The following is a 57,151-nucleotide window of genomic DNA, read 5'->3' on the forward strand; positions in this document are numbered from 1 at the left end:
GACCGGATGATGCGCGAGGCCGAGCAGTACGCGGAGGAGGACCACAAGCGCCGCGAGGCCGCCGAGACCCGCAACCAGGCCGAGCAGCTCGTCTACCAGACCGAGAAGTTCCTCAAGGACAACGAGGACAAGGTCCCGGGCGAGGTCAAGACCGAGGTCGAGGCCGCCATCGCCGAGCTGAAGGAGAAGCTCAAGGGCGAGGACATCGCCGAGATCCGCACCGCCACCGAGAAGGTCGCGGCGGTCAGCCAGAAGCTGGGCCAGGCGATGTACGCCGATGCCCAGGGCGCCGGCGCGGCCGGTGCGGGCGCCGGTGAGAACGTCAACATGTCCAAGGACGAGGCGCACGACGATGTCGTGGACGCCGAGATCGTGGACGAGGAGCCGAAGAAGCGTGAGGGTGGTGCCGCGTGACGGAGGAGTCACAGGGCTTCCCGCAGAAGCCTGCTGACGTCCCCGTCAACGCCGCGACGGCTGACGCAGACGACGCGGCGCAGGGCGCCGGGCCCGCCGAGCAGGCGGGCCCGGGCGGCCCGGCCGGGGACGCAGAGCAGAGCGCGGACCAGGACCTGAGCAAGCAACTGGAGTCGGTGCGCGGCCAGTTGGCCGAGCGCACCGCCGATCTGCAGCGCCTCCAGGCGGAGTACCAGAACTACCGCCGCCGGGTGGAGCGGGACCGGATCGCGGTCAAGGAGATCGCGATCGCCAATCTGCTGGGCGAGTTGCTGCCGGTGCTCGACGACATCGGGCGGGCGCGGGAGCACGGCGAGCTGGTCGGCGGCTTCAAGTCGGTCGGCGAGTCGGTGGAGACGGTGGTCGCCAAGCTCGGTCTGCAGCAGTTCGGCAAGGAGGGCGAGCCCTTCGACCCGCTGGTGCACGAGGCGCTGATGCACAGTTACTCGCCGGACGTTTCCGAAACCACGTGCGTGCAGATTCTTCAGCCGGGGTATCGGATCGGCGAGCGGACCATCCGCCCGGCCCGGGTCGCGGTCGCAGAACCGCAGCCCGGCGCGCAGGGCAAGGAGCCCTCGGCGGATACGGATGCGTCGGACGAGGAGAGCGGTGGCCCGGAACAGGGCTGACGCGTCGACAGTTGAGGTAGGAGAGGAGGGACGCCGGGGATGAGCACCAAGGACTTCGTCGAGAAGGACTACTACAAGGTTCTCGGTGTCCCCAAGGACGCGACCGAGGCGGAGATCAAGAAGGCGTACCGGAAGCTCGCCCGCGAGTTCCACCCGGACGCCAACAAGGGCGACGCCAAGGCCGAGGAGCGCTTCAAGGAGATCTCCGAGGCCAACGACGTGCTGTCCGACCCCAAGCGCCGCAAGGAGTACGACGAGGCGCGGGCCCTGTTCGGCAACGGGGGCTTCCGCCAGGGCGGTGCCACCGGACCCGGCGGGTTCGGCTTCGACCTCGGCGACCTGTTCGGCGGTGCCCAGACCGGCACCGGCACGGGCACGGGCGGCGGGGGCTTCGGCGGCGGGATCGGGGACGTCTTCGGGGGGTTGTTCGGGCGTGGCGGTACGACACGTACCCAGCCGCGCCGCGGCCAGGACATCGAGTCCGAGGTGACGCTGAGCTTCACCGAGGCGGTGGACGGGGCCACGGTCCCGCTGCGGATGTCGAGTTCGGCGCCGTGCAAGGCCTGTGCGGGAACGGGCGACAAAAACGGTACGCCGCGGGTCTGTCCGACCTGTGTCGGCACCGGGCAGGTCTCGCGGGGCTCCGGCGGCGGGTTCTCGCTGACCGATCCCTGTGTGGACTGCAAGGGCCGCGGCATGATCGCCCAGGACCCCTGCGACAACTGCAAGGGCAGCGGTCGGGCCAAGAGCGCGCGCACCATGCAGGTCCGGATTCCGGCGGGCGTCAGCGACAGCCAGCGGATCCGGCTGCGCGGCAAGGGCGCGCCGGGTGAGCGGGGCGGTCCGGCCGGCGATCTGTACGTCGTCGTCCATGTCGATCCGCACCCGGTGTTCGGGCGCAAGGGCGACAACCTGACGGTCACCGTGCCGGTCACCTTCCCGGAGGCGGCGCTCGGCGCGGAGATCAGGGTGCCGACGCTCGGCGGCCCGCCGGTGACGTTGAAGCTGCCGTCGGGCACCCCGAACGGCCGTACGCTGCGGGCCCGTGGCAAGGGCGCCGTGCGCAAGGACGGCACCCGCGGGGATCTGCTGGTCACGGTGGAGGTCGCGGTGCCGGCGTCGGTGGACGGCAAGGCGCTGGACGCGCTGGAGTCGTACAGAGAGGCGACCGCGGACGAGGATCCGCGGGCGGAGCTGTTCAAGGCCGCGAAGGGAGCTTGAGATGGACGGCCGGGGCGCACGCCGCAATCCGTACGAGCTGACGGACGAGTCACCGGTGTATGTGATCTCGGTCGCCGCTCAGCTGTCGGGGCTGCACCCGCAGACCCTGCGGCAGTACGACCGGTTGGGGCTGGTCTCCCCGGACCGTACCGCTGGGCGTGGCCGCCGGTACTCGGCGCGGGACATCGAACTCCTGCGGCAGGTGCAGCAGTTGAGCCAGGACGGCATCAACCTCGCCGGAATCAAGCGCATCATCGAACTGGAGAACCAGGTGTCCGCGCTTCAGGCGCGGGTCGCCGAGCTGCAGAGCGGACTTGAGGGCGCCGCTGCCGCGATGCGGCAGCGCGAGGCGGCGGTGCACGCCTCGTACCGCCGGGACCTGGTCCCGTACGAGGACGTGCGGCAGGCCAGTGCGCTGGTGGTGTGGCGGCCGAAGCGACCGGACTGACGCCGCGGCGTCGGCTCTTCGGACGGGCCCGGGGGCTTTGCCTCCGGGCCCCTTCGTTTGGCGGAGGTGTTCAGCGGAAGTGGCCCATCGCCGAGGTGAGCGCCACCTCGATCACCACCCGGTCCGGGTTCGGGGAGGGCCTGCGCTGGTAGCGCTCCTCGTAGCGGCGCACCGCCTCCGCCACGGCGGCCGGATCGGTGGAGACCGTGGCCACGCCCTCCAGGGTGGCCCAGCGGCCGCGGTCGACCTGGCAGAGGGCGACGCGGGCACCCGGGGCACCCGCGTCGAGGACGTTGCGCACCTTGACGCTCTGCTTGCGGGTGATCACGCGGGCCAGACCCGCTTCCGGGTCGTACGTCGAGCCCACCGCGACGACGTGGGGGGTGCCGTCGGGGCGCGGGGTGGTCAGCGTGCAGTAGTGCGCCTCGCGCCAGAAGTCCAGCAGGGCGGGGTGCAGGGGGTTGATCGGCATTCGGTGATTTTCCCACCCGCCCGCCCCATGGGGCGGCGACCCGGACGTCGCTCTGGCACGGGTGGAATGTTGAGTGGTACCGACTCAACTTGTCTTATGCTTGATGGGGCAGGGACGATGGCAAGGCCATAGAGGAGGTCCGCGCACGTGAACGCAGAGCTGACCAACAAGAGCCAGGAGGCGCTCAGCGGCGCCAACAGTCGGGCGGTGTCCTCGGGGCATGCGGATCTGACCCCCGCGCATCTGCTCGCCGCGCTGCTGGAGCAGCCGGAGAACGAGAACCTCAAGGACTTGCTGGCCGCTGCCGGTGCCGACCCGGACGCCCTGCTGAAGGGCGCGAAGGCACAGCTGGACGCGCTGCCCACGGTGCAGGGCTCCACCGTCGCCCCGCCGCAGGCGAGCCGTGATCTGCTCGCGGTGATAGCCGACGCCTCACAGCGCGCCCGCGAGCTGGGCGACGCGTACGTGTCGATCGAGCACCTGCTGATCGGGCTGGCCGCCAAGGGCGGAACCACCGCCGAACTGCTGGACCGCCAGGGCGCCACGGCCGCCGTGCTGCTGGACGCCTTCGAGACCGCCCGCGGAGGCACACGCGTGACCACCCCCGACCCAGAGGCCACCTACAAGGCGCTGGAGAAGTACGGAACCGACTTCACCGCCGTCGCCCGTGAGGGCAAGCTCGACCCGGTCATCGGGCGGGACAACGAGATCCGGCGGGTCATCCAGGTGCTCTCACGGCGCACCAAGAACAACCCGGTGCTGATCGGCGAGCCGGGCGTCGGCAAGACCGCCGTGGTCGAAGGGCTGGCCCAGCGGATCGTCAAGGGGGATGTGCCGGGGGCGCTGAAGGACAAGCGACTGGTCCAGCTGGATCTCGGAGCGATGGTCGCGGGCGCGAAGTACCGCGGCGAGTTCGAGGAGCGGCTGAAGGCCGTGCTCGCCGAGATCCGGGAGAGCGACGGCCGGATCATCACGTTCATCGACGAGCTGCACACCGTGGTGGGTGCGGGCGCGGGTGGCGATTCGGCGATGGACGCGGGCAACATGCTCAAGCCGATGCTGGCCCGCGGTGAGCTGCGGATGGTCGGCGCGACCACGCTGGACGAGTACCGCGAGCGGATCGAGAAGGACCCGGCGCTGGAGCGCCGGTTCCAGCAGGTGCTGGTGGCCGAGCCGAGCGTCCAGGACACCATCGCCATCCTGCGCGGCCTCAAGCCGCGGTACGAGGCGCACCACGAGGTGCGGATCGCCGACTCCGCGCTGGTGGCCGCCGCCAACCTCTCGCACCGCTACATCACCTCCCGCTTCCTGCCCGACAAGGCCATCGACCTGGTCGACGAGGCCGCCTCCCGGCTGCACATGGAGGTCGACTCCTCGCCGGTGGAGATCGACGAACTCCAGCGCGCCGTAGACCGGTTGCGGATGGAGGAGGAGTCGCTGCTGGCGACCTCCGGCGCCAAGGACAAGAAGGCGAAGAAGCAGGCCGAGAAGGAGGAGGCGCTCGCGCCCGACGCCCGCGAACGCCTGGACGCGCTGCGCAGGGCACGGGCGGAGAAGGAAGAGGCGCTGCGCGGGCTGACCGCCAGGTGGAACAAGGAGCGTGAGGTACACAACCGGGTCGGTGAGCTGAAGAAGCGGCTGGACGAGCTGGAGAGCGAGTTCCAGCGCGCCGAGCTGAAGGCCCCCGAGACCGGCGACTGGGTCACTCCCGGCCGGATCAGGACCGAGCAGATCCCGCAGGCCGAGAAGGAACTGGCCGAGGCGATCGAGGCGCAGCGGCAGCTGGAGGGCATGGTCGGCGAGGAGGTCACTCCCGATGACATCGCCCAGGTCGTCGCCGCCTGGACCGGGATCCCGGCCGGCCGCCTGCTGGAGGGGGAGACCCGCAAGCTGCTGCGTATGGAGGAGGAGCTGGGCAGGCGGCTGATCGGGCAGACCGAGGCGGTGGCCGCGGTGTCGGACGCGGTACGCCGCTCGCGCTCCGGCATCGCCGACCCCGACCGCCCGACCGGCTCGTTCCTCTTCCTCGGCCCGACCGGTGTCGGCAAGACCGAGCTGGCCAAGGCGCTGGCCGACTTCCTGTTCGACGACGAGCGGGCCATGATCCGCATCGATATGAGCGAGTACGGGGAGAAGCACTCGGTGGCCCGGCTGGTCGGTGCCCCGCCCGGCTATGTCGGCTACGAGGAGGGCGGCCAGCTCACCGAGGCGGTGCGGCGGCGCCCGTACAGCGTGGTGCTGCTGGACGAGGTGGAGAAGGCGCACCCCGAGGTCTTCGATGTGCTGCTGCAGGTGCTGGACGACGGGCGGCTGACCGACGGCCAGGGGCGGACGGTGGACTTCCGTAGCACCATCCTCATCCTCACCTCCAATCTCGGTTCGCAGTACCTGGTGAACTCCGAGCTGACCGCGGTGCAGAAGCGGGACGCCGTGCTGGAGGCGGTCCGGGCGTCCTTCAAGCCGGAGTTCCTCAACCGGCTGGACGACATCGTGGTCTTCAGCGCGCTGAACGAGGACGAACTGGCCAGGATCGCCGGACTCCAGCTGAACCGGCTGCGCGACCGGCTCAAGGACCGCCGCCTGGAGCTGGACGTCACCGACGAGGCGCTGGCCTGGCTGGCCAGGGAGGGCAACGACCCGGCCTACGGTGCCCGGCCGCTGCGCCGCCTGGTGCAGACCGCCATCGGCGACCCGCTGGCCAAGGCGATCCTCGCCGGCGAAGTACGCGACGGCGACACGGTCCGTGTGGACCGCGAGGGTGAAGGGTTGACCGTCCAGCCCGCCCGATGAGGACAGGGCTTGCCAGACCGGGGCCGGGATGGGGGAGGATGGCGGCAATCGTCGCGAAGGGAACCACACGGTGAGCATCGACCCGTCCTCCATCCCGAACTTCGGCCAGGGCCAGGGGCCGTCCGACCAGCCCCCCGCAGGCCCGCCGGGAGGAGGAGTGATCCGGCCGGACCAGGACCTGGTGAAGCAACTGCTTGACCAGATGGAGCTGAAGTACGTGGTGGACGACGAGGGCGACCTCGCCGCGCCGTGGGAGGACTTCCGGACGTACTTCATGTTCCGCGGCGAGGGGGAGCAGGAAGTGTTCGCGGTCCGCACCTTCTACGACCGCGCGTACTCCATCGAGGAGAAGAACAAGCTGCTGGAGATCGCCGACGGCTGGAACCGGCAGACGCTGTGGCCGAAGGTCTACTCGCACACCCACGACGACGGCTCGGTCCGCCTGATCGGCGAGGCGCAGATGCTGCTCGGCCTGGGAGTCGGCCTGGAGCACTTCGTCTCCTCCACCGTGAGCTGGGTGCGCGCCTCGATCGACTTCGACCGGTGGGTCACCGAGCAGCTCGGTCTGGAGAAGGACGCCGAGTCCGACGGCGAGGACGGCGACGAGAACGACGAGGGCTGAGTTCCAGCTCTCGTCGGGACACGGCGGTTGCGGCGGAGGGATTCCCTCCGCCGCAACGGCGTCTCAGAGCGCCAGCGGCGCGATGGCGAGCAGATACGTTCCGTAGAAGAACGAGAACCCGCCCAACGAGATGACCGCCACCCAGGCGGTCCGCGGCCTGGCTCTGGCCAGCGCGATCGCGGCCGGGATCAGCAGCGGGAAGGCGGGCATCAGGAAGCGCGGCTTGCACTGGAAGAAGCCCGCGCCGCCGATGCCGATCAGCATCAGCACCCCGCAGTAGGCCAGCAGCGCCACCGGAATGCGGTCGGTGATGCACAGCGCCAGCAGGATCACTGCGGCGGCCACGATGGCGGCCGCGACGTAGTACGCGAAGTAGTCGGTGCCGGTCACCAGGTGCTTGAAGAAGCGCAGTGCGCTCCACCCGAAGTCGAAGCGGGAGCCCCAGCGCGCCTGGACCTTGAAGTAGCCCTTGATGTCACCGGTCTGCCAGCCGACCCACAGCACATAGCCGAACCAGCCGAGCGGCGCGATGGCCGCGCCGAGCCAGGCCCGCCAGTCGACGGTCCCGCCCGTCACCCGCCACCGCCCCAGTGGCGCTCCGCTCTGCTCCGCCCTCTTCCTTACCGCCTTGCGGCGGCGCCAGAAGTCCATCGCCACGCCCGCGACCACGGCGGCGGCCACCGCCACGCCGTTGGGCCTGGTGCAGCCCGCCAGGGCGGCCAGCACGCCCGCGTAGAGCCAGCGGCGGGTCAGTACCGCGTAGAGCGCCCAGGCGGCCAGCGCGGTCATCACCGGCTCGGTGTAGGCCATGGTCTGGATGATGGCGTGCGGCAGCAGTCCGTAGAGCAGCACCAGGGCGATGCCGACCCGGCGGCTGTACAGCCGGGCGCCGATCAGGTAGATCGCCCACACCGACAGCAGCGTGGCGATCCAGGCGATCAGGATCGCGACGTTGATCACGCCGATCGGGATGACGTACGAGACCACCCGCACGGTCATCGGATACAGCGGGAAGAACGCCAGGTCGTTGTAGAGGATCGTGTGCTGGGTGGCGGACGGGATCAGCGTTCCGTAGCCGTACTCGGCCACCCGGAAGTACCACCGCGCGTCCCAGGCGAGGCCCAGGATGCTGCGCGGATGCTGGCCCGCGTACCACGCGTACGCGGACAGGAACAGCAGACCGGTTGCCCGCACCGCCGCGTACACCATGAGCGCGGGCGCCGCACGCCGCAGTGAGGCCCTCGCCCGCTCAAGGCGGGAGCGGACCTCGGGTCTTGGGGCGGAGGATCCTCCCGTCGTGGGACGAGGAGGGGTCGAGACCGGCTCGGCCGTATACACCTGTTCCGCTCCTCCCGGGGCGACCGTTCATCGGCACCGTACTTGACGACAAGCTTGAATGAGTCTGTTCTTGCGCGCATTGTCGGGTCGTACGGGTCCGTCGTGCCGAGTAGCGCCGCAATCCACCCCCACGGGTGAAAGACGATCGAAAGTCAGGATGGGTTGCCTCAGGAGCGTAGCTGCTTCAGACGCGAGATCGCATCGTTGAGCACCTCTGTTCGCTTGCAGAACGCGAAGCGTACGAAGGGAGTTCCCCTTTCCTTCGTGTCGTAGAACACGGCGTTGGGGATCGCGACCACTCCGCAACGTTCGGGCAAGGACCGGCAGAAGTCGAATCCGTCCGTTGCGCCGAGTGGGCGAATGTCCGTGGTCACGAAGTAGGTCCCGGCCGGGCGGAAGACCCCGAAGCCGGCCTCGGTCAGACCGGCCGACAGCAGGTCCCGCTTGGCCCGCAGACCGTCCGCGAGGTCGCGGAAATAGCTGGTCGGCAGCCGAAGCGCCGCGGCCACCGCGTATTGGAACGGCCCCGCGGAGACGTACGTCAGGAATTGCTTCACCGTTCGCACGGCGTTCACCAGATCGTGTGATCCGGTAACCCAGCCGACCTTCCAGCCGGTGAACGAAAACGTCTTGCCCGCGGAGCCGATGGTCACAGTTCGGTTGCGCATTCCTGGGAATGCGGCGATCGGCAGGTGTTCACCGTCGAAGATCAGATGCTCGTACACCTCATCGGTGACCACCAGAAGATCGCGTTCGACGGCCAGTTCGGCGATGGCGGCCAGCTCGGGGCGGGTCAGCACGGTGCCGGTCGGATTGTGCGGCGTGTTGAGCAGGATCAGCCGGGTGCGGTCGGTGACCGCGGAGCGCAGCTCATCCAGATCCAGGACGAACCTGGAGTCTTCCGGACGAAGCGTGACGGGCACCCGGGTGCCGCCCGCCATCGCGATGCAGGCGGCGTACGAGTCGTAGTACGGCTCCAGCGCGATCACCTCGTCGCCCGGCTCGACCAGGGCGAGCAGTGCGGCCGCGATCGCCTCCGTGGCGCCCGCCGTCACCAGTACCTCGGTGTCCGGATCGAACTCCAGCCCGTAGTAGTTGCTCTGGTGCTCCGCGATGGCGGTGCGCAGTTCGGGGACGCCGGGGCCCGGCGGGTACTGGTTGCCGCGGCCGTCCCGCAGCGCCCGTACGGCCGCCTCGCGCACCTCCTCGGGACCGTCGGTGTCGGGGAAGCCCTGGCCCAGGTTGATGGACCCGGTGCGGAGGGCGAGAGCGGACATCTCCGCGAAGATCGTCGTGCCGAAACCGTCAAGGCGCCGATTGAGCAGTGGCCGAGTCATGCCAGCTATCCTCCGGCGAACCTCTGGACTTCCTCAACTCCTCATTACCGGCGCGCCGTCCCGGGCATGAGCTGAATCACACGACGGAGCGCCTTCGCTTCGGGGGAGCAGGGGAAGGTGAGGTGGGCGGTATGCCCTTCCTGGTGGGACTGATCATCTGTGGGTGCATCGCGTTCGTGGTGATCGCGGCCATCGCGTCGGCCTCCCGGCCGGAGGCCGGGGGCGCGCGGACCCGGGTGGGGCGCGGCGGATCGCCGGGTGCCGCGTCGGGTGCGAGCTGGTGGGCGGGCGACGGGGGCGGCACCGCTGACCCGGGAAGCTCCGGCGGGCAGCATCACCACCCGCCCCACTCCTCCTCCTGCGGCGGCCACCACCACGCGTCATGTGGCGGCGGGCACCACTCCTCCTGCGGCTCGTCGTGCGGTGGAGGCGGTCACCTCTAGAGCCGGACGGGCCGGTACGCGGGGGAATCGGGGCGCGGCGCAAGGTGTAGGTGGCACAACTGCTCGCGGCGCATGCCGCTTCGCATATGCGCAGGGCGGGGCACGGACCCGACCGGGAGCGGATGTGGTGAACACCTGAACTGGTACGTGCCCGTGGGGATGTAAACCGCACCTGAATGGGTAAAACGGCTACGCGCGCTACGAAATTCATGATTCCGTATTGATTCCCGGACCCCCCGTGGACACGAACCGGCGGACGTTCCCTTGGGCCGGTCCTCCACATGCCGGCTCTCGCGTTCCCGCGGGGGAGCCAGGGGGGCGGGCCGGCCCACCAGCCCCTGCGTGAACCCTCGCGTGCTTGCGGAGCCGACCCATGCTCAGGACTCTTGAGACTGCCTTCATCGACACCCGCGCCGGGGACCTCGCCTGGCGGCTGGGCAAGGAACCCCTGCCCGCGCTGGCCGTCGTCAACCTCGAACTCGATCTGGGGCCCAGCCCGTCGCGTGCCACTGGCAATTGCCGAATTGAGGTGCAGATGCGGCTGCTTGGGGCCTCGCACCAGGTGTTGCTGAACGCCTCCGACGGCGGCTGTTCGGAGACCGTGGCCTGTATGCCGGGGAGCAGGACGCCGCTGCCGCTGGGCGTCGCCGAGCGGATAGGGGACTGGGAGTACGAGTTCGCGGCGCGCGTGGAGACGCTGTCCCGTGGCTCGTTCGCCGGGCGCGCCCAGGAGTTGCTGGCGCTGGTCGCCGACCATCCGCACGGGCTCGCCGGGCGCTTCCCCGGCGATCCCAACGCGTTCACCGCGATGCTCGTCCAGCGCAACCCGGACAGCGGCGGGAGCGGCGGCGAGGTGCACTGGCGCACCTGGCACGCGTACCCGACGGAGGGACGGCTGGTGACCACGAGGTCACGGGTGACGGGGCTGCGGTGAGCGCGCCTTCGCCGGGTGTGGCGCGGGGGCGCGGCCGGTGTTGCGGCCGACCGTCAACGCGCCGTTGTGGGCGAGGAATTGCACCCCTGTGGGTGACCGGAGCGGCGCGCAGAGTGACGTAGCGTGCACTCATGATCGACGTGCCCCCGTCCCTTGCCCGGCTGCCGGTACCGGTCAGCCTCGGGCGCGCGCTGGTGCTTGGCTCGGTCTTCGTCTGCGCCGCCTGCGGTCTCGTCTATGAACTCGAACTCGTCGCCCTCGCCTCGTACTTGGTGGGTGACTCGGTCACCCAGGCGTCCGTCGTGCTGTCCGTCATGGTCTTCGCGATGGGGGTCGGCTCGCTGCTGGCCAAGAGCATCCGGTGCCGGGCGGCCGTCGGGTTCGCGCTGATCGAGTCACTGCTCGCGCTGATCGGCGGGCTGTCCGCGATGGCGCTCTACGCGAGCTTCGCATGGCTCGGGCAGTCCAGTTCCGCGATCACCACCTTCGCCTTCGCGATCGGGCTGCTGATAGGTGCCGAGGTGCCGCTGCTGATGACGCTGATCCAGCGGATCAGACGGCAGGACGCGGGCGGTGCGGTGGCCGAGCTGTTCGCCGCCGACTACGTGGGTGCGCTGGTCGGCGGGCTGGCCTTCCCCTTCGTCCTGCTGCCGTTCCTCGGCCAGGTGACGGGCGTGCTGCTGACCGGGGTGGTGAACGCGGGGGCGGGCGCGGCGACGGTGCTCGGGCTGTTCCGCCGTGATCTGAGCGGACGGGCGCGCGGCTGGCTGATCGGCGTGAACATCGCGGTGCTCGTGGGGCTGGCGACGGCCGCGGTGTTCGCGGGACCGTTCGAGCGCGCCGCGCGGCAGGCGGTCTACGGCGGCGACGTACGGCTGGCGGTCCGCACGGACGTGCAGGAGGTCGTGCTCACCGGCTCGCCCGCGGGCCGTCCGCTGCGACTCTTCCTGGACGGACGGCTGTCCGACTCCGGCCGTGACGAGTACCGCTACCACGAGGCGCTGGTCCACCCCGCGATGGCGGGCCCGCGCCGCAGGGTGCTTATCCTCGGCGGCGGCGACGGGCTGGCGCTGCGCGAGGTGCTGCGGTACGCGGACGTGGCGTCGGTGACGCTGGTCGAGGTCGATCCCCAACTGGTCGACCTGGCGCGTGGCGACCCCGGTCTGGCCGGGTTGAACCGTCACTCCTTCGCCGACCGCCGGGTCCGGGTGGTGACGGCGGACGCCTTCGACTGGCTGTGGGAAAGGCGCCAACCCGGCGTGTACGACGTGGTCATCGAGGACCTGCCGGATCCGGGCATCTCCCGTAGCGCCAAGCTGTACTCGCAGGAGTTCTACGGGCTGGCCGCGGCCGAACTGGCCCCCGGCGGAAGGCTCGCGGTGCACGCGGGCACCCCGTGCGGCCGCACCACGCAGTTCTGGACGGTCGATGCGACGATCCGCTCGGCGGGCCTGGACACCAGCGACTACTGGATCCTGTCCAACGGCACGTTCTGGGGCTTCCTCCTGGCGGCCCGCGATCCCGTCGAAGTACGTCTGCCCGACGCCGCACCACCCCTGCGCTCCCTGACCCCCCAGTCCCTGCACGCGGCCGTCCGCACGGCCGCACTGTCCCGGGGCGCCGCTCCAGTGCCGCCCTCCACCTTGATGCGGCCCCGGTACGGGCAGTAGTGCGGAGCCCCGTGGGAAAACGAGCCGGACCCTGGTCCCGGCAGAAGCGCCGGGACGCTGCCCACCCCAGCGGCGTCCCGGTAGGCTCCGACAATATGGAGCACGAGGCGTACGTCCCCTTCCCGGTTGAGACCGTGCGGCGGGCACTGAGCGAGCCCGATCGGGTGGCGCGCTGCGTCTCGGCGCTGCAGCGCGACGCGGCAGCCGCCGTGCCCGGCGGGCTCGCGGGGCGGCTGCGGCTGCGGATCGGCGGCTCCACCATCACCTACCGCGGCAGCCTGCGGATCGCCGCCTGTGACGGCGGCTTCGAGATCGAGGGCGAGGGCGCGGAGGCCCGCGGCGGCGGCACCGTGAAGCTGGCGCTGGTCATCGGGCTCGACCCGGAGGGCAGCGGCACCCGGCTCGGCTTCTCCGGCGCCGTACAGGCGGAGGGGCGGCTGGCCGAGTACGACCAGCCGACGGCGGAGGCGGCCGGCCGCCGTCTGCTGGACCGTTTCGTCTCCGACCTCACCACCGACCTGGAGGCCGAACCGCCCGCCGAGTTCGCCCCGCCCGCGCAGGAGGCCTCCGCGCAGGGCGTCCTGCTGCCGGACGACGTCGACGACATGGACGAGTCCGAGGACGCCGAATTCGTCGAGCTGCCCGAACTCCCCGAGGCCGAGGCCGAGGAGGAGGTGGAACTGGTCGAGGTCGACGTGCCGGAGACGCCCGCCGGTCTGGAGGACGATCCGCATCTGCGGGAATCCGTCCCCGCCGAGGCCGCGCACGCCCGCCGCACCATGATCGGCCGCAGTGCGGAGGAGGTCGACCACGCGCCGCCGCGCGGCCGCTACGCCCCGGTGCCCGCACCGGCGACCGGCTCGGCCGCCGATACCCTGCGCTGGGCCGCACCGGCTGCTGCCGCGCTGCTCGCGTCCGCGGTCGTGGTCGGCCGGGTACTGCGCCGCCGCCGTTAGCGCCGTTCCGGCGGACCCTGGTCGGTTGCGGTGGGTTCGGGCCGCCGGTCCCCGTCGCGCGGGTTGCTCGCCGCCCCGGCGGGTCTTCTGTGGGGGCAAGCCCCCAGACCCCCAGCGGTGCGAACCCGCCGCAAGCGGCCGAGAGCTGTCGGCAGGGCCTAGATTCGTGCGTATGCACCAGACACCACAACCGGTCCGCCTCACGGCCGGAGACGCCGAACTGACAGTGCGGCCGGACGCGGGCTGCGGTATCAGCAGCCTGCGCGTCGGCGGGACCGAACTGCTGCGGCAAGGGCCGCGTTACGGCTCCTTCGTCATGGTCCCGTGGTGCGGCCGCACCGAGAACGGGCGATTCCGCAACGGCGGCGTGACCCATCAACTGCCGGTCAACGCCGCCCCGCACGCCATTCACGGCACCGGCCGTGACGGGTCATGGACGCGGTCGACACACGGGGACGGCACCGCCTCGTTCTTCCACGACCTCACCGACCCCTGGCCGTACGCGGGCCGCGTCACCCAGGTGTTCGAGCTCACCGAGGACGAACTGCGGATCACCATGGGGGTGGAGACGGCCGAGGAGTCCTTCCCGGCACAGGCCGGTTGGCACCCGTGGTTCCTGCGCAACCTCGGCCAGGGCGGCCAGGACGCGGTCATCGACTTCACGCCCGGCTGGCAGGAGGAGCGCGGTGACAACCACCTGCCGACCGGACACCGGATCGACCCCGAGCCGGGCCCCTGGGACGACTGCTTCGGCATGCCGGACGGCGTCGACGTGGCCTTGACCTGGCCCGGTGAGCTGCGGGTCCGGGTGACCAGTCCGGCCGAGTGGCTGGTGGTCTACGACGAGCAGCCCGAGGCGATCTGTGTGGAGCCGCAGTCGGGACCGCCGAACGGCCTCAACACCCTGCCGCGGTTGGTCACCCTGATCGACCCACTGGAGATCACGACGGTCTGGGCGTGGGAGCGGCTCGGCTAATCTCATGGGCATGACTGACGCCCGTGACGCCCTGCTGCAGCAGATCAAGGACAAGGCCGTGGTGCACGGCAAGGTGGTCCTCTCCTCCGGCAAGGAGGCCGACTACTACGTCGATCTGCGCCGGATCACCCTCGACGGTGAGGCGGCCCCGCTGGTCGGCCAGGTGATGCTCGATCTGACCGCCGACCTCGACTACGACGCCGTGGGCGGCCTGACCCTCGGCGCCGACCCGGTCGCCACCGCGATGCTGCACGCGGCCGCCGCGCGCGGGCGCACGCTCGACGCCTTCGTCGTACGCAAGACGGGCAAGGCGCACGGCCTGCAGCGCCGTGTCGAGGGCCCGGACGTCAAGGGCCGCCGGGTGCTGGCGGTGGAGGACACCTCCACCACCGGCGGCTCGGTGCTGACCGCGGTGGAGGCGCTGCGCGAGGAGGGCGCCGAGGTCGTCGGTGTCGCCGTGATCGTCGAGCGCGGCGCCGCCCCGGCGATCGCCGACACGGGGCTTCCGTACCTGCAGGCGTACAGCCTGGAGGACCTTGACCTGGCCTGACCGGCGTCGCCAGGGCATCCGGTGTCACAGCCGCCGCGCGCCTGTGACCTGCGCTTATCGATGAGGGGTTGCTGTTTCACGTGAAACGGCAACCCCTCGCGCGTAAGTGTGATAGATGCCGTGTGGAGCTTGGGCCGGAGTCTGCGAAGATGACGACGATGACGTAGACACGTCTGTACGCCACCCGCGGACTCCCAAGGAGCGGACACATGCCCATCGCAACCCCCGAGGTCTACAACGAGATGCTCGACCGGGCGAAGGCAGGCAAGTTCGCCTACCCGGCCATCAACGTGACCTCGTCGCAGACGCTGCACGCCGCGCTGCGCGGTTTCGCCGAGGCGGAGAGCGACGGCATCGTCCAGATCTCCACCGGTGGTGCGGAGTTCCTGGGCGGTCAGTACAAGAAGGACATGGTCACCGGCGCGGTCGCGCTGGCCGAGTTCGCGCACGTCGTCGCCGAGAAGTACCCGGTCAACATCGCCCTGCACACCGACCACTGCCCCAAGGACAAGCTGGACGGCTACGTCCGCCCGCTGCTGGCCGTCTCCCAGGAGCGCGTCGCCAAGGGCCTCAACCCGCTGTTCCAGTCCCACATGTGGGACGGCTCGGCGGAGAACCTCAACGACAACCTAGCCATCGCGCAGGAGCTGCTCGCCGAGGCCGCCAAGGCCAAGATCATCCTTGAGGTCGAGATCACCCCGACCGGTGGTGAGGAGGACGGCATCTCCCACGAGATCAACGACGAGCTGTACACCTCCGTCTCGGACGGCATCCGCACCGCCGAGGCGCTCGGCCTGGGTGACAAGGGCCGCTACCTGCTCGCCGCCTCCTTCGGCAACGTGCACGGCGTCTACAAGCCGGGCAACGTCGTGCTGCGCCCCTCGATCCTGAAGGACCTCCAGGTCGCGGTCGGTGAGAAGTTCGGCAAGTCCACCCCGTTCGACTTCGTCTTCCACGGTGGCTCCGGCTCGACGATCGAGGAGATCAACGAGGCTCTGGAGAACGGCGTCGTCAAGATGAACATCGACACCGACACCCAGTACGCCTTCACCCGTCCCGTCGTGGGGCACATGTTCCAGAACTACGACGGCGTGCTGAAGGTCGACGGCGAGGTCGGCAACAAGAAGGCCTACGACCCGCGCACCTGGGGCAAGCTCGCCGAGGAGGGCATGGCCGCGCGCGTCGGTGTCGCCGCGGAGAACCTGCGGTCCGCCGGCAAGAAGATGAAGTAGGCGGTATCCGGGGGCCCGCCCCCGGACCCCACGGGGCGATGCCCGGCCCCCTCAGGGCACCTCCCGAGGTCCCCGGCCGCATGCGGCCGGGGACGCGGCAGACTGGGACCCATGGGAATTCACGAGAACCTGCTCGGGGGGCCGCCCCCGACCCAGCTGCCCGACGATCCCGAGCCGCGCGAGCTGCTCGCCTCGGGAACCGCGCCGGCCGATGTCGCCGCGAAGTACCCCGCCTCCTCGCTGGTCTGGGCGCAACTCGCCGACGACGCCTTCGAAGCGGGCCGGGTCGTCGAGTCCTACGCCTACGCCCGCACCGGCTACCACCGCGGGCTTGACGCGCTGCGCCGCAACGGCTGGAAGGGCCACGGGCCGGTGCCGTGGGAGCACGAGCCCAACCGCGGATTCCTGCGCGCCCTGCACGCCCTCGGCCGCGCCGCGCAGGCGATCGGCGAGGACGAGGAGCACGAGCGCTGCGCGTCCTTCCTGCGGGAATCCTCCCCGACGGCCGCCGACACGCTGACCTGATCCGAACGGCAAGACCTGCCTGGCCGAAGCCGCCAGGCAGGTCTTGCCGTATCGCGGCTGTTCACCGCATGATGCGGATGGGCCGGGCGGTACGTCGATCGTGTGCGCGGGCCCGAGGGGACCGGGGCTCCGACGCCGACAGGGAAGGAGCGGACCGCTACCCGGTAGTGCAGATCGAGGAGACAGCGATGTCCCACCACCCGGGGTCCGACGCAGCCGGTCCCGAGACTCCGAACCTCGACTTCGAGGGCACCACCCCCTACGAGGACTACGTACAGGCCGATGTCCTCACCCATCTGCAGCACCCGCTCTCCGACGACCCGGGTGAGATGGTCTTCCTGGTCACCACCCAGGTCATGGAGCTGTGGTTCACCGTCATCGTGCACGAGTGGCAGACCGCGGCCGAGGCGCTCCGCCAGGACGACCTGCCGACGGTCCTGTCGGCGCTGCGGCGCAGCTGCTACGAGCTGGAGTCGCTGAACGCCTCCTGGAAGCCGCTGGCCCATCTCACGCCCGCCCAGTTCAACGCCTACCGCAGCGCCCTCGGTGAGGGCTCCGGATTCCAGTCGGCGATGTACCGGCGCCTTGAGTTCCTGCTCGGCGAGAAGTCCAGCTCGATGCTGGTACCGCACCGCGGCGCGCCGCGGGTGTACGCCGAACTGGAGAAGGCACTCCAGGAACCGAGCCTGTACGACGAGGTGCTGGGCTTCCTGGCGCGCCGCGGCCACCCGGTCCCCGGTGGGGTACTCGACCGCGACCTCTCGCAGCGCTACGACGCCGATCCCGCGGTGGAGCGGGTCTGGCAGCAGATCTACTCGGGCCCGCAGGACAGCGACGAGGCGCGGCTCGGCGAGGCGCTGACCGAGGTCGCCGAACTGGTGTGGCGCTGGCGCAACGACCACCTGGTGGCGACCCGCAGAGCGATGGGCGCCAAGGCGGGCACCGGCGGGTCGGCAGGTGTGGCCTGGCTGGAGAAGCGCGCCCAGAAGAACGTCTTCCCCGAGCTGTGGACGGCCAGAAGCCATGTCTGACGCACTCCTTCGACGGGCCGAAGAGCTTGACGGCGACGACCGACTGGCCAAGATCCGCGACCGGTTCGCCCTCGACACCTCGCCTGACCGCCCGGCCGGCGCCGCGGAGGTCTACCTCGACGGCAACTCCCTCGGCGCGCTGCCGCACGGGGTGGCCGCCCGGCTGCAGGACGTGGTGGAGCGCGAATGGGGGCGGCTGCGCATCCGTTCCTGGGACGAGAGCGGCTGGTGGACCGCGCCGGAGCGGGTCGGCGACCGGATCGCCCCGCTGATCGGGGCCGCGCCGGGACAGGTGGTGGTCGGCGACTCCACCAGCGTGAACGTCTTCAAGGCGCTGGTCGCCGCGGTACGCATGGCGCCGGACGGCCGGGACGAGGTGCTGGTCGACGCGGCCACCTTCCCGACCGACGGCTACATCGCCGAGTCGGCGGCGCGGATGACCGGCTGTACGGTCCGCCCGGTGGCGGCGGTCGACATGGCGGCCGAGGTCGGGCCGCGTACCGCCGTCGCGCTGGTCAACCATGTGGACTACCGCACCGGACGGCTGCACGATCTGCCCGGCACCACCGCCGCCGCGCACGCCGCGGGTGCGCTGGTGGTCTGGGACCTGTGCCACAGCGCAGGCGCGCTACCGGTGCGACTCGACGAGCACGGGGTGGACCTGGCCGTCGGCTGTACGTACAAGTACCTCAACGGCGGCCCGGGTTCGCCCGCGTACCTCTACATCCGCCGTGATCTGCAACCGAGGTTCGACTCGCCGCTGCCCGGCTGGAACTCGCACACCGATCCGTTCGGCATGCGGCCGCACTACGCACCGGCGGACGGTGTGCTGCGCGGCCGGGTCGGTACGCCGGAGATCCTGTCGATGCTCGCGTTGGACGCGGCGTTGGAGGCGTGGGACGGGGTGGCGATCGAGGACGTGCGCCACAAGAGTCTGGCGCTGACCGACTTCTTCCTGGAGTGCGTGGCCGAGCTGGTTCCCGACGGCCTGGTCGAGTCCATCACGCCCGCTGAACACGCGCTGCGCGGCAGCCAGGTGTCGCTGCGCTGCCGCGGTGCGGGCGAGGTGATGGCGGCGCTGATCGAGCGCGGCGTGGTGGGCGACTTCCGCCGCCCTGACGTGCTGCGTTTCGGCTTCACCCCGCTCTACACGCGCTACGTGGACGCGCTGCGGGCGGCGGACACGCTTGCGGACGTACTGCGGTGACCCCGGAGGAAGAGGAGGCGGCGCTGTTGGCGCTGCCTCCCGCCCCGCCGGAGGAGACCCTCCGCTATGGTCCGCACCCGTCGCAGGTCATCGACTACTACGGGCTGGGCGGTGCGCGGCGCCGGGTGACCGTGCTGCACGGCGGCTTCTGGCGCGAGGCGTACGACCGCACCCATCTGTCGCCGCTCGCCGCCGAGTTGGCGCGACGCGGCTTCGCGGTGGCACTGGTCGAGTACCGGCGGGTCGGCGGTGGTGGCGGCTGGCCCGCGACGTTCGACGATGTGGCGCGGGCGGTGGCCACCGCTTGGGGCGACGCCGACCAGGCGCTGCTCGGCCACTCGGCGGGCGGCCAGCTGGCGCTGTGGGCGGCGGCGCACGGCGAGGTCACCGGTGTGGTCGCCGTCTCGCCGGTCGCCGATCTCGGCTACGCGCTGGAGCTGGGCCTCAGCGATGGCGCCGTCGCTGAACTTCTCGGCGAGGGGGGCGAGTTGGCGTCGGTCGACCCGATGCGGCTGCCGCGGGTGACCGCGCCGACGGTCATCCTGCACGGGACCGACGATCTCGACGTCCCGGTCGAGATCTCGCGCCGGTACGCGGTCGCCTGCGGCGCGCGACTACGCGAACTGGCCGGCGTCGGCCACTACGCACCGCTGATCCCCGGCTCCGCGGCCTTCCCGGAACTCCTGGCGGCCCTGGCCGATGCGCGGTAGGCCTGGCCGGCGGATCTTGGGCGCGGTGGCGGCCTCGGAACCACCGCTACCCGGAATCGCAGCGCCCACCGGCACCAAGGAGCACCAGATGGAATTCGACCCCTGGTCACCCGGCTTCGTCGCCGACCCGTACCCGGCCTACCGGCGGCTGCGTGAGCGTGGGCGTGCGATCTGGTGTGAGCCGACCAACCAGTGGTTGATCCCGCACTACGACGACGTCAGCGCGGGGCTGCGGGACCGGCGCCTGGGCCGGACGTATCTGCACCGCTTCACGCACGAGGAGTTCGGCCGCACCCCGCCGCCCGCCGAGCACGAGCCGTTCCATGTCCTCAACGGGAACGGGCTGCTCGATCTCGAAGCCCCTGACCACACCCGGATCCGTCGGCTGGTCTCCAAGGCCTTCACGCCGCGTACGGTGCAAAGTCTGGTGCCGACGGTGCAGAAGCTCGCCGCGGAACTCGTCGACGACCTGTGCGCCGAAGGCGGCGGTGATCTGCTCGCCCGGGTCGCAGAGCCGCTGCCGGTCGCCGTCATCGCCGAGATGCTGGGCGTGCCGCCCGCCGACCGGGGGCTGCTGCGCCCGTGGTCGGCGGCGATCTGCGGGATGTTCGAGCTGAACCCGGACGAGGAGACGGCCACCGCCGCCGTCCGCGCGAGCCGTGAGTTCTCCGGGTATCTGCGGGAGTTGATCGCCGAGCGGCGTAAGGACCCGGGCGAGGACCTGATCAGCGCGCTGATCGCCGCGTACGACGAGGGAGACCGGCTCTCCGAGCAGGAGATGGTCTCGACCTGCGTGCTGCTGCTGAACGCGGGCCACGAGGCCACCGTCAACACCACCGCCAACGGCTGGTGGACGCTCTTCCGTCATCCGGAGCAGCTGGAACTGCTGCGCGCCGAGCCGGGGTTGCTGCCCACCGCCATCGAGGAACTGCTGCGGTACGACACTCCGCTGCAGATGTTCGAGCGCTGGGTGCTGGACGACGTCGAGATCGGCTCGACGACGATCCCGCGCGGCAGCGAGGTCGCCCTGCTGTTCGGCTCGGCCCACCGGGACCCGGCCCGCTTCGCCGACCCCGACCACCTTGACCTGGCCCGCGCCGACAACCCTCATCTGGCGTTCGGCGCGGGCATCCACTACTGCCTCGGCGCACCGCTGGCCCGCATCGAACTGGCCGCGTCCTTCGGGGCGTTGCTGCGTTCCGCCCCGGGCTTGCGGCTGGTCCGCGAACCCGAGTGGAAGCCGGGCTATGTCATCCGGGGCCTGCGGGAGCTGCCGGTCGAGATCTGAGTCAGCCGAGATCGCGGCGGCGGAACGCGACGAGTCCGGCCGCCGTCAGCACGGCGGCCAGCGCCGTGAGCCACACCAGTGGTGCCGCGGTCACCGGCGCCGACGGCACCTTGGGCAGATGGGCGAAGGCGGACAGGTCCAGTGCCCACTGGCTGAGCTTCAGCAGCGGCCCGTACAGCCCGATGGCGAGGGTCACCGAGGCCACGCTCCAGCTCGCCATGGCCATCCTCGGCGCCGCACCGAAGATCAGCACGGCGCTGGCCGCGACGAACAGCACCGCGGGCAGCTGCACCAGCCCCGCCCCGGCCATCCGCGGCAGCTGACCGCTCACATCACCGACCGTCGCCCCGTAGCCGATGCCGAGCGCGATGCCGCCCACGGTCAGCAGTGCGGCCGAACCGGCCGTGGCGACCACCAGATGCGCGGCCGCCCAGCGGATCCGTCCGACCGCGGTGGCGAGCACCGGCTCCGCTCGCCCGCCCGACTCCTCGCCGCGCAGCCGCAGCACCGCCTGAACGACGTAGACGGCGGCGAGCATGCCCAGAAAGCTGATCATGGCGGCCAGGAAGGAGTCGACCAGGTTGTGCGTACCGCCGAGGTTGTTGATCTCGTCGGCGACGGTCCGGTTGCCGTTCCCCAGGTCCGCCGCGCCCTTGGTGATCGCCCCGAGTACCAGGCCCGCGGCCGCGTAGCCGAACGCCCAGCCGTACAGCGCGCCGCGCTGCAGCCGCCAGGCCAGGCCGTACACACCGGCCAGCCGCCGCCCTGCCCCCTGCGGCCCGGGCCGGGAAGGCAGTAGACCGGCGTCCAGGTCCCGCCGGGCGACGAGCGCGTGCGCCGTCGCGACCAGGATCAGGGCCGAGCCCGCGAAGAGCGCGAGCACCCACCAGCGCTCGTCCGCGTACGGGCGTAGCCGCTCCGCCCAGCCCAGCGGGGAGAGCCACCCGACCCAGCCGGGGCCGCCCGGCCCCGCGGCGTCACCGGTGGCGCGCAGCAGATAGCCGACCCCCAGCAGCGCTCCCGCGATGCCCCTGGCGGCCCGCGCGGTCTCGGTCAGCTGCGCGGTGACCGCCGCGACGGCCGCGAAGACGCACCCCGCACCGCCGAACGCGAGCCCGAGCGCCAGCGCCCCGGCCGCGCCCTGTGCGAGCAGACCGAGTGTGATGAACACGGCGAGGACCAGCGAGGCGCCGAAACCGGTGATCAGCGAGGCGGCCAGCGGCGCCCGCCGCCCGACGGCCCCCGCGCCCACCAGCTCCAGCCGCCCGGCCTCCTCTTCCTCGCGGGTGTGGCGCACGACGAGCAGCAGCGCCATCAGCCCGGCCAGGGCCGGGCCCGTCGATCCCATGCGCCACGCCGTCAGACCGCCGATGCCGGTGTCGTACACCGGGCCGTAGAGCGCGCGCAGCGAGCCGTTCGTGGCCATGCTCGCGGCGAGTGCGGCGCGGCCGGCCCCGGTGGGGTACAGGCCGCTGATGGTGGTCCGCGTCGCGATGACGAGCAGGCCCAGCGGCAGCACCCAGGCCGGGATCATCACCCGGTCGCGCCGTAGCGCGAGCCGGAGCAGGGTGCCGGTGCCGGTGAGGTCGTTCATCGGGCCACCGCTTCGCTCTGGTAGTGGCGCAGGAAGAGTTCTTCGAGCGTGGGCGGGGCGCAGTTGAGGCCGCGTACGCCGGATTCGCTGATCTGCCGCAGCACGGCGTCGAGTTGGTCGGTGTCGACCTGCAACTTGACCCGGTTGCCGCGGACATCGAGGTCATGGACGCCGGGCAGCCGGGCCAGTCCGTTGGGCGGCCCGGCGAGTTCCGCGGTGATCGAGGTCCGGGTCAGATGGCGCAGCTCGGCGAGCGTGCCGGTCTCCACGGTCCGGCCGCCGCGGATGATGCTGACCCGGTCGCAGAGCGCCTCGACCTCGCTGAGGATGTGGCTGGAGAGCAGGACGGTCCGCCCCCGGTCGCGCTCCTCGGTCACGCACTCCCGGAAGACCTCCTCCATCAGCGGGTCGAGGCCCGAGGTCGGTTCGTCGAGGATCAGCAGTTCCGCATCGGAGGCGAGGGCCGCGACGAGGGCGACCTTCTGCCGGTTGCCCTTGGAGTAGGTTCGGCCCTTCTTCGTGGGGTCGAGTTCGAAGCGCCGCAGCAGCTCCTGCTTGCGGCCCTCGTCCAGGCCGCCGCGCAGTCGGCCGAGCAGGTCGATGACCTCACCGCCGGACAGGTTGCGCCACAGGGTCACGTCTCCGGGGACGTACGCCAGGCGTGAGTGCAGCCGTACCGCGTCGCGCCACGGGTCGCCGCCGAGCAGCCGGGCCTCGCCGCCGTCCGCCCGCAACAGCCCGAGCAGTACCCGGATCGTGGTGGACTTCCCGGCCCCGTTCGGCCCGAGGAAGCCGTGGACCTCGCCGCGGGCGACGGTGAGGTCGAGGCCGTCCAGTGCGTGGGTGCGGCCGAAGGACTTGTGCAGGCCGGTCACCTCGATTGCGGAGTTCATGTTTTTGAAGCTACGCTACTTTCATAAACTTGTGAAGCTAGTGAACCGTATAGTGATCGCCATGGGAGAGCAGCAGCGGGACGAAGAAGCGGTGGACCGCTTCGTGGAGCGGTTCGCCTCGGAACTCGTCGAGGCGGGTATGCCGCGGATGCCGTCCAGGGTCTTCGGCGCCCTGCTGGTGTCGGCGGAGGGCGCGCTGACCTCCGCGGAACTCGGCGAACGCCTCCAGGTCAGCCCGGCCGCCGTCTCCGGCGCGGTGCGCTACCTCGCCCAGGTCGGCCTGATCTCCCGGGAGCGCGAGCCGGGCTCCCGGCGCGAGCGGTACCGGGTGCACAGCGACCAGTGGTACGAGACCTTCGCCCGCCGCGACCAGTACCTCACCCGCTGGGAGAGCACCCTGGCCTCCGGCGTCGAGGCGGTCGGCAGGACGACCCCGGCCGGGGAGCGCATCGCCGAGACCGCCGAGTTCTTCGCCTTCCTGCAAGGGGAGCTGCCCGCGATGATGGAGCGCTGGCGGGCCCGTCGGCTAGCGGGGAACGGTTAGCCGCCAGGCGTCCGCCTGCACCGTCCAGGTGCGGGTGCGCACCGGGCCGGTCAGTGACTCGTCGGCGTGGTAGCGGTAGTCCCGGCCGGAGATGGTGACCGCCTGCGCGCGTACCCGCAGCGGGCGGCCGTCCTCGGGATGGTGGACGTAGACATCCGCCAGGCCGCCGGCCGGGGACCGTACGGACACCTCGTGCACCGGGCGGTCCAGATCCGCCAGCACCACCCCGTCCGCCTCCACCCGCAGCCGCTGGCCCAGGGCATGCCCGTTCGCGCCGGTCAGGGTGCGGGCCAGGGAGCGGGCGCCGCGCTCAAGCCAGTTGCCCTTGGCGACCGGGGCCGGGCGCGAGGGGATCCGCAGCGCGCCGAGCACGATTCCGCCGCTTTCGTCCAGCAGCAGGTCCAGATCACGGTCCGCGCCGTCCAGCGCCGCCCGCGCGGCGGCCACCGCCGACTGCGGTACGCCGAGCCGTCGCGACAGCGCCAGCGCGGACCGCTGGCCCACCGGCACCATGGACAGCGCCGCCTCGCCCAGCGCGCCCTGCAGGTGCAGGATCCGTACCGTACGCAGCAGTGAGTGATCGTCGCCGATCACCACCGGGCGGCGTCGACCGCGGTGTGCCAGCGCCCGCTGGAGTTCCTCGCCGTTGTCCGGAAGGCAGATCTTCAGTGACGACGCGCCCGCCCGCAGGACGTCTTTCGCGATCCGCACCGATTCGCCGTCCATCGTGCGGGCCGCGGGGTCGATGACCACCAGCAGCGGAAGCCCGGCCGAGGCTTGAGCCGACACCTTCGTCCTTCCTCAGGTAAAATCTCGGTGCAAGAGCCCCTTGCGCCTTTGCGCCAGGGGCTTCGTCTATTCCGGGGCACCGGTTCGACGGCTCTTACGCACGTTGGACATGCCCCGCCCGGAAGGGGTGTACGCCTGTGCCCGCACTTGTGCTGCTCGGTGCTCAGTGGGGTGACGAGGGCAAGGGGAAGGCCACCGACCTGCTCGGCGGCTCGGTCGACTACGTGGTGCGCTACCAGGGCGGTAACAACGCCGGTCACACGGTGGTGGTAGGTGACCAGAAGTACGCGTTGCACCTGCTTCCCTCCGGAATCCTGTCCCCCGGGTGCACTCCGGTCATCGGCAACGGAGTGGTGGTCGACCCCGCGGTCCTGCTCTCCGAGCTGAGCGGGCTCCAGGCGCGCGGTGTCGACACCTCCAAGCTCCTGATCAGCGGCAACGCCCATCTGATCACGCCGTACCACCAGACCCTCGACAAGGTCACCGAGCGCTTCCTCGGCAAGCGCAAGATCGGCACCACCGGTCGGGGCATCGGCCCGGCCTACGCCGACAAGATCAACCGGGTGGGCATCCGGGTGCAGGACCTGTTCGACGAGTCGATCCTGCGGCAGAAGGTCGAGGCCGCGCTGAACGACAAGAACCAGATCCTGGTCAAGATCTTCAACCGCCGGGCCATCTCCGCGGAGAAGGTCGTCGAGGAGTACCTCGGCTACGCGGAGCAGATCCGGGACTACGTCACCGACACCACGCTGGTGCTGAACCAGGCGCTGGACGACGACAAGGTCGTCCTGCTGGAGGGCGGCCAGGGCACGCTGCTCGATGTGGACCACGGCACGTACCCCTTCGTGACCTCCTCGAACCCGACCGCGGGCGGTGCGTGCACCGGCTCCGGCATCGGCCCGACGCGGATCTCGCGGAGCATCGGCATCCTCAAGGCGTACACCACGCGGGTCGGCGCGGGTCCGTTCCCGACCGAGCTGTTCGACGAGGACGGCGAGAAGCTGCGCGCCATCGGCGGCGAGCGGGGTGTCACCACCGGCCGCGACCGGCGCTGCGGCTGGTTCGACGCGGTGATCGCGCGGTACGCGACCCGGGTCAACGGTCTGACCGACTTCTTCCTCACCAAGCTGGACGTCCTCACCGGCTGGGAGGAGATCCCGGTCTGCGTGGCGTACGAGATCGACGGCCAGCGGGTCGAGGAACTCCCGTACAGCCAGAGCGACTTCCACCACGCCAAGCCGGTCTACGAGACGCTGCCCGGCTGGAGCGAGGACATCTCCAAGGCCAAGTCCTTCGACGAACTGCCGAAGAACGCCAGGGCGTATGTGAAGGCTCTGGAGGAGATGTCCGGCGCCCCGATCTCCGCGATCGGCGTGGGCCCGGGCCGGGACGAGACGATCGAGATCAACTCGTTCCTCTAGGCCGTCCAGGAATGATGATGGGCCACTCCCGCTGACAACATGTCGGTGGGAGTGGCCCAAGCCATACAGGCTGACCATTCCGGCCCGAACGGGGGCATCCCTACGCTGGGCTCCATGACGCCCCCTCTCGTAGAACCCGAACGCGGCGCCGCCGTCAAGGCCGCGGACCGCGCGCATGTCTTCCACTCCTGGTCCGCGCAGGCGGTCATCGATCCGCTCGCGGTGGCCGGGGCCGACGGTTCGTACTTCTGGGACTACGAGGGCAATCGCTATCTGGACTTCTCGTCCCAGCTGGTGAACACCAACATCGGCCACCAGCACCCCAAGGTCGTCGCCGCCATCCAGGAGCAGGCCGGGAAGCTGGCCACCTTCGCGCCCGCGTTCGCGATCGACGTACGGTCCGAGGCGGCGCGGCTGATCGCCGAACTCACCCCGGGCGACCTGAACAAGATCTTCTTCACCAACGGCGGCGCCGAGGCGGTGGAGAACGCGGTCCGGATGGCCCGACTGCACACCGGCCGCCACAAGGTGCTGTCCACCTATCGCTCGTACCACGGCGCGACCGCCGCCGCGATCAACCTCACCGGCGACCCGCGCCGCTGGCCGTCCGACACCGGCTCGGCCGGGGTCGTGCACTTCTGGGGGCCGTTCCTCTACCGCTCGCCGTTCCACGCCGGCACCGAGGCCGAGGAGTGCGAGCGAGCGCTGAAGCACCTGGAAGAGCTGATCGCCTTCGAGGGCCCACAGACCATCGCCGCGATCATCCTGGAGACAATTCCCGGCACCGCGGGGATCATGGTCCCGCCGCCCGGCTACCTGGCGGGGGTACGGGAGATCTGCGACCGCTACGGGATCGTCTTCATCCTGGACGAGGTCATGGCGGGCTTCGGCCGCACCGGCAAGTGGTTCGCCGCCGACCACTGGGGGGTCACCCCGGACCTGATGACCTTCGCCAAGGGCGTCAACTCCGGTTATGTACCGCTCGGTGGGGTCGCGATCTCCGAGCGGATCGCGGAGACCTTCGCCCACCGCCCGTACCCCGGTGGACTCACCTACTCCGGTCACCCGCTGGCCTGCGCCTCGGCCATCGCGACGATCAACGCGATGCGCGAGGAGCGGATCGTGGAGAACGCCGCCGAGATCGGCGAGCGGGTACTCGATCCCGGCCTGCGCGAGATCGCCGCCCGGCACGACTGCGTGGGCGAGGTGCGCGGCATGGGCGTCTTCTGGGCGCTGGACCTGGTCAAGGACAAGGCGACCGGCGAACCGCTGGTCCCGTACAACGCGGCGGGCGCCGACAACGCGCCCATGGCCGAGTTCGCCGCCGCGTGCAAGCGGGGCGGGCTGTGGCCGTTCGTCAACATGAACCGGACGCATGTCGTTCCGCCCTGCACCGTGACCGAGGCCGAGGCCAAGGAGGGCCTGGCGATCCTGGACGCGGCACTGGGGGTCGTGGACGCACTCTGACGCTCGCGCTCAGCGGTCGCGCCGGCGCTCGGCGGTGCTGCTCGTGACCAGCGGTTCCGGGTGAGGAGCTCCTTGCCCGGAACCGCTGGTCTGGTCAGTGGAGGCGGGCGAGGCCGGCGGTCAGGTCGTCGAGGTTCATCACGGGGCACATGGACACCCTGGCCTTCAGCTCCCGGAAGGCGGGCTCCGTGAGCCGGGGCAGTTGCGAGGTGTCCGCCGGGTCGAAGACGAACAACGCCGTGCGCATCCCGTCCAGGGAGAAGAAGTAGGCCGCCTCCGGCTGCATCTGCGGGCCGAACGGGTGGTGGCCCCGGTCACGTGGAGGACTACCGGCGGTCGAGCGGGGTAGCCGCCTCGCATATCTTGTCCCGGGACCCAAACCGGTCTGCGTGGCCGCGATGCCCCGCAAAACGCCACAGACAGCACCATCGAGGAGGCGGTATGCCCGGCAGTACGCCGGTTCGGCGCAGCAGTCTGCGCCAGCAGATCGCCGATGCCCTCCGCGATGAGGTCCTGACCGGGCGGCTGCCCGCCGGACAGCACTTCACGGTGAAGGAGATCGCCGAGCTGTACGGGGTCTCCGCCACCCCGGTGCGCGAGGCCCTGGTCGACCTCGCGGCACAGGGCCTGCTGGACGTCGAGCACCATCGCGGCTTCCAGGTACGGCAGTTCACCCACGACGACTACCGCGGTCTGATCGAGGCCCGCACGCTGGTGACGGAGGGGATCTTCCGCCGGCTGGCGGCGCGTGGTCCGCTGGTGCCGCCGGAGGAGGGCATGGCGTCCGTCCGTAGGCGGGCGGAGGCCGCGTCGAGCGCCGCGCGGGCCGGTGCGCTCGATGTGCTGATCGGCTGTGATCTGCGCTTCTGGCGGGAGCTGGCGGTGCTCACCGCCAATGCGCACGTCTGCGAGTTCCTGGATCGGCTGCGGGTGCAGTCCTGGGTGTTCGCGGTGCCGCTGCTGCGGGGCGTGCCGGATCTGGCGGGGGTGTGCTGGGCCGAGCACGTCTCGCTGGTGGACGCGATACGGGACGGGGACACCGCGGGTGCGAAGCGCATCGTCGAGGCGTACAACGAGCACTCGCTGTCGCTGATGCGCGGGCTCGTCGATCGGCGCGGACAGGCCGGGACCGCTGACGCCTGGCTGACGGGCCTCTGACGTAGGGGACCGTACCCGTCACGTACCCCTGACGGGACGGAGGCGGGCGGTTACGCTGGCGGCCCTGCCTCCTACCACCTCCTGGAGCGCCCGTGGCCTGCGACCTATGGTTGGTCCCTCTGGTCGACGTGCTGTGTCACAGCCCGGAAAACCCCTTCGCGGAAGAAATCGGCGCGTACAACAAGGCGCTTGGCGAGGCCGGTCTACCGCCGGTTCCCATTCATGGCTATATGCCCGGACTGTCGGGAGATGTGGCTCCGGTCGCGGGCTTCGACTACGCGGCGCTGCACTTCCTGCGCCGCGCCCACATGCTGATGCTGTGCGGGCTTGAGGTGACGCCGGTCGATGAACTCGGCGGCGACTACGAGCAGTTGCTGGAGATGTTCGAGTCCGCGGCGCAGCAGTCGCACCTCGTCTGGCACTACGACCACGCGGGCGCCTACGTACCGCTGGACTTTCCGGTTCCGGTGGTGAACGAGGAACTCCTGGCGGGCGGCGGGCCGTTGGGGTCCAGCCATGGGCTGCTGCGGGAGTTGGAGTCGGTCGCTCCGGCGATCGGCATCGACCCGGCCACCCCGCCGCTGCCGCCCGCGCCGCCGGACCGGCCGACCAGCCTGGACGAACCGGCCGCCCAGATCCCGTACGAGAACGACCCGTTCGCCCGGGAGCGGCATGTCTGGCTGGGGCTGCACGCGGCGGCGACACGCAGTCTGGCCCAGGGCTCGATGATCATGTTCAGCTGAGCGCGTCCCGGCGGGGGGTTGGGAGGCCTGCCCCCCCAAGAAGAGCCCTTTACCTCCCAGGACCCTCCGGCGGCCGCTGCCGCGGCATATTGGGGCGGTTTCCGGGCGGCAACGGAAACCGCCCCTGCTGCTGCCCGCCCTCGCCGCGCCGCCAGGACACCAGCGCCTGGGTGCGCAGCGGCGCGGTCCCGGCGCCGAACTCCACCATCCACTCCGCCGTCTCCCCGCGCACCAGCTCCGAGATGTCCTCGCTGAACCGGCGCAGCACGGCGAGGCACCGCTCCGCGGCCTCGCTCGCGGTGCCCTCGGTCGGGCCGAGCACCTCCCGTACGCTCTCCGACGCCCAGTCGAAGCGCAGCTGCTCCAGCCGCCGTTGCACCGCCTGTGCGGTCGCGACATCGCGCATCCACCCCGAGGTCAGACCGAACCACCGGTCGACTCCCACGCAGACGGCGGCCGCCAGCAAGCCCAGGTACCCCCAGCCCGCCAGGTTGTTCGCGGTGTGCGTCAACTCCACCAGCGGCAGCGCGAGCCCGGTGCCCACGCCGAGCACGGTGGTGACCCGCAGCGCACGGGCCCAGCGGCGCTTGCGCACCCGGTCCGCCAGGTACCAGTCGGCGGTGCGCAGCGCGCTGTCCTCCGCCCAGCGGTACAGCTCACCGAGGCGGGCCGCCGGATCGCCCCAGTCGCCGAGCGGGAACGGGGCGCCGCGCAGGTCCTCGTGCGGCGGGCCGCCGCGCCGGGATGTGCCGTCGACACGTCCCGGGGACTGCCAACCGGGCGGCGCCGCGTCGCCGCTCGTCCGGCCGAGCGGCCACAGGCCCCGCCCCGGCCCGTTTCCCTCCTGAGGGGTCCCCTCGGGGTGCTTGTCCGGTTGGCTCACCCGTCGAACTCCCTCGCACTCGTGCTCACGCCCACCCGAAATCCCCTTCTTACCGCCGAACGGCTGACCATGGGGGCGCGGTCAGAGGAATTCCGCCCGAAAGTGCCGTGTCGTTGGGTATGTGCCCGCCGCTTCGTTACCCGAAAGAGTGACCTCTGGACAAGGGACGGCGGGTGGGAGGGACCGACCGCAACCACGACGAACCAGGCACCGCGCAGCGCCCCCAGGAAGTCGGCCCCGGCACGCGCCGTAGGCTGACCCCGTGAAGGTCCTCGTTATCGGCGGTGGCGCCCGCGAACACGCCCTGTGCCGCGCCCTCTCCCTCGACCCCGATGTCACCTCCCTGCACTGCGCGCCCGGCAACGCCGGTATCGCTCAGATCGCCGAGCAGCACGCGGTGGACGCACTCGACGGCGAGGCCGTCGCCGGCCTCGCCGCCCGACTGGCGGCCGACCTGGTCGTGGTGGGCCCGGAGGCCCCGCTGGTGGCGGGCGTCGCAGACGCGGTACGGGACCGCGGCATCGCGTGCTTCGGACCGTCCCGCCAGGCGGCCCGGCTGGAGGGGTCCAAGGCGTTCGCGAAGGACGTGATGGCCGCCGCCGGAGTACCCACCGCCCGCTCCTACGTCTGCACCACGCAGGAGGAGATCGACGAGGCGCTCGACGGGTTCGGTGCGCCCTACGTCGTCAAGGACGACGGGCTCGCGGCGGGCAAGGGCGTCGTGGTGACCGAGGACCTCGCGACCGCCCGCGAACACGCGCTGGCCTGCGGCCGGGTGGTCATCGAGGAGTTCCTCGACGGCCCGGAGGTCTCGCTCTTCGCGATCACGGACGGCACCACCGTGCTGCCGCTGCAGCCAGCGCAGGACTTCAAGCGGGCGTACGACGCCGACGCGGGCCCGAACACCGGTGGCATGGGGGCCTACTCGCCGTTGCCGTGGGCCGACTCGTCGCTGGTCGACGAGGTCATGGCGACCGTGCTGCAGCCGACGGTGGACGAACTGCGTCGCCGCGGCACGCCGTTCGCCGGTCTGCTCTACGCGGGTCTGGCGATCACCTCGCGCGGTGTGCGGGTCATCGAGTTCAACGCCCGCTTCGGCGACCCGGAGACCCAGGTCGTGCTCGCCCGGCTGAAGACCCCGCTGGCGAGCGTGCTGCTGAACGCGGCGACCGGACGGCTGGACGAGGAGCCGCCGCTGCGGTGGAGCGACGGCGCCGCCGTGACCGTCGTCATCGCCTCGCACAACTACCCGGGGACGCCCCGCACCGGTGACCCCATCGAGGGCCTGGAGGCGGTGGCGTCTAGCGACGCTCTGACGTATGTACTGCACGCGGGTACGAAGCTTGATGCAGAAGGACGCGTGGTGAGCGCGGGCGGACGGGTACTGTCCGTGACCGCGACGGGTCCAGATTTGGCCAAAGCTCGGCGGCGCGCATACGCCGGGGTCGACCTGATTCACCTTGACGGCGCCCACCACCGGACGGACATCGCGAAGGCGGCAGCGGAGGGGTAACGCGGGCGAAAGGGGTGGGCGGGCGGTAACCGCCCGCCGTGGGCGCAACCACCCCGCGCCCGGCCCGCTTCCGCCATTCCATCGGGTGAGGGCTTAGCCATCCGGCTGACGCGGCCACCCGCCGCAACTAGGGTGCCCGGCATGCGGACTCCAGCCGCCACCGTGCCCTTAAGGCAACTGGCCGCACCACATTGCGATGTCAGTGGGCGATGCCACAGTGGGGGGATGAAGCAACGCCGTCGGCGGCTCGTTGGTCGCAGGGCCTTCTCAGCTTGGGGGTGAACAGCTCGGTGGCCGGTGAAGACGCAGCACGCACCCGCGCCCTCGCGGTGCTCCGCATCCGCAGCACCGCGCTGGCGGTCGCCCTGCTGCCCGCCGCCTTCGCGGTGGTGCTGCTGGTCGCCGGTGCCACGGGCCGGATCGGCGGCGGGGGATGGGACGCGCTGCGCTGGGCCGTGGTGGGCGGCGCCCTGGCGGTGCTGGTCCTCGCGGGCGGCGTGGCCGCGGTGATCGTACGGGCCCGGCCCGCCGTGAGCCCGACCGTCCCGGTGACCGAGGCATCCGCGCCCGAGCTGTACCGCATGGTGCGTGACCTGGCCGGACGGCTTCAGGTACCGGTGCCGTCGGCGATAGCGCTCACCCCGGACTGCGACAGCTGGCTGGAGGACCGCAGCCATCAGCGGCGCCGGACGGACCGGGGCGCGCGGCCGGCGGACCGCGGCGCCGGCCGTCGGCTGGCGCGGCGCGCGCCGCAGGCTCCGGTGCTGGTCATCGGGTCGCCGTTCATGTGGTGGATGCGGGTCGCCGAGCTACGCGCGCTGCTCGCTCCGGTCGTGGCGGGCACCGGACCGTCCGCCGACCCGGACATAGCCGCGGCCCGCCGCTTCGTACGCGGCCTGGACGCCGCCGTCGCGGTATCGGCGCAGGGCAGCGCCACATCGGGCGACCCCGGTGGGCTCGCCCGACTGGTCCGGCGCCCGGCGCTGGGGTTCATCGGCTGGGTGGCCCGGCTGCTGCTGCGCGGCTGCCGGGCGCACATCGCGGAGATGGAGCGCGCGGTCGCGGCCGCCGCCTCCGAGCGTGCGCAGGCGGTGGACTACGGGCTGCGGATCGTCGCCCAGGAGCAGGTCGGCCTGGCCTACGCCGGTTGGGACCGGCTGCTGACCCGGGTGGCGCTACCCGCCTGGCGGATGGGCCGCTGGCCGTCCCGGCTGGACGCGGGCGTGGTCTCGGCCCTCACCGAGCTGTCCCGCCGGGACCGGCTGGCCGAGGGATTCGAGAGCAGGCTCGGCGAGAGGCCCGCCTGTGACCTGCTGGAAGAGCCCGGTGTGATCGACGAGGCCGCCTCGCTGCTGGCCGCCCGGCTCTTCCACGGTGTCCCGGCGCGCCCCGCCACCGGCTGGTCGCCGGTCGCCTGGGAGGCGTACCCCGAAGAGGTGGTCGACCGCATATGGCGCAGCGACGCCGCGCGGCTGCACCGGGTGCTCGACGAGCTGTCGCCGCCCGCCGGGGTGCCCGGAGCGTCCGGGATCGTCGACGGGCCGGGGCCCGCCAAGGCGACCCTCGCCCGGGTCCTCGACCGCCTCGCGCGGGGCGGCAGTGAGGAGCTCGCGGCCCGGATCAGCGTGCTGCAGGCGCGGGAGGAACGCGAGCAGGCGCACACCGAAGCACTCGTGCCGACGACCGTGCCGACCGCCGCCGTTGGCCCGGAGGGCGACCCGGCCACCCCCGTCTACCAGCTGCTTCCCCCGCGTACCGGCCGTGAACTGCTCACCGACCATGTCACCGCCATGGTGTGCTGCGCCGCCGTGGACACCGCGGGCGCCGCCCCCGGGCTGGACTGGCTGGACGGCCCGGCGCTGCTGGTCGGCGGCACCCCGCGGTCGGACCTGTCCTGGCCCGTGCTGCGCCTTGTGGAGAACGGGGACCCGGCGCCACTGCGTTCCTGGCTGAACGCGGTCGGAGTCCGCCTTGAGAAGCCGGTGCGCCTTGTCTGATTCGGCGGCTGGCGGCCCAGCGGATGGCCCGCTACACGTTGACTCAACTACAGCCACACGCCCCATCCAGCTCATCGGTCTCGTACGAGTGCGCGGCACAGATGACCGGAATTGGACCCTTCATCGCGAATCTGTTCCGATAATTAGCCACTAAGGGTGATGGACGGACCGCATTGTGTGATGTGCTGGGGCAAACAGCAGGCGCACCGCCGGCAGGACAGGGCGGGGAGGGGATTTTCGTGGGGACGGACCAAATCCGGCGCTGGGACTCTGGAGCCCTCGCGCACGCCGTGACCGACCCCTTCGGCCAGGGACCGCTTCCCTGGCTGCGCGGCCGGGAGTACTACCTGGACGACTCGGGGCAGTTGCTGCCCTGGTACGTGGAGCTCGCCGCCATCGACGCCCTCGACGATGAACGGGTACCGGTGCAGCGCTCGGTGCGCAGGCATCTGTCGGGTCCTCGCAACGCCGACGACGTCCGCCTCCAGATCAAGGGCTTCGCCTCGTCCGGCTCCGTCGTCCCCGGCGGGAGCGTCGACTTCCACATCACCGTCGACCCGCCGCAGCAGTTCAGTGTCGACGTCTACCGGATCGGGCACTACGGCGGTGACGGCGCCGCCCACATCACCACCAGCCCCCGGCTGTCCGGCATTGTGCAGCCGCCCCCGCTGGCCGCGGGACGCACCGTCTCCTGCCACCACTGGTGGCTGTCCTGGCGACTGCAGATCCCGTCCTACTGGAACACCGGCGCGTACGTCGCGGTGCTGACCACCGCCGACGGCTACCGCAGCCACATTCCGTTCACCGTCCGGGACGGCCGCCCCGCCGATCTGCTGCTGGTGCTGCCCGACATCACCTGGCAGGCCTACAACCTCTACCCCGAGGACGGCAGCACCGGCGCCAGCCTGTACCACGCGTGGGACGAGGAGGGCCGACTGCTCGGCGAGGAGGCGGCCGCGGTGACGGTCTCCTTCGACCGCCCCTACGCGGGCGCGGGACTGCCGCTGCACGTGGGCCACGCCTACGACTTCATCCGCTGGGCCGAGCGCTACGGATACGACCTGGCGTACGCCGACACCCGCGATCTGCACGCGGGCCGTATCGACCCCGGCCGCTACCGGGGGCTGGTCTTCCCCGGGCACGACGAGTACTGGTCGGCGGACATGCGGCGGGCCGTCGAGCGGGCCCGGGAGCAGGGCACCTCGCTGGTGTTCCTGTCCGCCAACACCATGTACTGGCAGATCGAGTTGGGCTCGTCACCGGCGATGGCCCCCGAGCGGCTGCTCACCTGCCGCAAGCGCCGCCGCGACCCCGGCGACCAGCGCGGCCGCACCGCCCTCTGGCGGGACATGGGCGAGCCAGAGCAGCAACTGCTCGGCGTGCAGTACGCGGGCCGGGTGCCCGACCCGTCGCCGTTGGTGGTCCGCAACGCCAACCACTGGCTGTGGCAGGCCACCGGCGCGGGGGAGGGCGACGAACTGCCCGGGCTGGTCGCGGGCGAGGCGGACCGGTACTTTCCGCGTACCGCCCTGCCGGAGTACACCGACCGGATCCTGCTCGCCCACTCCCCGTACGAGGACACCCAGGGCATGCGGGTGCACCAGGAGACCTCGCTCTACCGGGCGCCGAGCGGTGCGTATGTCTTCGCCTCCGGCACCTTCGCCTGGTCCCCGGCGCTGGACCGGCCGGGCCATGTCGACCCGCGGGTGCAGCGGGCGACCGCCAATCTGCTGGACCGTATCTGCAAGCGGGACTGACCCGGTGGATCCGGGGCCGGTGCGGTGGGTGACCCCGGGCCGCGCGCCCGGATGGCGGGTACGGGAGAATCAGGGCACTTGGACCAACCTACGTGGAGGAACCGTGTCCGGATTCGTTGAGAAGCCCGAGCCCGAGCAGGTCCCGGGCCTGGTGCATCTGCACACCGGAAAGGTCCGTGACCTCTACCAGGACGCCGAGGGGCGGCTGGTCATGGTCGCCAGCGACCGGATGTCGGCGTACGACTGGGTGCTGCCGACCGCCATCCCGGACAAGGGGCGGATCCTCACCCAGCTCTCCCTGTGGTGGTTCGAGCAGCTCGCCGACGTCGTCGCCAACCACGTCATCTCCACCGACCTGCCCGAGGGAGCGCCCGCCGACTGGGCGGGCCGCACGATGATCTGCAAGTCGCTGCGCATGATCCCGGTCGAATGCGTCGCCCGCGGCTACCTGACCGGTTCCGGCCTCCGGGAGTACGAGCGCGACCGCACCGTCTGCGGGCTCGCCCTCCCGGAGGGGCTGGTCGACGGATCCGAGCTGCCCGCCCCGATCTTCACCCCGGCGACCAAGGCCGAGGTCGGCGAGCACGACGAAAACGTCTCGTATGAGGAGGTCGCCCGCCGGGCGGGCACGGAGACGGCCGCGCTGCTGCGGCAGACGACGCTGGCGGTGTACGGGCGGGCGCGCGACCTTGCCCGCGAGCGCGGCATCATCCTCGCCGACACCAAGTTCGAATTCGGTTACGACGGCGACGAGTTGGTGTTGGCGGACGAGGTGCTCACCCCGGACTCCTCGCGGTTCTGGCCGGCGGACCTGTGGCAGCCCGGACGCGCCCAGCCGTCCTTCGACAAGCAGTTCGTCCGGGACTGGTTGACGTCCGACGCCTCCGGCTGGGACCAGCACGGGGAGGCTCCGCCGCCCGAGCTGCCCGCCGATGTGGTCGAGCAGACCCGGGCCAAGTACGTGGAGGCCTACGAGCGGCTCACGGGTACGGCCTGGGTGTAGGGGGTTTTCCCTCCCTCCTCCTGTTGCCATGGTCCGTATCTTGCCGTTGCGCGGGGCGGCCTCCGGCCCGGTTGGCGGTTCCGGGTACGGAGATTTCCCTCCCCGTTGCCGGTGCCCGCGGCTGCCGTGGGGTCGGGGGCGGGCCGGGGTGTCTCCTCACTCCGGCTATCACTGCACAGTTGCGGTGCGTCGCGGGGTCGCTGCGGGGACACCCCGGCCCCGCCCCACAGACGACCCAGCGCGACGGCGCCCATACGATCCCGGCAAGGGGTGGGAGGGCGGGAAGAGCTACGTCAGCCCCGATGGTGTGGCGGCCGAACCGAACCGCACGCCCCTTGCCTCCTTGCCGAAGGCGCTGAGCAGGATCACGACGGCCAGGATCGGGAAGACGGTCCCCATCAGCGCCGTCGGATAGCTGTAGTGCTTGGCCAGGGTCTCCTGGATCGGCAGGTTCAACGCGGCGATCAGATTGCCGAGCTGGTACGTGACCCCGGGGTAGAAGCCCCGGATCGCGTCCGGGCTGAGTTCGTTGAGGTGCGCAGGTATGACGCCCCAGGCGCCCTGGACACACAGCTGCATCATGAACGCGCTGAACGCCAGCCATCCGGCGGTCGTCGACAGCGCGAAGACCGGAACGACCAGCAGCCCGGCCGCCGCGGCGATGACGATCACCCGGCGGCGGCCCAGCCGCTCGGAGTACGCACCGAGCAGCGGTCCGCCGATCATCGCGCCGATGTTGTAGATGATGGCGATCACGATCGCGGTGTCCGCGGACATCCCCAACCCCTTCTTGATGAAGGTCGGGTAGACGTCCTGCGTGCCGTGCGACATCCAGTTGAAGGCGGTCATCAGCGCGACGAGGTACACGAAGCGCCGCAGCACGGCCGGGTCGCGGAAGATCTCGCGGGCCGGGGTGGCGTTGAGCCGTACCGTGCGCTCCCACACCTCGCTCTCCTCGACCCTGGTTCGTACGAAGAGCGCCACCAGCGCCGGGAGCAGGCTGAACGCGAACAGGCCGCGCCAGCCGAAGGCCGGTTCGATGAAGAGGAAGGCGACCGCGGCCAGCAGATAGCCGAAGGAGTAGCCGCCCTGCAGCATTCCGGACCAGAAGCCGCGCTTCTCGGGCGGGATCTTCTCCATCGCCAGCGCGGCGCCCAGGCCCCACTCACCACCCATGCCGATGCCGTAGAGCAGCCGCAGCACCAGCAGGACCGTGTAGTTCGGCGCGAACGCGCAGGCGAAGCCGACCACCGAGTAGAACAGCACGTCGACCATGAGCGGTACGCGGCGCCCGCGCCGGTCCGCCCACAGCCCGAAGACGAACGCACCGACCGGCCGCATGATCAGCGTCACGGTGGTGAGGAAGGCCATGTCGGTCAGCGAGACCTTGAACTCGTCGGCGATCTCGCTGTAGACGAGGACCACGAGGAAGTAGTCGAAGGCGTCCATCGCCCAGCCCAGATAGGCGGCGAGGAACGCGTTGCGCTGGTCCTTGGTCAGGCCGCGCGCTTGCTCCCGTACCGTACTCAGCATTCTGCGGAAACTAGGCCCCACGTCAGGCACATGTCAATGTTTCGATCAAGAGCCGTGCGGCATGGATAAGGCCCCGGCTGTGACAGCCGGGGCCTTTCGCTACTGGAGCGGACGACGAGGCTCGAACTCGCGACCTCAACCTTGGCAAGGTTGCGCTCTACCAACTGAGCTACGTCCGCGTGCTGTGCCCCATCATAGCCAACCCTGGGACCGTGCGATGCGCACCGCCGCATGACGGTTCTCGGCGGAGAGCTTCGCCGCCGCCGAGGAGAGGTAGTTACGGACCGTTCCGGGCGACAGCGCAGCGCGCTGAGCGATCTCCGCGATCGGTGCGCCGTCCGCCGCGAACTCAAGGAGTTGGGTCTCCCGGGCGGTCAGCGGGGAGTCGCCCGCGCTGATCGCGTCCGCCGCCAACTCCGGGTCCACATAACGTCCTCCGGCGTGCACGGTACGGATGACCTCGGCGAGCCGCTGCGCCGAGACGGTCTTCGGTACGAAGCCGCGCACCCCGGCGGTCAGCGCCCGCTTGAGATGCCCCGGGCGGCCGTGCCCGGTGACGATCATGGTCCGGCAGTCCGGCAGCTCGGACCGCAGGGATGTGGCGACCGCCACACCGTCCGCGCCGGGCATCTCCAGGTCCAGCACCGCGACATCGGGCCGGTGCGCCCTGGCCATCGCCAGTGCCTCGGGCCCCGAAGCCGCCTCCGCCACCACCCGTAGATCGTCCTCGAAGGACAGCAGCGCGGCCAGCGCCCCCCGGATGAGGTGTTCGTCGTCGGCGAGCAGCACCCGCACCGGCGCCGTGTCCATGACCGGTTCCAGCTGTGCGCTCATCCCGCTCTCCCTGTCGCGAACTCCCCGTGCGCCCGCTCCGCGCCCGGTTCGGCCACCGGCGGGACCTCGGCGGTCAGCCGGAAGGTCCCGCCCGCCCGGCGCTCGGCGGCGAGCGTGCCGTCGACCACCGTGAGGCGCTCGCGCAGCCCGTCGAGGCCGTTGCCCTTGCCCGGCGGCCGGTCCTCCACGCCGTCGTTCTCCATGGTCAGCACGGCCGCACCGTCCGGGCAGGCCCGTAGCCGTATCGCACAGTGCCCCGCGTCCCCGTGCCGCAGGACGTTCGTGGTGCCCTCCCGGACCACCCAGGCCAGCACCGACTGCGCCTCGGCGGGCAGCGCGGAGGCGTCATCGCCGTGCACCTGACAGTCGACCCCGGCTGCCCGCAGCACCGAGAGGGCTCCCGCCAGTTCGGTGTGCAGATCGGCGGTGCGGTAGCCGCGGACCACGTCGCGCACCTCGCCCTGCGACTCCCGTGCGATGCGCTGCACCTCGATCATCTGCTCCACCGCCTCCGGCCGCTCCCGGCGCGCCAGTTGGACCGCCAGTTCGCTCTTGAGCGCGATGACCGACAGATTGCGGCCGAGCACATCGTGCAGATCGCGCCCGAACCGCAGCCGTTCCTCGGCGACCGCCAGCTGCCCCTGCAGATCGCGGGCCCGTTCCAACTCCCGCATGACGGAGAGGATCCAGCCGCAGCCCCTGGAGGAGAAGCCGAACGACCCACAGCCGACGGTGCCCATGAACAGGGCCGCGGCCGACGCCCGCACCCCGGATCCGGACACACCGACCGCGACGCTCACCACCGCGACCGCCAGCGCGCAGACCCACACGGTGCGCCGGATCGGCATCAGCAGCGACAAGGGGCCGGTGAGCAGGGCCAGGCTGAACATCACGGTCTCCGACACCATCACCAGCGAAAGCACCCGGACCGCCTGCAACACCACCACGTAGGACAGCAACGCCACCGACACCGCCACCAGCCCGAGCGTCAACCGACGACCCGGAGCCCCCCGCAGCCCCAGGTAGTGGTCCAGCGCCTGCTTGTTCAGTGCGATGGCCAACCCGCCCTGGCACAGCAGCAGAACCACCGCGGGCAGCGCGAGCAGGAGGCCGTGCAGATGCCGATGGCCGCCGGCCGATCCTCCGGCGAGCATCAGCGACCCGCCGAGGGTGAAGAGCGTGAACGACACGTACTGCGACCCGCGGCTGTAGAGCTCCACCCGCCCGGCCCCACTGCGCTTCCGCCAACCCCACACCAGAACTACCCCCTCAACGCCGCGGCTCCCAACGGAACCACCGTCGTACAGCAAACACCGCGAGCCCGGTCCAGGCGAACGCGGTCACCAGGTCGCGCACCACCCGCGCCGCGTCGGCGCCGCCGAGCCAGCCGGTGCGGACCAGGTCGACGACCGGTGTCAGGGGCAGCAGGCGGCAGACGTCAGCGAGCGTGTGCGGCAACACCTCCAACGGCGTGAACAGCCCTGAGCCGAAAAGGGAGATGAAGCTCAGCGGCATCGCCGTCAGTTGCGCCACCTCCGTGGTACGGGCCAGGGCGGACGACGCGGCGGCCAGCGCCACCATCAGCGGTATCCCCAACACCAGGCCCAGCAGGAACAGTTCGGGGCGCCGTGGCGCGGGCACATGGAGCAGCGCGGACCCGGCGGCGATCATCACCACGCACTGCGCCAGCGCCACCGTCACCGCGGGCAGCGCGGTCCCGGCCAGGATCTCCAGATCGGTCGGTTCTCCGGTGCGCAGCCGTTTGAGCACCAACTCCTCGCGGCGGGTGACATATGCGGGCACCAGACCGCTGTAGACGACGAAGACCAGGGTTATACCGATGCCGCCGGTGATCGACACCGCGCTGGCGGTCATGCCGACCTTCCCCAGGTGCATGTGCGCGATTGCGGGACGCAGCGCCCACACCATGAACAGCGGCATACACAGGGCGGTGAACGCCGCCGACCGGTTGCGCCACAGCAGTGTCGCCTCGGCCCGACCCAGTGCCGCCAACCGGGCGGTCATCCCTGCTGTGTTCACGCCGCTTCCTCCGTTACGTGCTCGCTCAGCTGGCCCGCCGCGATCTCCAGGAACGCCTCTTCGAGCGAGGCGGACCGGGCGTCGAGGCCGTCGAGTACGAGGTCCTTGTCCCGTGCCCACAGCAGTAGTTCGGTGAGCGCGTCCTGCAGCCGCAGGGTGCGGATCTCCACCCGGCGGCCGGTCACCGCGGCCGGTACGGACAGCGGCAGTTCGGCCGGTGCGATGTGCTCCGGCAGTTGGAACCGGATGTGCGCCGGGCGCGCCGCCGTGACCTCGGCAGGGGTGCCGGACACCACGATGCGGCCCGCCTGCATGATCGCCAGCCGGTCGGCGAGCGCCTCCGCCTCGTCCAGGTAGTGCGTGGTGAGCACGATGGTGGTGCCCTGCTCCCGGAGCCGCCGCACCAATTCCCAGGTCTCCCGCCGCACTTCGGCGTCCAGACCGGTGGTCGGCTCGTCGAGGAACACCAACTCGGGGTTGCCGAGCAGGGCCAACGCCAGGTCGAGACGGCGCCGCTCGCCACCGGACAGCTGCTTGACCCGCACCGCGCCGCGCGCCGTGAGGCCCACCATCTCCAGGGCCTCGCCGACCGGCCGGGCGCCGGTCGTACACCCGGCCCACATGCGTGCCGTCTCCATCACCGTCAGCTCGGAGGGGAAGCCGCCCTCCTGCAGCATGACGCCGATCCGCGACCGGACGGCGGCGCGGTCCCGGTACGGGTCGTGGCCCAGCACCCGCACCTGGCCGCCGGTAGGCGCGGCCAGTCCCTCCAGGACTTCAACGGTGGAGGTCTTGCCCGCGCCGTTGGTGCCCAGCAGGGCGAACAGTTCGCCCCGTGCGACGGTGAACGAGATGCCGCGCACGGCTTCGAAGCCCGGTGCGTTCTTCGCGCCCGGCGCGTTCTTGGCGTCCGTGGCGCGTTTGGCGGCCTTGGCGCCGGGCGGGCCGTAGCGGCGCCGTAGTGCGGTGACCTCGATCACATGCCGGTCAGTGTCCGTGTCCCTCTCGGTGTGCATGTCCCAAGGGTTCCGCCGACGCGGGCCGGTGAACGGTGCACGGTGTCATCAGTGCCGATGACATTTGTCATCGAGGCATCGAGGGGACAGCAAAAGAAAGGGACCTGCTCCGGAAGGAGCAGGTCCCTTTCTTGCTGGAGCGGACGACGAGGCTCGAACTCGCGACCTCAACCTTGGCAAGGTTGCGCTCTACCAACTGAGCTACGTCCGCAGGTTGCATCCGAGCGGCTTTCACCGCCCGGCGCGCTGACTACTCTACCTGATCGAATAGACCAGGAGGGCCGTCGGAGCGGGTGACAGGAATCGCACACTGCGCCTCCCCTTTGGAAAAGGGGCGCTCTACTACTGAGCTACACCCGCGCGGTTCGGTGACTCGGCCTTTCGGCCTCGCCCCCGGCGCGCTTCAGACTTTAGCTGATCACCAGGGGTGCCTGTCCAATCGGCGCCCCAACTCCCCGTCCCCCAGGCCCTCATGGGTCCTATGCCCCACTCTGTCCGGCCCTGGGTTCGGGGCGCGTTTGCCCCAGGAGAGCCGCACCCCTGCGCGGGACCGGGGTTCCACCCCAAGAAACCCGCACCCTGCGGAGGGCCGGGCCATGCCCCCGAGAAAACGCCGCCCCTCCACAGCGGGGGCGGGTGCGTGCGCCCCAAGAAAGTCGCGGCCCCGGTGGAGAGCCGGACCGCGCCCCGAGGAAAGCGCCCTTGTGAAGGTCTGGGGTGAGGCCCGCGAGAAAGCCCCCAGCCCGCAGCGGACCGGAGGCGCGCCCCCAGGAAAGCGTTGTCTCTTCCGTGGTGGGCCGGGGTGCGCCCCGAGAAACCGTTGTCTCTTCCGCGGTGGGGCGGGGGTGCGCCCCCAGGAAAGCGTTGTCTCTTCCGTGTGGGGCGGGGGTGCGCCCCCAGGAAAGCGCTTTCTCTTCCGCGCCGAGGCGGGGTGCGCCCCCAAGAGACCGTTGTCTCCTCCGAGCTGGGGCGGGGGCGTGCGCCCCAGGAAAGCGTCGTCTCCTCCGAGCTGGGGCCGGGGCGCGCGCCCAAGAAACCGTTGTCTCCTCTGCACTGGGCCGGGGTGCACCCCCGAGAAACTGTTGTCTCTTCCGCGCGTGGCCGGGGCGCGCCCCCAGGAAACCGTTGTCTCCTCCGAGCTGGGGCTGGGGGCGCATGCCCCAGAAAGCCGCGCCCCGGTGGAGGGCCGGGAGCGTGCCCCAAGAAAGTCGCGCCGCCGCGGAGTGCCGGGGGCGCGTCCCGAACAAAGAGCCCCGTGGGGTCTGGGGGCGAAGCCCCCGGGAAAGCCCCATGCCCGCAGGGGGCCGGGGGCATGCCCCCAGAAAGAGCCGCCCGCAGCGGGGGGGCTGGGGGCGAAGCCCCCAGAAAAGAACCCCTTACCTATCCGCAGAGGAATCGTTTAGCGTGCGGCGTCGAACGCCTCGTACACCTTCTTGGGAATCCGCCCCCGCGGCGGCACATCGAAACCGTGCGACCGTGCCCAGGCCCGCACCGCCGCCGGGTCCGGAGCGACCGAGGTGCGCTTGTATGCCTTGCCCGAGCGGCTGCGGCGGCGGCCGGCCTTCAGGTAGGGCGTCAACGCATCGCGGAGCTTGTCCGCATTCGCGGCGGAGAGGTCGATCTCGTAAGTCTTGCCGTCAAGGCCGAACGCGACCGTTTCCTCTGCTTCGCCGCCGTCGATGTCGTCGGAGAGGGTGACCACCACGCGCTGCGCCATGGATATCGGTCCTTTCGTGCGGCAACGGCTGCACGGGTACGTATCGGTACCTATGTCGTCCGCCCTGACGTGCGGAGATGTGCCGTAGCCGACTGGTCGGGGTCAATGCGTTTTGATTTGCACAAGGGACGGTATTACGAGCGGAAGCTGTGGCATATTTCCCTGCCCCATCGCACCGCAATCGGGACCATACGGTTTTCCTTGCGTTTTCCACAGAGGTTACCCCGGTCGATGCCTAACCGTGATGGGGCAACCGGGATATCTATGCGCGTAGATTTTCCGGACAGGTACGCTGAGAGCACTTCGGAGGTCGCCGCAGCCGCCGCCTTCGAGGTCACCTCACGCACCACACCACCGGGAGTGCACGTGGCACGCGTCGTAGTCGACGTCATGCTCAAGCCGGAGATCCTCGACCCCCAGGGCCAGGCGGTGCAGCGCGCACTTCCTCGCCTGGGCTTCGAAGGGATCTCGGACGTCCGCCAGGGCAAGCGATTTGAACTCGAAGTCGAGGGGCCGGTCGACGACGACGCCCTCGCCCGTATCCACAAGATCGCCGAGAGTTTTCTCGCCAACACCGTGATCGAGGACTTCACCGTGAGGGTCGACTCGTGACAGCCCACCCGTCGCCCGCCACCACCCTCGACGGGGGCCTTTCGGGCCGCGGTAACACTCGGATCGGAGTCGTCACCTTCCCCGGTTCGCTCGACGACCAGGACGCCCTGCGCGCGGTGAAGCTCGCCGGGGCCGAGCCGGTCTCGCTGTGGCACCGCGACAAGGATCTGCGGCAGGTCGACGCGGTCGTGCTGCCGGGTGGTTTCTCCTACGGGGACTACCTGCGCTGCGGCGCCATCGCCCGCTTCTCGCCGATCATGGAGATGATCATCGAGGGCGCCAAGCAGGGCCTGCCGGTTCTCGGTATCTGCAACGGATTCCAGATCCTGTGTGAATCCCATCTGCTGCCCGGTGCGTTGACCCGCAACGACCATCTGCACTTCATCTGCCGCGACCAGAAGCTGCGGATCGAGAACGCCTCGACCGCCTGGACCGCCGACTACCAGCAGGGCCAGGAGATCACCGTCCCGCTGAAGAACGGCGAGGGCGGCTACGTCGCAGACGAGCGCACCCTGGACATGCTGGAGGCCGAGGGCCGGGTGGTGGCCCGCTACCTCGATCTGAACCCCAACGGCTCGCGCCGCGACATCGCGGGCATCACCAACGAGGCCGGAAACGTGGTCGGTCTGATGCCGCACCCCGAGCACGCGGTCGAGCCGCTGACCGGCCCGACGACCGAGGGCCTCGGATTCTTCACCTCGATCCTGAAGCAACTGGTGAAAGCGTAATGACCCTCGACACCGTCAAGAACGCAGAGCAGACCCCCGACACCTCCCTGCCGTGGGCCGAACTCGGCCTCAAGCCTGACGAGTACGAGCGGATCACCGCCATCCTCGGTCGCCGCCCGACCGGCGCGGAGCTCGCCATGTACTCGGTCATGTGGTCCGAGCACTGCTCGTACAAGAGCAGCAAGGTCCATCTGCGGCAGTTCGGCGAGAAGGCCCCGGAGAGCACGGCGATGCTGGTCGGCATCGGCGAGAACGCGGGCGTGGTCGACGTCGGCCAGGGGTACGCGGTCACCTTCAAGGTCGAGTCGCACAACCACCCCTCGTACATCGAGCCCTACCAGGGCGCGGCCACCGGCGTCGGCGGCATCGTCCGCGACATCCTCGCCATGGGCGCCCGGCCGGTGGCCGTGATGGACCCGCTGCGGTTCGGCGACCCGCACGAGGCCGACACCAAGCGCGTCGCGCACGGCGTGGTCGCGGGCATCGGCGGCTACGGCAACTGCCTGGGTCTGCCCAACATCGGCGGCGAGGTGGTCTTCGACGCCTGCTACCAGGGCAACCCGCTGGTCAACGCGCTGTGCGTGGGCGTGATGAAGCATGAGGACATCCACCTCGCCAAGGCCTCCGGCCCCGGCAACAAGGTGATCCTCTACGGCGCCAGGACCGGCGGCGACGGCATCGGCGGTGTCTCCGTGCTCGCCTCGGAGACCTTCGAGTCGACCGGTCCCACCAAGCGTCCCGCGGTCCAGGTCGGCGACCCGTTCCAGGAGAAGCTGCTGATCGAGTGCACCCTGGAGATCTTCCGGGAGAAGCTGGTCGTCGGCATCCAGGACCTCGGCGGCGCCGGACTGTCCTGTGCCACCAGCGAGTTGGCCTCGGCCGGCACCGGCGGCATGCGGATCGAGCTGGACACGGTGCCACTGCGCGACGCCACGCTCAGCCCCGAGGAAATCCTGATGAGCGAGTCCCAGGAGCGGATGTGCGCGGTCGTCGAGCCGCACAACGTCGACCGCTTCCTGGAGATCTGCGAGAAGTGGGATGTCATCGCCACCGTCATCGGTGAGGTCACCGACGGCGACCGGCTGGAGATCTACTGGCACGGCGAGCAGATCGTCGACGTCCCGCCGCGCACCGTCGCCCACGAGGGTCCGGTCTACGAGCGGCCCTACGCCCGGCCGGAGTGGCAGGACGCGCTGCAGGGCGACGACGCGGGCAAGCTGCCGCGCCCGGCGACCGGCGCCGAGTTGCGGGACGCCCTGCTGCGCCTGGTCGGCAGCCCCAACCAGGCGTCGAAGTCCTGGATCACCGACCAGTACGACCGGTACGTGCTGGGGAACACGGTCCTGGCGCAGCCGGAGGACTCCGGCATGGTCCGGATCGACGAGGAGACCAACCTCGGCGTCGCGGTGGCCACCGACGGCAACGGGCGGTACGCGAAGCTCGACCCGTACGCCGGTGCGCAGCTCGCGCTGGCCGAGGCGTACCGCAATGTCGCGGCCACCGGCGCCAGGCCGCTGGCCGTCTCGGACTGCCTCAACTTCGGCTCGCCCGAAGATCCGGCCGTCATGTGGCAGTTCGCCGAGGCGACCCGCGGGCTCGCCGACGCGTGCCAGGTGCTCGGCACTCCGGTGACCGGCGGAAACGTCTCCCTGTACAACCAGACAGGGCAGACCGCCATCCACCCGACCCCGGTGGTCGCGGTGCTGGGGGTGATCGACGACGTCACCCGCCGTACGCCGATGGCGTTCGCCGAGGAGGGCCAGCTGATCTACCTGCTCGGTGAGACCCGGGAGGAGTTCGGCGGTTCCGCCTGGTCCCAGGTCGACCACGGTCACCTGGGCGGACTGCCGCCCAAGGTCGACCTGGAGCAGGAGAAGCTGCTCGCCGAGATCCTGATCTCCGGCTCGCGGGACGGGATGATCGACGCGGCGCACGACCTGTCCGACGGCGGTCTGGCGCAGGCGCTGGTCGAGTCCTGCCTCAAGGGCGGCAAGGGCGCCCGGGTGGTGGTGCCGGAGGGCCAGGACGCGTTCGTCACCCTCTTCTCCGAGTCGGCGGGCCGGGCGATCGTGTCCGTGCCGCGCAGCGAGGAACTGCGGTTCACCGACATGTGCCGGGCGCGCGGTCTGGCGGCCACCCGCATCGGTGTGGTCGACGGCGAAGTGCTGGACGTGCAGGGGCAGTTCAGCGTTCCGCTGGCCGAGCTCAGGCAGGCCCACGAGGCGGCGATCCCGGCGCTGCTGGGCTGACGCCCCTTCTTTCCGGGTGCGGCGGGCCTGGTACCGCCGGTCCGGTCGGGTGTGGTTGCTCGCCGTCGCGGCGAGGAACCACGGCGGCGTGGCCCGGCGGCGCCGAACCGGCCGGTGCCCACCGCACCTCCCAGGCCCGCCGCAGGCGGTTACGCTCACGATCATGCCGCCGCGTACCCGTAAAGCACGCTCCTACGATCCGGCCAGGACCCGCGCCGCCGTCAGCGCCCAGTTCGGGCACGTACGGGATGTGGTGCGCGGGCTCGGTACGGAGCGGCTCGCCGCGCCGACCCGGCTCGGCGACTGGACGGTGCGTGAACTGCTGGCGCACATCTCCATGGCCCTGCAGAGCGTGAACCGCGCCTTGGAGCAGCCCGCCCCGGCCGCACCGGAACTCGCCGTCGCCGACTGGGCGTTGGCGACGGCGGCGCGCGCCGGGGAGATCGGCGAGGACGCCCGCGCACTGGCGGCCGGCGCGGACCCGGCCGAACTGCTGGAACGTACCGCGGCCCGGTTCGCGGAACTGGCCCCCGCCGCACCCGACGACCGCCCGGTCGCGGTTCGGGTGGGCGCGATGCGCCTCGATGACTACCTGGTGACCCGCTGCGTCGAACTCGTCGTCCACACGGATGACCTGTCCGACGCGCTGGGCATCGAGATCCCGTACGACCGGCAGGCGCTGGCCATCACCACCCGTCTGCTCGCCGACGCGTTCGCCGGGAAGGCGCCCGGCAACGCGGTCGAGCTACGGGTACCGCCGTACGCGGCGGTGCAGTGCGTCGCCGGGCCGCGGCACACCCGCGGGACGCCGCCGAACGTCGTCGAGACCGCGCCGCTGACCTGGATCCGGTTGGCCACCGGCCGCACCTCCTGGGCGGACGCGATGAGTTCCGCCGAGGTGTCGGCAAGCGGCGAGCGGGCTGATCTCTCCGGCTATCTGCCGGTGCTGGGGTGAATCCCGCCGGGCCGGGCGGCCGGCCGGTGTGACCCCATGTCCCCGTCGGGTCACCCTGTGGTGAGGGGCGATCCCCGGTTCGGACCAGTTCCGGACCTGCCCTAGACTCGGTGTCGTGCCACGTGGTGACGGACGACTCAACCACGATCTCCTTCCCGGCGAGAAAGGCCCCCAGGACGCTTGCGGCGTCTTCGGCGTCTGGGCCCCGGGCGAAGAGGTCGCCAAGCTCACCTATTTCGGGCTGTACGCCCTGCAGCACCGCGGACAGGAGTCCGCGGGCATCGCAGTGAGCAACGGCTCCCAGATCCTGGTCTTCAAGGACATGGGCCTGGTCTCCCAGGTCTTCGACGAGACCTCCCTCGGCTCCCTCAAGGGACATATCGCCGTCGGTCACGCGCGTTACTCGACCACCGGTGCCTCGGTGTGGGAGAACGCCCAGCCGACCTTCCGGGCCACCGCGCACGGCTCCATCGCGCTGGGCCACAACGGCAACCTGGTCAACACCGCCGAGCTGGCCGAGCTGGTCGCCAAGCTCCCGCAGGGCGACGGCCGGGCCACCAATGTCGCGGCCACCAACGACACCGACCTGGTGACCGCGCTGCTCGCCGGGCAGGTCGACGAGGACGGCAAGCCGCTGCCCCTCGAGGACGCCGCACAGCGTGTGCTGCCGACCGTCAAGGGCGCCTTCTGCCTGGTCTTCATGGACGAGCACACGCTCTACGCGGCGCGTGACCCGCAGGGCATCCGACCGCTGGTCCTGGGCCGTCTGGAGCGCGGCTGGGTGGTCGCCTCGGAGACCGCCGCCCTGGACATCGTCGGCGCCACGTTCGTCCGCGAGGTGGAGCCCGGCGAGCTGATCGCCGTCGACGAGAACGGGCTGCGCTCCTCCCGGTTCGCCGAGGCCAGGCCGAAGGGCTGTGTCTTCGAGTACGTCTACCTGGCGCGCCCGGACACCGACATCGCGGGCCGCAATGTCTACCTCTCGCGCGTCGAGATGGGCCGCAGGCTCGCCAAGGAGGCCCCGGTCGAGGCCGATCTGGTGATACCCACGCCGGAGTCGGGCACCCCGGCCGCCGTCGGCTACGCCGAGGAGAGCGGCATCCCGTACGGCTCCGGCCTGGTGAAGAACTCCTATGTGGGCCGGACCTTCATCCAGCCGTCGCAGACCATTCGCCAACTGGGTATCCGCCTCAAGCTCAATCCGCTCAAGGAGGTCATCCGGGGCAAGCGCCTGGTGGTCGTCGACGACTCGATCGTCCGCGGCAACACCCAGCGGGCACTGGTCCGGATGCTGCGCGAGGCCGGTGCGGCCGAGGTCCATGTGCGGATCTCCTCGCCGCCGGTGAAGTGGCCCTGCTTCTTCGGCATCGACTTCGCGACCCGCGCCGAGCTGATCGCCAACGGCATGTCGGTCGAGGAGATCGGCAAGTCGCTGGGCGCCGACTCGCTGGCCTACATCTCCATCGACGCCATGGTCGAGGCGACCACGATCGCCAAGCCCAACCTGTGCCGCGCCTGCTTCGACGGCGAGTATCCGATGGAGCTGCCCGACCCGGAGCTGTTGGGCAAGCAGCTGCTGGAGACCGAGCTCGCGGGCGGCCCGGACGCCGCGAACGCACTCCGTCGCCCCTAGGGCTCGTAACCCCTCACACGAAAGATCTCAAGGCAATGTCTTCAGAGACCTCGACTGCCGCAGGCGGCGCGAGCTACGCAGCCGCGGGCGTCGACATCGAGGCGGGCGACACCGCCGTCGAGCTGATGAAGCAGTGGGTGCGCAAGGCCACCCGCCCCGAGGTCGTCGGCGGCCTCGGCGGTTTCGCCGGGCTGTTCGACGCCAGCGCCCTGAAGCGCTACGAGCGGCCGCTGCTCGCCTCGGCCACCGACGGTGTCGGCACCAAGGTGGACATCGCCCGGCGGATGGGCGTGTACGACACCATCGGCCACGACCTGGTCGGCATGGTGGTGGACGACCTGGTGGTGTGCGGCGCCGAGCCGCTGTTCATGACCGACTACATCTGTGTGGGCAAGGTCTACCCCGAGCGGGTCGCCGCCATCGTCAAGGGCATCGCCGAGGGGTGCGCGCTGGCCGGGTGCGCCCTGGTCGGCGGCGAGACCGCGGAGCACCCCGGTCTGCTGGGCGCCGATGACTTCGATGTGGCGGGCGCCGGTACGGGTGTGGTCGAGGCAGACCGCCTGCTGGGCGCGGATCGCATCCGAACGGGTGACGCGGTCATCGCTCTTGAGTCCTCAGGACTTCACTCGAACGGGTACTCACTCGTTCGGCACGTGCTCTTCGACCGGGCGGGCTGGGCGCTGGACCGCGAGGTTCCGGAGCTCGGGCGGACGTTGGGCGAGGAACTGCTGGAGCCGACGAAGATCTACTCGCTGGACTGCCTGGCGCTCACCCGCACCACCGAGGTGCACGCCTTCTCGCACATCACCGGCGGCGGGCTGGCCAACAACCTGGCCCGGGTCATCCCCGACCAGTTGCACGCCACCGTCGACCGCTCGACCTGGACCCCGGCCCCGATCTTCGACCTGGTCGGCAGGTTGGGCGAGGTCAGCAGGCCGGAGCTGGAGAAGACTCTGAACATGGGCGTCGGCATGATCGCCGTGGTGCCCCAGGAGTCGGTCGACGTGGCGCTGGCCACCCTCGGTGATCGCGGTGTGGATGCCTGGGTGGCAGGCGAGATCGACGACCGGGGAGACCGCGCCGAGGCGGTGACGCTGACCGGCGACTACGCGGCGTAGCCACTCCGAAGAGGGGGCTCGCCCCGCTTCCGGCCGTGAGTGTGCCGCAGTGACATCAGCGGTCGGAGGCGAACGAACTCAAGGAGAGGGCGCGACGAAACCCGGTCCGAGGCAGGCCCCGGACCGGGTGAGCAAGACGGAATCGTCAAGCGCGACGACGCTGCTGCGACGAGTGCTCCTCGGAGTCCTCGTCTTCGTCGTCCTCGTCGTTGTAGAGATCCGCGTACCGTGCGTACGGGTCGTTGTTCCGCTCATCGTCCTCTACGGGCTCCGGCTTTGCCGGTCGTGACGACGATGCGCCCAGCTCCTCGGCCAGACGTGAGAGATCCGTTCCGCCGCTGTTGTACTTCAGCTGGCGGGCGACCTTTGTCTGCTTGGCCTTGGCCCGGCCGCGCCCCATGGCTCGACCCCCTCAACGGCGGGGCTCGACGGCCCCGAGTCTTGACACGCGTTCATGAATGGGAACGGTCTCCATGGCGAAGACCGGTCCGTAGGGCTTCAACGGTACCTGCTTCCGCGCCCACACGGTACGTCGCCCGCACGACGCGCGTCGAAGCAGGGTCCGTTAACGGCCCCGTCCTAGCTGGTCAGCCACGATTTTACCTTCTTTCGCGACAAGACGGCCGCCGGGTCGTGGTACGGGTCACCCCGTCAGTCAACCGATGGGCGCAACCAGCTCTCGGCCGGGGTACGGTCGGCCATCCGCTGCTCGGCCAACCGGTCGGCGGCAGCAGCTGGCGGAATTCCGTCGGCCGCGGCGCGTTCGAATATTGCCAAAGTTGTGTCAAAGATCTTCGTGGCCTTTGCCTTCGCCCGGTCGAAATCGAACCCGTGCAACTCGTCGGCCACCTGGATCACGCCACCGGCATTCACCACGTAATCCGGGGCGTAAAGGATTCCGTGATCAGCCAGGTCCTTCTCGACCCCGGGGTGCGCCAGTTGGTTGTTGGCGGCGCCGCAGACAATCGATGCTGTGAGGTTGCGCACACTCGTGTCGTTCAGGGCGCCACCCAGTGCGCACGGTGCGTACACATCGAGATCGGCGCTGATCAGAGCCTCGGTGGTGGCGGCCGCCGCAACCTCGGGGTGCGCCGTGCGGATCCGCTCCACGGCCTCCGCGCGGACGTCGGTGATCACCACGATCGCGCCGTCCGCCAGCAGGTGCTCCACGAGGTGGTGGCCCACCTTGCCGACGCCCGCGATACCCACCCGGCGACCGCGCAGCGTCGGGTCGCCCCAGCGGACCTGCGCGGAGGCCCGCATGCCCTGGAAGACGCCGTACGCGGTGAGCACCGACGAGTCGCCGGCCCCGCCGTTCTCCGGGGAACGGCCGGTGGTCCACGGGTTCTCGGCGGCGATGACGTCCATGTCCGCGACGTAGGTGCCGACGTCGCACGCGGTCACGTAGCGACCGCCGAGCGAGGCGACGAACCGGCCGTAGGCACGCAGGAGTTCGGGCGTCTTGTCGACCGCCGGGTCGCCGATGATGACGGCCTTGCCGCCGCCGTGGTCGAGCCCCGCGAGAGCGTTCTTGTAGCTCATGCCGCGCGCGAGGTTCAGCGCGTCCTCGACGGCCGCCTCGTCGCTGGCGTACGGGAAGAAGCGGGTACCGCCGAGGGCGGGGCCCAGGGCGGTGGAGTGGATGGCGATGACGGCCTTCAGGCCGCTGTCGCGGTCCTGGCAGAGCACGACCTGCTCGTGTCCCCCCTGCTCCGATCGGAACAGCTTGGAGACCACGGAATCTGATGGACGTACGTCGGTCACGGTGGTGACTCCCGAGGTCGGTGAATAAGCCCTCCGGGAGGGTAGGGGAGGGCCCGGTGAACAGAAGATTAGGCCCGTTCACACGCGGTAGCGCCCCCCGTGTCATGGATCACTCCCACGGCGGACGGAAGCCGTGGCCCAAGGGGGCGGTGGGTGGGAGACGGGAGGGCGGCTGGCGTGGCACGATGCGGCATACAGACGGCGACGAGGGAGCTGGTGGGCTTGTCTGCGGTTGCGGTGCCGTACGCCTCGTATCTGCGCGTCTACGAGCCTCTCGCGGCATTTCCCGAGCCCGAGCGCAGCCACTGGCGGCGGTACGCCGAGGCGGGCCATCTGCCCACCGCCCAGGACGAGTTGCGTCAGTCGCTGGCCGATCTGGTGCCGGTGCCGCCGGTGCCGGTGCCGGTGCACGAGAGCCGGGACGCGTTCGTCGCGGTGGTGGACGGGGTGACCCACGTCTGCCCGTGGCGCACCCGGCTGCGCGCCTGGCTGGCGCTGGAGCAGCTCCAGGAGGAACTGCCCGCGCCGGTTCTGGACGCGGTGCTGCCGCCGGTCGTACGGCGCCAGACGGCGGCGGACTACGAGCAGTGGCGGTCCGCCAACCCGGACGCCCGGCCGTGGATCCGGTCGGCCACCTGGCATGTGCCGGTGCGCTGGTTCGTGCTCTTCGACGACTCGGAACGGGACTTCGAGCCGGGCAGCGTCGCCGAACCGGACGCCGACGGCGACGGCGACCAGAAGCAGTGCACCGCGCCGGTGCTGCGCTATCGCGCGGCGATGGTGCAGGCGCGGCGCCGGGTGGCGCGGGGACTGCGGGTGCTGCGGGACAGCCTTGAGGAAGGGCCGTTGATCGACGGCCTGGTGGACGTCGGCCGCTGGCTGGAAGAGTTCCACCCGCGCTCGTTGGTCGAGTTGGACTACGGCGGTTTGGTGCACGCCATTCCGGAAAGCCGACTGGCGGGCGATCACAGCGCGGCGGAGGTGGCGGAGGGGCTGGCGGCGCTGCGCGAAGGGGACGGTGCGCGGGCCGCTGAGACGTACGCCCGGTTGACCGCTCGCTGGCGCGGGGTGCGCGAGCTGCAGTACGCGAGCTGAACGCGCGTTTGACCATCACCGGGTGATGTGTACCCTTACCGAACGCTTATCCCGGGAACGGGATTTGGACTGGACCTGAGACCAGGCCCTTGGTCCCGATCCCGACCTATTGGTCAAGCGTGATGGAGAGCACGTTTCCTGACTCTTGCCTCCATAGCTAACCCTCGTGTCAAAATAGGACAACTCGCGTGTTCCTGTGTCGCCCCGGTCCTGTGATCCCACTGTGACTGATCGTCACGCCTGCGTAACTGTCCGTTATGGCCCGGTCCATCGGCTTCCGCCGAGCTTGAACACCTGAGAGGGCAATTCCATCGGTTTGGCCGACACGGCTGGACAGATGGTGTAGTTGTAGTGCCGAGGACAAGCCGTTCGTCCTATTACCGACTCGGCTCGCGTCCGCCATTTCGGGCAACGCGGGTCAAGGTGCAGAATTTAGAGGAAAGAACCGTGATGGTTCGGTTCTCCCGAGGAGGCCGCTCATGACCGCTCGCACCCCTGATGCCGAGCCGCTGCTGACCCCCGCTGAGGTCGCCACCATGTTCCGTGTGGACCCGAAGACGGTCACGCGCTGGGCAAAGGCAGGCAAGCTCACGTCCATCCGTACGCTCGGTGGCCACCGCCGCTACCGTGAGGCGGAGGTACGGGCTCTGCTTGCGGGCATTCCGCAGCAGCGTTCCGAGAGCTGAAACACCCCAAATCAGCCGATCTCGGGTCCCCCAGCCCGGATCCCCTAAAGCACTTCCTGACCCCTGTCCCCATCAGGGTTCGCCTCTAGATCGCGTCGGACTCCGCCGGGTCCGACGCGATCTTTTTGCGTTCGAAAGCCGTTCGGTCGGGAGTGCAATTTCACATATTAAATTGACGGCATACGGCAGGGGCGGAAGTTCCACCTTCTCCGCAACTGTTCCCGTGACTCCCGTCACATGTGGCAGTATTGCCGCCCGATGTAGGCATGCGGTAAAGGGGTCCGGGCCGCTTTGAGCTCAGGCGGACGGTGTGTTTTCGTCGGCCTGGTCCGCGCCGCGGGACTCCATCGCCAGCCGCAGCAGCCGGTGGCAGATCGGACAGTGCCGGGTCAGATGGCCGCGGCCCGCGGCGGCCGACAGATGGGCGCGCAGCAGCGCCCGTGTCTCGTGTTCCGGATAACGCGCTGTCCGGCGCTCCGCGCCTCCCGATACCGCTGTCGACATCGGAACCACCCGCCTTCCGCCGCCCCTACCGCCAGAGGTACTCGCCCCGGATGGGTGCGTCAAGACTCACCCGGGGTAAGCCACCCTTTCCGGGGGTACGCCGCGGGGGCGCGGTGGTTGGCGGTGGGCGCGACGAGGGACAGGCGTATCCGGATGAGCCCGCGGGGTCCGCGGCGCCCCAACTCCGGCGTTACCGACGTCACATAACACTGCGGCCCGCATCCCAGAGGACGCGGGCCGTTGGCGGTCCTGACGGGATTTGAACCCGCGGCCTCCACCTTGACAGGGTGGCGAGCACTCCAAACTGCTCCACAGGACCAGGTTTCGCGGCGCTCAGAACTTCCTGCGCTGCGAAGAAGACTGTACAGCAGGTCAGGCCCCCTGGTCGAACCCACGATCCGGCCTACGGCCAGGCCGCGTCGATCGCCTTGAGGATCCGCTTGTCGGAGACCGGGTAGGCGGTGCCCAGGGCGTGCGCGAAGTAGCTGACCCGCAGTTCCTCCAGCATCCAGCGGATCTCCCGTACCTCCGGCGGTACTGGACGCCCCGGCTTGAGGGCGGCCAGCAACTGCGCGTACTCGTCCCGCATCTCGTGGACCTTCTCCATACGGGTGCGGTCCCGCTGGGCGCTGGTCGGCATCTGCTGCAGGCGCCGGTCCACGGCCACCAGATAGCGCAGCAGATCCGGCAGCCGGCGCCAGCCCGCGGCGGTGACGAAACCGGGGTGGACCAGCGCAGTGAGCTGCTCCTTGACGTCGGTGAGGTTCGCCAGCAGCACCGGACTCGTCGTCGCCTTCAGCCGCCGCTCACACGCCTGCCAGGCGGCCAGCACCTGCCGCACCTTGGCGACCGTGTCGAATGTGGTGTCGACCACATCGGCACGCACCTTGTCGAACAGCTTGCGGAACCCCTCCTCGTCCCACGCCGGTCCGCCGTGGTCCGCGATGAGCTTGTCGGCGGCGGCGGTCACACAGTCGTCGAACAGCGCCTGGACGCTGCCGTGCGGGCTGCGGGAGAGCGCCAGCTTGTCGGCGTTGCCCAGCTTGGACTGGGCGAACTTGGCCGGATTGGACGGCAGGTTGAGCAGGATCAGCCGACGTGTGCCACGCCACATGGCCTCGGCCTGCTCGGCCTCGGTGTCGAAGAGCTTCACGGCGACCGACTCGCCCTCGTCCACCAGCGCCGGGAACGCCCTGACCGGCTGCCCGGCCCGCCGGGTCTCGAAGGTGGGCGGCAGCGTGCCGACCGTCCACTGGGTGAGGCCGCTGCGCTGCTCGATACCGATGGAGTCCGCGGCCTTGGAGATGGCCTCCCGGGTCTTCGGCTTGAGCTTCAGCTTGAGCGCTTCGAGGTCCTTGTCCTCGGCCAGCTTGCGCCTGCGCTCGTCGACCACCCGGAAGGTCATCTTCAGATGGTCCGGGACCTTGGACAGGTCGAAGTCCTCGGGGTGGACGTCCACCCCGACCATCCGGTGCAGCTCGTCCGCCAGGACGGTGGTCAACGGATCGGGACCGGCCACCGCGCGGTCCAGGAACGCCTTGGCGTAGTTGGGCGCGGGCACGCACATACGGCGGATCGGCTTGGGCAGCGAGCGGATCAGCTCGGTGACCAGGTCCTCCCGCAGGCCCCGGATCTGCCAGTCGAAGCCGTTCGGGGTGACCTGGTTGAGCACCTGGAGCGGGATGTGCACGGTGACGCCGTCCGCGTCCGCGCCCGGCTCGAACTGGTACGTCACCTTGAACTTGAGCTTCCCCTGCCGCCAGGAGTCGGGGTAGTCGTCCTTGGTGACCGTTTCCGCCGACTCGTTGATCAGCATGGAGTGCTCGAAGTTGAGCAACTCCGGTTCCTCCCGGCGCTTGTGCTTCCACCAGGAGTCGAAGTGCGCGCCGGAGACCACGTGGTCCGGCAGCCGCTCGTCGTAGAAGTCGAACAGCGCCTCGTCGTCCACCAGGATGTCGCGGCGGCGCGCCCGGTGCTCCAACTCCTCGACCTCGCCGAGGAGTTTGCGGTTGTCGTGGAAGAACTGGTGATGGGTGCGCCAGTCGCCCTCGACCAGGGCGTTGCGGATGAACA

At 70.5% G+C, this 57,151-nt stretch carries 51 protein-coding genes, 4 tRNA genes and 2 pseudogenes (1 of these 57 cut by a window edge); 35 read left to right on the forward strand and 22 right to left on the reverse strand.

The genetic code is table 11. The features are described 5' to 3' along the window. The 4 genes from P2L57_RS30355 to P2L57_RS30370 all read left to right on the forward strand — a co-directional run. A partial coding sequence (locus tag P2L57_RS30355) for an Hsp70 family protein (protein ID WP_275819915.1) occupies positions 1-414 on the forward strand: 414 nt, incomplete at its 5' end. After that, positions 411-1,082 (forward strand): nucleotide exchange factor GrpE, encoded by a 672-nt coding sequence (gene grpE / locus P2L57_RS30360; RefSeq protein WP_275819917.1) that lies wholly within the window; start codon positions 411-413, stop codon positions 1,080-1,082. The genes P2L57_RS30355 and grpE, both read left to right, overlap by 4 nt. A 39-nt stretch (positions 1,083-1,121) precedes the next feature. After that, on the forward strand, positions 1,122-2,303 hold the full coding sequence (dnaJ, locus tag P2L57_RS30365; protein ID WP_275819920.1) for a molecular chaperone DnaJ: 1,182 nt from the start codon (positions 1,122-1,124) through the stop codon (positions 2,301-2,303). Position 2,304: 1 nt separating this feature from the next. Further along, on the forward strand, positions 2,305-2,751 hold the full coding sequence (locus tag P2L57_RS30370) for a heat shock protein transcriptional repressor HspR (RefSeq protein ID WP_275819922.1): 447 nt from the start codon (positions 2,305-2,307) through the stop codon (positions 2,749-2,751). Between the two features lie 70 nt (positions 2,752-2,821). On the opposite strand, the gene P2L57_RS30375 is transcribed toward P2L57_RS30370, so the two are convergent. Continuing rightward, positions 2,822-3,223, reverse strand: coding sequence for a pyridoxamine 5'-phosphate oxidase family protein (locus tag P2L57_RS30375; RefSeq protein ID WP_275819924.1), 402 nt, complete (start codon positions 3,221-3,223; stop codon positions 2,822-2,824). 207 nt (positions 3,224-3,430) lie between these two features. On the opposite strand from P2L57_RS30375, the pseudogene P2L57_RS40910 reads away from it, so the two are divergent. The 3 genes and pseudogenes from P2L57_RS40910 to P2L57_RS30385 all read left to right on the forward strand — a co-directional run. Further along, a pseudogene (locus tag P2L57_RS40910) lies at positions 3,431-4,642 on the forward strand (Clp protease N-terminal domain-containing protein); the annotation flags it as partial. 330 nt (positions 4,643-4,972) lie between these two features. Further along, positions 4,973-6,013 (forward strand): annotated as a pseudogene (locus tag P2L57_RS40915) (AAA family ATPase); the annotation flags it as partial. A 70-nt stretch (positions 6,014-6,083) separates the two neighbouring features. Continuing rightward, the gene (locus tag P2L57_RS30385) at positions 6,084-6,635 is read left to right on the forward strand and encodes a YbjN domain-containing protein (RefSeq protein ID WP_275819928.1); all 552 of its coding nucleotides are present in this window, start codon (positions 6,084-6,086) and stop codon (positions 6,633-6,635) included. Between the two features lie 63 nt (positions 6,636-6,698). Here the strand turns inward: P2L57_RS30385 and P2L57_RS30390 are convergent, their stop codons facing one another. Next, complete coding sequence (locus P2L57_RS30390; protein ID WP_372515995.1) at positions 6,699-7,973, reverse strand: glycosyltransferase family 39 protein; 1,275 nt, start codon at positions 7,971-7,973, stop codon at positions 6,699-6,701. A gap of 167 nt (positions 7,974-8,140) precedes the next feature. Continuing rightward, entirely contained in the window at positions 8,141-9,310 is a 1,170-nt protein-coding gene (locus tag P2L57_RS30395; protein WP_275819932.1) for a pyridoxal phosphate-dependent aminotransferase, read from the reverse strand. 816 nt (positions 9,311-10,126) lie between these two features. Between P2L57_RS30395 and P2L57_RS30400 the strand changes: the two genes are divergently transcribed. The 11 genes from P2L57_RS30400 (at position 10,127) to P2L57_RS30450 (ending at position 20,832) form a co-directional block, all read left to right on the forward strand. Next, positions 10,127-10,687, forward strand: a complete 561-nt coding sequence (locus P2L57_RS30400; protein ID WP_275819934.1) for a DUF2617 family protein — start codon at positions 10,127-10,129, stop codon at positions 10,685-10,687. A gap of 131 nt (positions 10,688-10,818) precedes the next feature. Next, positions 10,819-12,357 (forward strand): polyamine aminopropyltransferase, encoded by a 1,539-nt coding sequence (locus tag P2L57_RS30405; protein ID WP_275819936.1) that lies wholly within the window; start codon positions 10,819-10,821, stop codon positions 12,355-12,357. A 95-nt stretch (positions 12,358-12,452) separates the two neighbouring features. Continuing rightward, a complete protein-coding gene (locus P2L57_RS30410; protein ID WP_275819938.1) occupies positions 12,453-13,313 on the forward strand; it encodes an SRPBCC family protein in 861 nt (286 codons plus the stop codon). A 172-nt stretch (positions 13,314-13,485) separates the two neighbouring features. Next, positions 13,486-14,289, forward strand: a complete 804-nt coding sequence (locus tag P2L57_RS30415) for an aldose epimerase family protein (protein ID WP_275819940.1) — start codon at positions 13,486-13,488, stop codon at positions 14,287-14,289. 4 nt (positions 14,290-14,293) lie between these two features. Further along, positions 14,294-14,839, forward strand: coding sequence for an orotate phosphoribosyltransferase (gene pyrE, locus P2L57_RS30420; RefSeq protein ID WP_275819942.1), 546 nt, complete (start codon positions 14,294-14,296; stop codon positions 14,837-14,839). 209 nt (positions 14,840-15,048) lie between these two features. Beyond that, the gene (fbaA, locus tag P2L57_RS30425; RefSeq protein ID WP_275819944.1) at positions 15,049-16,071 is read left to right on the forward strand and encodes a class II fructose-bisphosphate aldolase; all 1,023 of its coding nucleotides are present in this window, start codon (positions 15,049-15,051) and stop codon (positions 16,069-16,071) included. A gap of 111 nt (positions 16,072-16,182) precedes the next feature. Next, the gene (locus P2L57_RS30430; RefSeq protein ID WP_275819946.1) at positions 16,183-16,596 is read left to right on the forward strand and encodes a DUF3151 domain-containing protein; all 414 of its coding nucleotides are present in this window, start codon (positions 16,183-16,185) and stop codon (positions 16,594-16,596) included. 188 nt (positions 16,597-16,784) lie between these two features. Next, the gene (locus P2L57_RS30435) at positions 16,785-17,627 is read left to right on the forward strand and encodes a tryptophan 2,3-dioxygenase family protein (protein ID WP_275819948.1); all 843 of its coding nucleotides are present in this window, start codon (positions 16,785-16,787) and stop codon (positions 17,625-17,627) included. After that, the gene (kynU, locus tag P2L57_RS30440; RefSeq protein ID WP_275819950.1) at positions 17,620-18,834 is read left to right on the forward strand and encodes a kynureninase; all 1,215 of its coding nucleotides are present in this window, start codon (positions 17,620-17,622) and stop codon (positions 18,832-18,834) included. The genes P2L57_RS30435 and kynU overlap by 8 nt, the downstream gene beginning before the upstream one ends. Then, positions 18,831-19,544: an alpha/beta hydrolase family protein gene (locus P2L57_RS30445; RefSeq protein ID WP_275819952.1), complete on the forward strand. Its 714-nt coding sequence runs from the start codon at positions 18,831-18,833 to the stop codon at positions 19,542-19,544. The genes kynU and P2L57_RS30445 overlap by 4 nt, the downstream gene beginning before the upstream one ends. A gap of 88 nt (positions 19,545-19,632) precedes the next feature. Further along, positions 19,633-20,832 carry a cytochrome P450 gene (locus tag P2L57_RS30450; protein ID WP_275819953.1) on the forward strand — a complete coding sequence of 400 codons (1,200 nt, stop codon included), beginning with the start codon at positions 19,633-19,635 and terminating at the stop codon, positions 20,830-20,832. 1 nt (position 20,833) lies between these two features. Here the strand turns inward: P2L57_RS30450 and P2L57_RS30455 are convergent, their stop codons facing one another. Both P2L57_RS30455 and P2L57_RS30460 read right to left on the reverse strand, forming a co-directional pair. After that, positions 20,834-22,426, reverse strand: a complete 1,593-nt coding sequence (locus tag P2L57_RS30455) for an ABC transporter permease (RefSeq protein WP_275819955.1) — start codon at positions 22,424-22,426, stop codon at positions 20,834-20,836. Continuing rightward, entirely contained in the window at positions 22,423-23,319 is an 897-nt protein-coding gene (locus tag P2L57_RS30460) for an ABC transporter ATP-binding protein (RefSeq protein WP_275819956.1), read from the reverse strand. Before P2L57_RS30460 ends, P2L57_RS30455 begins: the two co-directional genes overlap by 4 nt. Before the next feature lie 61 nt (positions 23,320-23,380). Between P2L57_RS30460 and P2L57_RS30465 the strand changes: the two genes are divergently transcribed. Next, positions 23,381-23,863, forward strand: a complete 483-nt coding sequence (locus P2L57_RS30465) for a GbsR/MarR family transcriptional regulator (RefSeq protein ID WP_275819958.1) — start codon at positions 23,381-23,383, stop codon at positions 23,861-23,863. Here P2L57_RS30465 and P2L57_RS30470 read toward each other — a convergent pair. Beyond that, positions 23,846-24,652, reverse strand: coding sequence for a diacylglycerol kinase (locus P2L57_RS30470; RefSeq protein WP_372515996.1), 807 nt, complete (start codon positions 24,650-24,652; stop codon positions 23,846-23,848). The two genes, P2L57_RS30465 and P2L57_RS30470, sit on opposite strands and share 18 nt — an antisense overlap. Before the next feature lie 137 nt (positions 24,653-24,789). Between P2L57_RS30470 and P2L57_RS30475 the strand changes: the two genes are divergently transcribed. Further along, a complete protein-coding gene (locus P2L57_RS30475; protein ID WP_275819961.1) occupies positions 24,790-26,073 on the forward strand; it encodes an adenylosuccinate synthase in 1,284 nt (427 codons plus the stop codon). Between the two features lie 114 nt (positions 26,074-26,187). Further along, positions 26,188-27,540: an aspartate aminotransferase family protein gene (locus tag P2L57_RS30480; protein WP_275819962.1), complete on the forward strand. Its 1,353-nt coding sequence runs from the start codon at positions 26,188-26,190 to the stop codon at positions 27,538-27,540. A 94-nt stretch (positions 27,541-27,634) separates the two neighbouring features. On the opposite strand, the gene P2L57_RS30485 is transcribed toward P2L57_RS30480, so the two are convergent. Beyond that, positions 27,635-27,826: a hypothetical protein gene (locus tag P2L57_RS30485; protein ID WP_275819964.1), complete on the reverse strand. Its 192-nt coding sequence runs from the start codon at positions 27,824-27,826 to the stop codon at positions 27,635-27,637. Between the two features lie 155 nt (positions 27,827-27,981). Here P2L57_RS30485 and P2L57_RS30490 point away from each other — a divergent pair, with 155 nt between their 5' ends. Further along, positions 27,982-28,698 (forward strand): GntR family transcriptional regulator, encoded by a 717-nt coding sequence (locus tag P2L57_RS30490; protein WP_275819966.1) that lies wholly within the window; start codon positions 27,982-27,984, stop codon positions 28,696-28,698. Positions 28,699-28,790: 92 nt separating this feature from the next. Next, positions 28,791-29,441: a putative DNA-mimic protein gene (locus P2L57_RS30495; RefSeq protein ID WP_275819968.1), complete on the forward strand. Its 651-nt coding sequence runs from the start codon at positions 28,791-28,793 to the stop codon at positions 29,439-29,441. Between the two features lie 49 nt (positions 29,442-29,490). On the opposite strand, the gene P2L57_RS30500 is transcribed toward P2L57_RS30495, so the two are convergent. Beyond that, entirely contained in the window at positions 29,491-30,324 is an 834-nt protein-coding gene (locus P2L57_RS30500; RefSeq protein ID WP_275819970.1) for an SLATT domain-containing protein, read from the reverse strand. A gap of 262 nt (positions 30,325-30,586) precedes the next feature. Here P2L57_RS30500 and purD point away from each other — a divergent pair, with 262 nt between their 5' ends. From purD to P2L57_RS30520, 4 genes are all read left to right on the forward strand, one after another. Continuing rightward, entirely contained in the window at positions 30,587-31,837 is a 1,251-nt protein-coding gene (gene purD, locus P2L57_RS30505; RefSeq protein WP_275819972.1) for a phosphoribosylamine--glycine ligase, read from the forward strand. A gap of 272 nt (positions 31,838-32,109) precedes the next feature. Beyond that, entirely contained in the window at positions 32,110-33,834 is a 1,725-nt protein-coding gene (locus tag P2L57_RS30510) for a hypothetical protein (protein WP_372515997.1), read from the forward strand. 239 nt (positions 33,835-34,073) lie between these two features. Beyond that, complete coding sequence (locus P2L57_RS30515) at positions 34,074-35,591, forward strand: N,N-dimethylformamidase beta subunit family domain-containing protein (RefSeq protein ID WP_275819976.1); 1,518 nt, start codon at positions 34,074-34,076, stop codon at positions 35,589-35,591. 103 nt (positions 35,592-35,694) lie between these two features. Next, positions 35,695-36,594 carry a phosphoribosylaminoimidazolesuccinocarboxamide synthase gene (locus P2L57_RS30520; RefSeq protein ID WP_275819978.1) on the forward strand — a complete coding sequence of 300 codons (900 nt, stop codon included), beginning with the start codon at positions 35,695-35,697 and terminating at the stop codon, positions 36,592-36,594. Positions 36,595-36,882: 288 nt separating this feature from the next. Here P2L57_RS30520 and P2L57_RS30525 read toward each other — a convergent pair whose 3' ends face one another. From P2L57_RS30525 to P2L57_RS30565, 9 genes are all read right to left on the reverse strand, one after another. After that, positions 36,883-38,127, reverse strand: coding sequence for an MFS transporter (locus P2L57_RS30525; protein ID WP_275819980.1), 1,245 nt, complete (start codon positions 38,125-38,127; stop codon positions 36,883-36,885). Positions 38,128-38,230: 103 nt separating this feature from the next. Further along, positions 38,231-38,306: transfer RNA gene (locus P2L57_RS30530), tRNA-Gly, on the reverse strand. Between the two features lie 13 nt (positions 38,307-38,319). After that, entirely contained in the window at positions 38,320-38,961 is a 642-nt protein-coding gene (locus P2L57_RS30535; RefSeq protein ID WP_275819981.1) for a response regulator transcription factor, read from the reverse strand. Continuing rightward, positions 38,958-40,181, reverse strand: coding sequence for a sensor histidine kinase (locus P2L57_RS30540; protein WP_275819983.1), 1,224 nt, complete (start codon positions 40,179-40,181; stop codon positions 38,958-38,960). Before P2L57_RS30540 ends, P2L57_RS30535 begins: the two co-directional genes overlap by 4 nt. A 49-nt stretch (positions 40,182-40,230) precedes the next feature. Beyond that, on the reverse strand, positions 40,231-40,986 hold the full coding sequence (locus P2L57_RS30545; protein ID WP_303656876.1) for an ABC transporter permease: 756 nt from the start codon (positions 40,984-40,986) through the stop codon (positions 40,231-40,233). Between the two features lie 11 nt (positions 40,987-40,997). After that, complete coding sequence (locus tag P2L57_RS30550) at positions 40,998-42,017, reverse strand: ABC transporter ATP-binding protein (RefSeq protein WP_275819987.1); 1,020 nt, start codon at positions 42,015-42,017, stop codon at positions 40,998-41,000. A gap of 135 nt (positions 42,018-42,152) precedes the next feature. After that, positions 42,153-42,228: transfer RNA gene (locus P2L57_RS30555), tRNA-Gly, on the reverse strand. A 77-nt stretch (positions 42,229-42,305) separates the two neighbouring features. Beyond that, a tRNA-Gly gene (locus P2L57_RS30560) sits at positions 42,306-42,377 on the reverse strand. A gap of 1,039 nt (positions 42,378-43,416) precedes the next feature. Beyond that, on the reverse strand, positions 43,417-43,734 hold the full coding sequence (locus tag P2L57_RS30565; RefSeq protein WP_275819989.1) for a histone-like nucleoid-structuring protein Lsr2: 318 nt from the start codon (positions 43,732-43,734) through the stop codon (positions 43,417-43,419). 366 nt (positions 43,735-44,100) lie between these two features. On the opposite strand from P2L57_RS30565, the gene purS reads away from it, so the two are divergent. The 6 genes from purS (at position 44,101) to purM (ending at position 51,029) form a co-directional block, all read left to right on the forward strand. Further along, positions 44,101-44,346 (forward strand): phosphoribosylformylglycinamidine synthase subunit PurS, encoded by a 246-nt coding sequence (gene purS / locus P2L57_RS30570; protein WP_275819991.1) that lies wholly within the window; start codon positions 44,101-44,103, stop codon positions 44,344-44,346. Continuing rightward, a complete protein-coding gene (gene purQ / locus P2L57_RS30575) occupies positions 44,343-45,074 on the forward strand; it encodes a phosphoribosylformylglycinamidine synthase subunit PurQ (protein ID WP_275819993.1) in 732 nt (243 codons plus the stop codon). Before purS ends, purQ begins: the two co-directional genes overlap by 4 nt. Then, positions 45,074-47,323 carry a phosphoribosylformylglycinamidine synthase subunit PurL gene (gene purL, locus P2L57_RS30580; RefSeq protein ID WP_275819995.1) on the forward strand — a complete coding sequence of 750 codons (2,250 nt, stop codon included), beginning with the start codon at positions 45,074-45,076 and terminating at the stop codon, positions 47,321-47,323. Before purQ ends, purL begins: the two co-directional genes overlap by 1 nt. A 163-nt stretch (positions 47,324-47,486) precedes the next feature. Further along, positions 47,487-48,278 (forward strand): maleylpyruvate isomerase family mycothiol-dependent enzyme, encoded by a 792-nt coding sequence (locus P2L57_RS30585; RefSeq protein ID WP_275819997.1) that lies wholly within the window; start codon positions 47,487-47,489, stop codon positions 48,276-48,278. Positions 48,279-48,393: 115 nt separating this feature from the next. Continuing rightward, on the forward strand, positions 48,394-49,911 hold the full coding sequence (purF, locus tag P2L57_RS30590) for an amidophosphoribosyltransferase (RefSeq protein WP_275819999.1): 1,518 nt from the start codon (positions 48,394-48,396) through the stop codon (positions 49,909-49,911). Positions 49,912-49,946: 35 nt separating this feature from the next. Continuing rightward, entirely contained in the window at positions 49,947-51,029 is a 1,083-nt protein-coding gene (gene purM / locus P2L57_RS30595) for a phosphoribosylformylglycinamidine cyclo-ligase (protein WP_275820001.1), read from the forward strand. 145 nt (positions 51,030-51,174) lie between these two features. Here the strand turns inward: purM and P2L57_RS30600 are convergent, their stop codons facing one another. Beyond that, positions 51,175-51,429: a DUF3073 domain-containing protein gene (locus P2L57_RS30600; protein WP_275820003.1), complete on the reverse strand. Its 255-nt coding sequence runs from the start codon at positions 51,427-51,429 to the stop codon at positions 51,175-51,177. Between the two features lie 251 nt (positions 51,430-51,680). After that, a complete protein-coding gene (locus tag P2L57_RS30605) occupies positions 51,681-52,793 on the reverse strand; it encodes a Leu/Phe/Val dehydrogenase (RefSeq protein ID WP_275820005.1) in 1,113 nt (370 codons plus the stop codon). A 216-nt stretch (positions 52,794-53,009) separates the two neighbouring features. Between P2L57_RS30605 and P2L57_RS30610 the strand changes: the two genes are divergently transcribed. Together P2L57_RS30610 and bldC are read left to right on the forward strand one after the other, a co-directional pair. After that, a complete protein-coding gene (locus P2L57_RS30610) occupies positions 53,010-53,888 on the forward strand; it encodes a DUF8083 family protein (protein ID WP_372515998.1) in 879 nt (292 codons plus the stop codon). 479 nt (positions 53,889-54,367) lie between these two features. Then, positions 54,368-54,574, forward strand: a complete 207-nt coding sequence (gene bldC, locus P2L57_RS30615; RefSeq protein ID WP_003980577.1) for a developmental transcriptional regulator BldC — start codon at positions 54,368-54,370, stop codon at positions 54,572-54,574. Positions 54,575-54,871: 297 nt separating this feature from the next. Here the strand turns inward: bldC and P2L57_RS30620 are convergent, their stop codons facing one another. From P2L57_RS30620 to hrpA, 3 genes are all read right to left on the reverse strand, one after another. Beyond that, entirely contained in the window at positions 54,872-55,078 is a 207-nt protein-coding gene (locus P2L57_RS30620; RefSeq protein WP_275820018.1) for a DUF6274 family protein, read from the reverse strand. 241 nt (positions 55,079-55,319) lie between these two features. After that, a tRNA-Asp gene (locus tag P2L57_RS30625) sits at positions 55,320-55,397 on the reverse strand. An 84-nt stretch (positions 55,398-55,481) separates the two neighbouring features. After that, positions 55,482-57,151: the 3' portion of an ATP-dependent RNA helicase HrpA gene (gene hrpA, locus P2L57_RS30630; RefSeq protein WP_275820021.1), read on the reverse strand. The gene runs 2,278 nt beyond the window's last position; only the last 1,670 of its 3,948 coding nucleotides appear in the window; its start codon lies beyond the right edge, outside the window; the stop codon is at positions 55,482-55,484.

This window comes from Streptantibioticus ferralitis, from assembly GCF_029223525.1.
In the GTDB taxonomy this organism is placed as follows: Bacteria; Actinomycetota; Actinomycetes; order Streptomycetales; family Streptomycetaceae; genus Streptantibioticus_A; species Streptantibioticus_A ferralitis.

Bases quoted from the DNA above. Each gene is read 5' to 3' on its own strand.
- P2L57_RS30400 (WP_275819934.1), top strand. From the start codon at position 10,127: ATGCTCAGGACTCTTGAGACTGCCTTCATCGACACCCGCGCCGGGGAC.
- P2L57_RS30460 (WP_275819956.1), bottom strand. From the start codon at position 23,319: ATGAACTCCGCAATCGAGGTGACCGGCCTGCACAAGTCCTTCGGCCGC.
- dnaJ (WP_275819920.1), top strand. From the start codon at position 1,122: ATGAGCACCAAGGACTTCGTCGAGAAGGACTACTACAAGGTTCTCGGT.
- kynU (WP_275819950.1), top strand. From the start codon at position 17,620: ATGTCTGACGCACTCCTTCGACGGGCCGAAGAGCTTGACGGCGACGAC.
- fbaA (WP_275819944.1), top strand. From the start codon at position 15,049: ATGCCCATCGCAACCCCCGAGGTCTACAACGAGATGCTCGACCGGGCG.
- P2L57_RS30480 (WP_275819962.1), top strand. From the start codon at position 26,188: ATGACGCCCCCTCTCGTAGAACCCGAACGCGGCGCCGCCGTCAAGGCC.
- P2L57_RS30585 (WP_275819997.1), top strand. From the start codon at position 47,487: ATGCCGCCGCGTACCCGTAAAGCACGCTCCTACGATCCGGCCAGGACC.
- P2L57_RS30465 (WP_275819958.1), top strand. From the start codon at position 23,381: ATGGGAGAGCAGCAGCGGGACGAAGAAGCGGTGGACCGCTTCGTGGAG.
- purM (WP_275820001.1), top strand. From the start codon at position 49,947: ATGTCTTCAGAGACCTCGACTGCCGCAGGCGGCGCGAGCTACGCAGCC.
- P2L57_RS30455 (WP_275819955.1), bottom strand. From the start codon at position 22,426: ATGAACGACCTCACCGGCACCGGCACCCTGCTCCGGCTCGCGCTACGG.
- purL (WP_275819995.1), top strand. From the start codon at position 45,074: ATGACCCTCGACACCGTCAAGAACGCAGAGCAGACCCCCGACACCTCC.
- P2L57_RS30600 (WP_275820003.1), bottom strand. From the start codon at position 51,429: ATGGGGCGCGGCCGGGCCAAGGCCAAGCAGACAAAGGTCGCCCGCCAG.
- P2L57_RS30550 (WP_275819987.1), bottom strand. From the start codon at position 42,017: ATGCACACCGAGAGGGACACGGACACTGACCGGCATGTGATCGAGGTC.
- P2L57_RS30415 (WP_275819940.1), top strand. From the start codon at position 13,486: ATGCACCAGACACCACAACCGGTCCGCCTCACGGCCGGAGACGCCGAA.
- P2L57_RS30525 (WP_275819980.1), bottom strand. From the start codon at position 38,127: ATGCTGAGTACGGTACGGGAGCAAGCGCGCGGCCTGACCAAGGACCAG.
- P2L57_RS30620 (WP_275820018.1), bottom strand. From the start codon at position 55,078: ATGTCGACAGCGGTATCGGGAGGCGCGGAGCGCCGGACAGCGCGTTAT.
- P2L57_RS30395 (WP_275819932.1), bottom strand. From the start codon at position 9,310: ATGACTCGGCCACTGCTCAATCGGCGCCTTGACGGTTTCGGCACGACG.
- P2L57_RS30375 (WP_275819924.1), bottom strand. From the start codon at position 3,223: ATGCCGATCAACCCCCTGCACCCCGCCCTGCTGGACTTCTGGCGCGAG.
- bldC (WP_003980577.1), top strand. From the start codon at position 54,368: ATGACCGCTCGCACCCCTGATGCCGAGCCGCTGCTGACCCCCGCTGAG.
- P2L57_RS30370 (WP_275819922.1), top strand. From the start codon at position 2,305: ATGGACGGCCGGGGCGCACGCCGCAATCCGTACGAGCTGACGGACGAG.
- P2L57_RS30565 (WP_275819989.1), bottom strand. From the start codon at position 43,734: ATGGCGCAGCGCGTGGTGGTCACCCTCTCCGACGACATCGACGGCGGC.
- P2L57_RS30435 (WP_275819948.1), top strand. From the start codon at position 16,785: ATGTCCCACCACCCGGGGTCCGACGCAGCCGGTCCCGAGACTCCGAAC.
- P2L57_RS30485 (WP_275819964.1), bottom strand. From the start codon at position 27,826: ATGCAGCCGGAGGCGGCCTACTTCTTCTCCCTGGACGGGATGCGCACG.
- P2L57_RS30410 (WP_275819938.1), top strand. From the start codon at position 12,453: ATGGAGCACGAGGCGTACGTCCCCTTCCCGGTTGAGACCGTGCGGCGG.
- P2L57_RS30405 (WP_275819936.1), top strand. From the start codon at position 10,819: ATGATCGACGTGCCCCCGTCCCTTGCCCGGCTGCCGGTACCGGTCAGC.
- P2L57_RS30430 (WP_275819946.1), top strand. From the start codon at position 16,183: ATGGGAATTCACGAGAACCTGCTCGGGGGGCCGCCCCCGACCCAGCTG.
- P2L57_RS30450 (WP_275819953.1), top strand. From the start codon at position 19,633: ATGGAATTCGACCCCTGGTCACCCGGCTTCGTCGCCGACCCGTACCCG.
- P2L57_RS30545 (WP_303656876.1), bottom strand. From the start codon at position 40,986: ATGACCGCCCGGTTGGCGGCACTGGGTCGGGCCGAGGCGACACTGCTG.
- P2L57_RS30490 (WP_275819966.1), top strand. From the start codon at position 27,982: ATGCCCGGCAGTACGCCGGTTCGGCGCAGCAGTCTGCGCCAGCAGATC.
- pyrE (WP_275819942.1), top strand. From the start codon at position 14,294: ATGGGCATGACTGACGCCCGTGACGCCCTGCTGCAGCAGATCAAGGAC.
- P2L57_RS30535 (WP_275819981.1), bottom strand. From the start codon at position 38,961: ATGAGCGCACAGCTGGAACCGGTCATGGACACGGCGCCGGTGCGGGTG.